The sequence below is a fragment of the Brevibacillus sp. SYP-B805 genome (assembly GCF_011059135.1).
GTDB lineage: Bacteria > Bacillota > Bacilli > Brevibacillales > Brevibacillaceae > Brevibacillus_F.
On the sequence record NZ_JAALGD010000008.1, the window covers coordinates 115,344 to 173,014 of the forward strand.

The window sequence follows — 57,671 nt, forward strand, 5'->3', positions numbered from 1 at the left end:
GGAACCACCTCCGATTGGTTATGCGGATCCATTTTTTGCGCCGCCAAGACACGCCCTGCCGATTGAATGGCTTTGACGATATTCACATAACCGGTGCATCGGCATACGTTGCCTGAAATACCCTTGCGCACTTCCTCCTCGGTCGGTAAAGGATTTCGTTCCAACAGTTCACATGCTGTCATGATCATTCCGGGCGTGCAGTACCCGCACTGGAGGGCATGCTCTTCCCAGAATGCTTTTTGCAGCGGATGCAGTTCACCGTCACGTTCCAGTCCTTCTACCGTCAGGATTTCTTGGCCGTTCGCCTGTACCGCCAGCACGGTACAGGATTTAACTGCCTTGCCGTTCAACAATACGGTGCAAGCTCCGCAAGTAGTCGTATCGCATCCGACATGCGCCCCCGTCAGTCTCAGGTGTTCCCTGAGATAGTAGACGAGCAGCGTGCGGGGCTCGACATCCGATTCATAAACACGTCCGTTTACTGTTACACGTATTTGCATAAAGGAATGCCCCCTCCCTGATTCATTTTTCTAACGAGTAAAATCCGTCAGGCGAAACTAGCGAAGCTCTTCCGCAATCTCCTCAAGCCCCCGCTTTACGAACACCCTGACCAGGTCCTTCTTGTACTCGGCACTGCCGCGAAGGTCCGTCGCCGGATTCGCCTCTTCCTGGGCCAGCAGCGACGCCTGATTGATCGTTTCCTGATCCAAAGGACGCCCAAGCAACCATTCTTCCGCCTTTTTGGCCCGAACTGGAACATCGCCGCATGCGGATAACCCAATACCGACGTCCAGGATGGTTCCGTCGTTCGCCTTGACCACATGCAGCGCCACACCAACAATGGCAAAATCCCCCGCTTTGCGTTCCAATTTCATGTAGCGTGCTGCAGCGCGGCCAATCGGAGAAGGAATCAATACCGCCGATGCAATCTCATCCACCTCAAGCGCTGTCGTGAAGGTATCGACAAAAAAGTCATCGATAAAAACCCGCCGCACTCCGGATGGGCCGATTATCTCCACATCCGCATGCAGGGCAATCATTGCCGCTCCCCAGTCAGAACCCGGATCAGCATGAACGAGAGAGCCGCAGATGGTACCCCGATTGCGAACAGGTACGTCCGCAATCCATTCCGCTGTTTTCGATAACAGCGGGTAGCGGTCCATCAAGTTTCGTTCATTTTCTAGATCCGCATGCCTGGTCAGCGCCCCGATTCGCAAATAACCGTTCTCTTCGCGCCAGCCGCGCAAATCGTCAACATGATTGATATCAATCAGTACTGACGGCATCGCAACGCGCAGCTTCATCATAGGAAGCAAACTTTGACCGCCCGCCAAAATCTTCGCATCGTACCCGTGTTTTTGCAGCAGGGCGATCGTTTCATCCACAGAAGTCGGTGAAAAATAATCGAATGCATTGGGAATCATAAAATTTTTATCCCTCCTTTATAAAATTTAATATTTTTGATTGTTCTGAACATAAACAATTATATCACATATTAAGAATGGTTAAAATATTGAAAATTAAAACATAGAATTTTATTATTATCACCATCGGGATTGTCTTTCGAGAGATTTTCCGACTGCTATTGAAAGAATTTGTCACATATTGTTTCCGGTTGGTCGGATGAGGGTTCCATACTCGGCTGTTGCCGAGACCTGAAAGATAAGTGAAGGAGGGAGCTCGCTTGTCGCGCTTGCAAGAGGCACGGGATGTCATGCACAAAATGAAACAAGCCTGGGAACGAAATCAAAAAACAACGATCTTGATGATTACGGAGGTGCGCGGGTCGGCTTACCGCCAGCCTGGCGCCAAAATGATGATGGCAGCGGATGGGCAGATGTTTGGCACATTGAGCGGCGGTTGCCTGGAGAGCGATTTGTTTGAATGGTCAAAAGAAGCCATTCGGCAATCCACGCCTCTTACCAAACAGTATGATCTGAGTGAAAATGAGTTATGGACGCTCGGCATCGGCTGTAAAGGATCCTTGGAAATCCTGATTGTTCCTGTCGATCAGGATGATCGCTTCTGGCAAACAGCCATGACCGTCATCCAGGAAGAGCGTCCCACTACGCTGATTCTGGAAATTCCGACAGGTGTTCGCGTCCTGCTTGATGAAAACGGGAATGGCTGGGGAGATCTGGCACAGCTCCCGAACGAGGTTCGACAGCAAGCATTGGATCGCACTTTCCAGCGAACGCGTGCAGAAGTTATGACCCATGGTAATCGCCGGTTTGTCATTGATACCATGCGCCCCAGTGAACGATTGATTATCGCGGGTGCCGGCCATGATGCAGTCCCCCTTGTTTCGGTCGCGGCGCAGGTGGGTTTTGGGGTCACCGTACTGGATCCTCGCAAAGACTTTAACAATCCTTTTCGCTTTCCGTCCGCATCCCATCTGGTCGTTGAACCCAGTGCAGCAGACCCTGCCGCTTTACGCGACAGCTGGTGGATCATCATGAATCACCAGCAGAGTCGGGATGAAGCTTCGTTAGCGCTCGCCTTAAAAAGCAGCCCGCGCTTCATTGGCGTGTTGGGCCCCCTGTCGCGCACCCAGGAAATGCTTGCAAACATCGGGGCGGATCTGTCGAGCGGTCCCCTGCACGCACCGATTGGCTTGGATTTAGGCGCCGAATCAATTGAGGAAGTCGCGATCAGCATCATATCTGAACTGATGATGGTCCGAAGCGGCAGCAGCGGCCTGCCCCTTCACGGCCGCACGAAAATCCATGGTTAGGATCGGTGCGGTTATCTTGGCGGCAGGAATGTCGCGTCGGATGGGAGCGCCCAAATTATTGCTGGATTTTCGCGGAAAACCATTGTTCCTACATGCCGTTGAATGTGCGATCCATGCACGATTGAGTCCCGTCCTCCTCGTAGGGGGAGAGCATCTACAGTTCCTTCAGGAGCATACAAAGGAACTGCCCGTGGAAATTGTCAGGAATCCAGACTACGCCGAGGGAATGGCGGCATCGTTAAGGAGGGGCATCGCAGCGATCGATGGCCGTGTCGACGCCGCATTGGTTTTTCTGGCCGACCAACCTTTTGTGCCGCCGGTGTTGATCGAGAAGCTGCTCCAGACGTATACGGAGTGCCGCTCGGCCGGCATTCGGATCGTGCGCCCCCAGTACGATGGCATACCCGGACATCCTGTTTTGTTTGATGCCGAGCTGTTTGCAGAATTTGCAGAGCTGCACGGGGATGAAGGAGGCCGCTCCATCATCAAGCGTCACGCCGAGAAAGTGAAACTGCTCCCCACCGCTCATCCCCTGTGGGGAGCAGACATCGACACGCCGGACGATCTGAAGAAATTCGAAAGATCTTTCCCTTGGCATTAAGTTGACCGCCGTAAAAAACACCGTTACCGAATCGTCGATAACGGTGTTTTCGTATACCTGGCTGCTTCCTTTTTATTCCTGCTGGAGCGTTTTTTGCGGGACCGCCTGCCCTTTCAGCAGCGGCAGAATCACAAGCACGCCGATGAAGAACAGTACGGTGGCCGCTTCGAACATCGCCACCAGCGAGAACATTGCCTTCAGCCACCCGGTGATGCTCATCATGATCACCATCGCGCCCATGAAGAGCGGGCTGAGGATTCCGTTGACACGGCCAACGAACGAAGCCTCGGCATTTTGCAAAATCAGCGTGTTGATCCCGATATGGATGCACGGCATGACCAGTCCGCAGATAAATTGGGCCGTCAGCGTCAGCCATAACTGCGTGGACAGCCCCATCACCAGAAAGCCACAGGCGCTGACGGTCATCCCGAATATGAGGAGCTTTTGCGGCGCGATCTTTTTCGCCAGCCCCATCATCACGCCGCCGCCCAGGATCATCGCGATGCCATTGGCTGCCATCAGCCACTGCAAATGCTCCTTCGGCAAGCCGAGCCGTTCCGTGATGAGGAAAACCACCAGCGGCTGCGTCAAGCCAATCGCCAACCCCGCTGCGGCAAAACAGCCGCCGAGCGAGGTCAAGGTACGGTTCCCCAACACATATTGAAAACCCGCCTTCATTTCCTGCCACAGCGTCGTTTTCTCCGCACGCTCCTCCAAGTCGCGGTCTGGCGGCAGCATCAGCAGCACGCCAGCGGACAGCAAGAAGGCTGCGCCCGTGATGGCGAGCGCGGCGCCGATGCCGTAATGCTGATAAACAAATGTCCCGACAATCGGCCCCAAGATCATAAACAGCGCAAATATCGTCTGGTACATGGACATCCCCATCTGGATCAGCTGTTCCGGTACGTGCAGTTTGAACAATTTCAAGCCGGACGGCTGCGAAAACTGCGACAATACGGAGGAAACAAGCGTCGCGAAAAAGATGGCTTTCCAACTGCCGAACACCATTGTAAGCAGCACGACAAACATGGAAAGCGAGCTGAGTACGTCACACCAGACCATCGTGCGCTTAGGCCGCCAACGATCGGCAAACGTGCCCCCGATAAAGGAGAACAAAAAGATCGGTGCAAATTCGGCCACGGATATGAGCGATACAGCAACCGGATCCCCGTTCGTCCGCTCCATCACGTAGAGCAGGATGGCGTAGTTGCGGACCCAGACGCCGATCTGCAGGAAAAACACCGACAGCAGAATGGTTCGTACCACCGCGTTGCGGAACAAGGCTGCCGCCGAGAAGTTGGCAGTCGATTGCACAGTCATAACATCCCTCTTTCTTTTTTTGAATCTGACCGGCTGACGATCCCAGCATCTATTGGGTTTTGGCGACCACTCCCTTCACCCGTGTACCGGCTCTGTGTTCACAGGCCCTCTCTCCACACTCCTGCAAAATCTGACCGGGCAGCCGTCACTTTTTTTGACGTTCCGAACCACACAAAAAGACGCCGGGCTTTTGCCGACGCCTTGTGAAACGCAAAAAGACGCCGGTTTCTTCCCGACGTCTGTCTTCATGCATGGATGGTGCCGATTAAACGGCTTGCTTTCCGCAACCCCTGATTCCATGGCGGCCGGGGAACGCGCACGAGAGCCATCCCGCATGCGAACGATCGGGAAATGTTTTCGCGATGTTTGTTTGTACGAATTCACTTACCATGATCGTTAAGCCTCCTTTCGCCATGTTCCCCTTCTCGCAGGGGCGCATACTGTTTTTGTCTAACATGCAAAGTATAGGATGGGTATTGGCTCTCTGTCAAGAAAAACTGCGCATGAAAAGATTAACAGCGGCGAATGCCCAGCTGCACATTCCCCGCTGCACGTACAAAATACCGGTCGCTTTTGCCCCCAGTTCATGCCGATCATTGTAAATCAGGCACTCGGCCCCCATCCCTCTCTCTTTTCCACGATTTCGATTGGCCGATTGGCAGTCTCCGTTGCAGTTAACCGCGCAGCGCCGCCAGATCCACCTTCGGCACAAGCCCTTCTTCCGCGGCGCGGCCGAGCAGCGCGCTTACCGCCGCATACCCTTCCTCGCCCAAATGGCGGGTAAACTCGTTTACATACAGGTCGATGTGCGCTTTGGCAACGGCGGGATCCATCTCCTGCGCGTGGCGCATCACATACGCCTGCGACGCCTCCGGATGCGCCCACGCATATTCCACCGACGCCCGTATCCAGCCGGCGATCGCCTGCCGGTCCAGCGAGCGGCGGGCAATGATGGCGCCGAGCGGAATCGGCAGATTGGTGTCGGCTTCCCACCAGCTGCCCAAATCGACCAGCAGGTTCAGGCCATATGCTGGATAGGTGAAGCGTGCCTCGTGGATAACCAGCCCGGCATCGATCTTGCCGTCGCGAACGGCCGGCATGATTTCATGAAACGGCATCACCACAATCTCGCCTACCCCTCCCGGCACGTGTCGGGCTGCCCACAGCCGGAAGAGCAGATAGGCGGTCGAACGTTCGCTGGGTACCGCTACACGGCGGCCTGCCAGCACCGCCGGGTCCTGGGTTCCACTCGGATTTTTCGTGAGCACCAGCGGCCCGCAGCCTCTTCCCAGCGCTCCCCCGCAGGGAAGCAGCGCATAGTCGTCCAGCACCCACGGCAGCGCCGCATACGAAATCTTCAGGACATCCGGGCCATTCGGACTTACTGCCAGATTGTTGGTGATGTCGATATCCGCATAGGTTACGTCAAGTTCCGGGGCGCCGGGCACCAGGCCGTGCACCCAGGCGTGGAAAACGAATGTGTCGTTAGGGCAGGGTGAGAAAGCGATTTTCATGCGAACACCTCCAGTAGTACTGTGCTTGTTGCTTCCAGCATCTGCAGCGCCTCTTTGATTCGCCATGAGGACCGGTCGCGCGGGCCGACAGCGTTGGAGATCGCGCGGATTTCCAGGATGGGTACTCCGGACAGGCGGGCAGCGGCTGCCACCCCGTAGCCCTCCATCGCTTCAGCGGTCGCCCCGGGCACGCGAGCGGCCAGTTCCTGGGCGGTTGCAGCGGTGCCGGTCACGGTGGATACACTGAGCACAGGACCCGTCGTCACTGGCAGTCCGGCTGCCTGCATGGCCGCCGTCACCCGGTTGACCAGGCTTGCGTCAACCGGGATGCGGGTGGAGCCGAAACCCAGCTCGTCCAGGCTGCAGAAGCCTTCCGGGGTCTGCGCGCCCAGGTCGGCGGCGATGATTTCATTCGCCACCACCAGGGAGCCCACCTCGGCTCTACCGGCAAAGCCTCCCGCGATTCCGGCGCACACCACCAGCCCATACCGGGCCGCTGCCAACGCCGCGGCCGTGCTGGCTGCTGCAGCTGCTGGCCCGACTCCGCCCACCAAGACGTCAAATCCGTCTGCACCGCGGAGCCCACGCAAGACGGCGTCCCTTTCCGCCGGAACCGAGGTCACCACGAGGACGCGCATTCCCGGCTGCTGCTGACAGGAAGCTGGTTCAGACGCGTCCGTTTTCACATGCGCATTCACGTTCCTGTTCTCCCTTTCTTTCCATGAAAAAGTTCGGCGAGAAGTCTCTCATCGTTTCAAACAATAACCTTCCTCCAAATTATCTTTCTCCCGGATTCTTGTAAAGAGGGGTTCTGCGTGCCAAGTGTACCGATCGTCAAAACGCGTCAAAGGTCCGTTCATGTCGCGGACCTTTTTGTCTTACTTCACATATTTTTTGATCAGGTTCATTTTCATGTCCCACGTTTTCTGGCTTAAGTGGACGGGATATACCTCCGGATTCAACAGACGAAGGTACTCCTTCCAAAACAAGGAAAGCTGCTGCTTGTGGTATTCCCTGATCTGATCCAGCTGCGGCAGCTGATACACCTGTTTCCCGTTGAGAAAGATCGTTTCCAGGAGGGGCACCGCTTCAAAATCGGTCACGACCTTGCGGATGTACGTGTGAACGGGATCAAACAGGACAAGATGATCCTGGTTCTGCACGTCCTCGTCATGCAGGGCAATATAATCCCCCTCCGCCTTTCCCGTCTGTTTGTTCATGATGCGGTAGACGCGCTTCACCCCGGGTGTTGTGATCTTCTCCGGATTGGCCGAGATTTTGATGGTGGGGACGTATGTGCCGTTTTCTTCGTAGGCTACCATCTTGTAGACGCCGCCCAGGGCGGGTTGATCCGCCGCCGTTATCAATCGGGTGCCGATGCCCCACGCATCGATTCTGGCCCCCTGCCCTTTCAAGTTGAAAATGATGGTTTCATCCAAATCGTTGGACGCCATGATTTTCACGTCGGGAAACCCCGCGTCATCCAGCATCTTGCGCCCTTGGATGGAGAGATAGGCCAAGTCTCCGCTGTCGATCCGGATTCCCAGGAGCTTTTTCCCCCGCTGCTTCAGCATCCTTGCCACCTTGATGGCGTTCGGAATCCCGCTTTTCAGCGTGTCATAGGTATCCACAAGAAGCGTGACTTGATCAGGCAGCGCTTCGGCAAAACGGATAAACGCCTCCTCTTCGCTGGGATGATCCTGTACCCATGCATGGGCATGCGTCCCCTTGGTCGGGATGCGAAACATCATGCCCGCCCGCAAATTGGAGGTTGCATCAAATCCGGCGAGGTAGGCTGCTCTTGCCCCCCAGATGGCGGCATCCGCTTCCTGCGCTCGCCTTGTCCCAAACTCAATCAGCGTATCATCCGGTGCGACCTGGCGAATGCGTGCCGCCTTGGTGGCGATCAACGTCTGATAGTTGATGAAGTTGAGGATGGCCGTCTCGATCAGAAGCGCCTCGAATGCTCTCGCTTCCACCTGAATCAGGGGTTCGTTCGGGAACACAAGCGTCCCTTCTTTGACGGCCCGGATAGTGCCGCTGAATCGAAAGTTCCGCAGCTCGTCCAGGAAGGCGGGATCGTACTTCTCTTCCTGTTCGGAGAGATAGGCAATATCTTCCTCGGTAAACTGCAGGTGATTGATGTAATGGATCAACCTTTCCAGCCCCGCGAAAACCGCAAATCCGTTGCCGAACGGAAGATTGCGAAAATAGGCTTCGTATACGTGTTTTCGGTTGTGCGTGCCAAACTTCCAATGGGCATACATCATGTTTACTTCATATTTGTCGGTATGCAGGGACAAATGACCATACTTCATCCAATTGCTCCTCTCCAGATGGCCCGCATTCGGGAATGGAGCCTTCTCCTCCGGTTCTAGCTGCTCACTTCCAACAATACTTTTCCCGTGCTCTGCCTGCTTTCCACCCATTCGTGGGCCTGCGCAGCCTGCTCCAGGGAAAAGCGCCTGCCGATTTTGATGGTTAACCGCTGCTCCGCCAAAAGCCCAAGTACGCGCTCGGCTGTTTCACGTAGCAGATGCGGCCGCTTTTTTCTGGTTGTTCCGAAACTGAAGCCGAGCACGGAACGGCAGCTCGCATGCAGATCGATGGTTTTAACATGCCCAACTTCGCCGCTCGAATTGCCGAAATGAACGAGCCGGCCGTACATGGCCAGGCAGTCCAGGCTTTTCTCCGTTACCCGCCCGGAAATCGAGTCCAAAATCACATTGGCCCCTTCGCCATTCGTCAATGCCTTTACCTTCTCCGCAAAGTCATCGTTCTCATAGCAGATGACATGATCCGCCCCCGCTTCCAACGCGATGGCGGCCTTCTTTTCACTTCCGACGGTTCCGATCACAAGACCGGCACCCAGTATTTTGGCCAGCTGAATCGCCGTCGTTCCGATTCCGCCCGCCGCCGCATGGATGAGAACCGTTTCGCCGGGTTCCAGCCTCGCGACATCCGCCAGAAGCTTGTAGGAGGTAAACGAGACGATGGGGCATGCCGCCGCTGTCTCAAAGTCGACGGCGTCCGGCAGCAAAAAGGTGAGGCTCTCGTCTGCCACCACATATTCAGCGTAAGAGCCGTTTTTCGGAAACGCGATCACCCGCTGTCCCACCTTGAATTGCCGAACCTCGGAACCTACCGCCTCAATGACCCCTGCGGCATCCAAACCGGGGATAAACGGAGGCTGCTTTCCGCCATGATAGTTGCCGTATCGCGCCTTGATATCGGCAAAGTTGACGCTGGTGGCGACAACGCGGATCAACACATCTTTATCGCCGATCGAAGGCATGTCCACGGTCGTATGTTTCAGTACGTCGGGACCGCCGAATTGCGTTACAAGGACTGCATGCATCTGGGTGACTCCTCTCTATCCCTCTGTTTTCCGAAACCTACCAGTACATTCTACACGCGGCGGAAAATCCCTCCCCCGTCGATTCCGTATATGCCGCGCCAACTCTCCCAACGCTCGGGAAAGCGGTTGCCAATAATGAACAAATGAGATAGAATAAACATGTTTAAAAGTTTAAACCTATGAGGTGAATATGACAAACAATCGAGCATGCAGCAACAAAGCGCTGATTCTGGAAACGTTGAAAAGGAGCACCCCTGTGTTCCAGGCTTTGGGCGATGTCAACCGTCAACAGATCATCGCGCTTCTCCTGGAACAGACCAGTCTGAACGTCAACCAGATCACGGAGAGAATGGCCATTTCAAGACCGGCCATTTCCCATCATCTGAAAATCCTGCGGCAGGCGGATCTCATCGAGTACAACCGCGTCGGCAAAGAAAAATACTATTCCTTAAGCAGCAATATCAGACAAGCCCTGCAGCCCATAAAAGAGCTTCTTCTCGCCGTCGAGGACGGCCCCTAAAATTTTTTACTGATCAAGTTTACAAGTTTAAACATAACGAATCGAAGGGATGAACAAGCATGAAAGCCATTGTCTTTGGCAGCACAGGATTTATCGGCAGCCATGTTGTGGAGCAGCTGCATCTCGCCGGACATCAGGTGACGACCGTCGTTCGGCAGACAAGCGACACATCGTTTCTCCAGCGGTTGGGCGTCAATGTCGTGCCGATCGACTTCTCACATCCCCAAGCAATCGGAAATGTGATCAACGGGCATGATGTCGTCTACAACTGTACGGCAAGCGCGACGCTGCAATCCCCCACCCCTCTGGAGGAAGAGGTGGAAATCAAGCTGACGCGGAAGCTCGTGGAAGCTGCCGCTTCTCAAGGGGCCGCCCGCTTTATACAGCTGAGCACCATCGTCATCTATGACTTCCGCAGCAACGACCCTCTTGACGAATCCTATCAATCGGAGCCGGAGTACCCCATCCAACAAGTAGGAATCGAAAGGGAACGGGTCGTCGAAGAAGCGGGCCGCCAAACCGGAATCACCACCATCATCTTGCGGCCTGCCAGCACGATCGGTGTCCGGGACAAAAAGTCGTTTTTTGCCCGTATGTTCACCGCCCATGCGCATGACCAATATCCGATGGTCGGCCAAGGCGCCGCCAAGGTATCGCTCGTGGATACACGCGACATCGGACGGGCGATGGTCTGGTTGGGAACGTACCGGAAGCCCGACCAAGACAATGGGGTTTATTTGCTCAAAGGCTTCGATACGACCTGGCATGATCTCAAGCAGGAGATCGACCGTGCGACCGGCAGAATCTCGAGGACGATCGATCTGGCGACGGACTTGTCGGAGGAAGAGATGCGCCGCCTGCAGGTAAACCCGTTTGCGCTAAAAACGTTGTCCGTGAACCGGCTCTGGAACGACCGGAAGATACGAACGCTCGGCTTCGAGACAAAATATACGCTGACGGAAGCGGTGGACGCGGCGGTCAACGACCTGCTGACGAGGAACCGCGCTTGATTTCCCGGCTGCTTATCTTACTTTTTCATTAATTTAATGCATTTTTTACATTAGTCATCTTGACAGGGTGGTGCTAGAATCAAAAATGGCGTATGCCTACTTGCCGTTTTTTCCTGCAAAGGTTGTGGTTATCCATGGCATTCTCGTGGAAACGAAATCTTTTCGTGCTTTGGACCGGCGTCTTTTTTTGCAGCACCGCCTACTCCATCTCCATACCGTTTTTGCCGATCTTTCTGCATACTTCGCTCGGGGTGAATGATCATCTGGAGGTGTGGGCCGGGATCTCGTTCGGCATCACCTTTCTGGTCAGCGCCCTGATTTCGCCATTTTGGGGCTCGCTCGCTGACAAGTACGGTCGCAAGCCCATGCTGATACGGTCCGGCTACAGCTTGGCCGTCTTGTATTTTTTGAACTACCTGGTGACGGATCCGTACCTCTTTGTCCTGCTCCGCATCCTGCAAGGGCTGCTGGCCGGTTTCGTCCCGGCTTCCATCGCGCTTGTCGCCACCAACACCCCGGAAAAACACGTCGGGTATGCCCTTGGGGTCATGTCGACCGCCGGGGCCACCGGGGGCATTGTCGGTCCGTTGATTGGGGGGTTGGTGAGTCACCTGTGGGGAAACAGGGAGGCGTTCCTATTTTCCTCCTGCGTCGTGCTGGTCGCCGCGCTGATCGCCACCTTTTTTGCCCGTGAGACCAACCAAAACCGGACAGGCAACCGGTCGAGCGTACGGGAAGACCTGCGCACCGCCGTGAGGAATCGCCCGCTGATGCGTGTCCTGGGTCTTACCATGCTGGTGACGATATCGGTCATGCTGATTGAGCCGCTCCTGACCGTTTATGTGCTTCAACTGGGCGCTTCCCGACAGGACGCGTCGCTAAGCTCTGGGATTATTTTTTCCGCTGTCGGGATCGCTACGGTTTTGGCGGCGCCGCGCTGGGGTTCTCTCGGCAGCAAAATGGGCTACACCAAGGTTCTGCTGATCGGGCTGCTGGGGGGAGGCATCGGCAATCTGCTGCAGTTCTTCTTTACCAATCTGTACGGGTTTGGGGTGCTTCGCTTCCTCTATGGCCTGTTTTTTGCGGCGGTTTACCCTTCCATCCATGCGATGATTGTCAAGGTGACCGACCCCGAATTCCGAGGAAGGGCGTTCAGCCTCAATCAGTCTGCCACCCAGCTTTCCACCATGATCGGCCCCGTGCTCGGCGGTATTCTCGGCAGCATCCTACCCATCCGGGTGGTGTTTCTCATCAACGGGATCGCGCTGCTGCTGGTGGCCGTTCTGATGAAATCCAAGATGAACACGGCTGTGGAGGAGAGCCGCCTTTCCACGGATGGGGCGGTATCCGCCAAATAATCGGGCGTACTGTCAAGGCTGCGCGCCTGCCGCTCCCTCCTGCATCGCCAGTGCCTCGTAGCGCACCCGCAGTTCCCGTTTCAGGATCTTCCCGCTCGGGTTCCGGGGCAGATTCTCCGCGATCACGACATATTTGGGGGCTTTGAACCCGGAGAGGCGTTCCTTGCAGAAAGCCAGAATCTCCCCGGCGCTCACATTCGCACCGGCCTTGGGCACCACTACGGCGGTAACCGCCTCGATCCAGTAGGGATGGGGGACGCCGATGACGGCAACCTCCGAAACGCCGGGGTGCTGGTAGATCGTCTCCTCCACTTCCCGGCTGGCAATATTTTCGCCTCCCGATTTGATCATGTCTTTCTTCCGGTCCACGACCGTGATGTATCCTTCCTCATCCATGATCCCCAAGTCTCCGCTGTGGAACCACCCGCCCTGAAATGCGGCCGCCGTTTTCTCTTCATCCTTGAAATATCCCAGCATGGCGTGGCTCGTCCTGTGCACGATTTCTCCTACTGTACCGCGGGGCACTTCCCTGCCGTCTTCGTCCACGATCCGGGTCTCCACGTTGAGCGACGGCTTCCCGGCGGACCCGGCTTTCCGCAGCTGATCCCTGGGTTTGAGCACAGTCGCCAGCGGCGCCACTTCCGTCTGCCCGTAGAAATTATAAAACTGCGCATGGGGCAGGCGTTGGTTCAATTCCTTCAGGATCTCCACCGGCATGATGGCCGCCCCGTAGTAGCACTTTTGCAGCGAAGAGAGGTCGCGGGCTGCGAACTCCGGAGACCGTAGCAGCGCGATCCAGACGGTCGGCGGACAAAACAGCTGCGTGGCCCGGTATTTTTCCACCGTCGCAAGCAGGAGGCCGGGAGCGGCCTGCTCCAGGATGATCCCGCTTCCTCCCAGATAGATATAGGGTCCGAGGAAGCAGTGAAGCTGTGCGCTGTGAAACAAGGGAAGCGCGTGAACCGCGATGTCGTCCTCCGTCATGCCCCCGTCGATGATGGTGCTGACATATTCGGCAATGACGTTTTTGTGGGTAAGCATAACGCCTTTGGGTTTGGATTCGGTCCCGCTCGTGTAGAGGATATGCACCACATCGTCATCGTCCAGGTGTACGTCGGGCTCAGCAGGCTCCGCGTCTTTGATCAGCTCCCTGAACGGCTGCCACTCCCCGATCGGTTCGGCAGGACGGGAAATGTTGGCGCACAAGCGCGGCGTGCAGCCGGCCAGCTTGATGGCCTGGTCGGCCGTTGTCAGAAATTCCGGAGAGACAAAGCAGGCGCTCACTTCCGCATGACCGAGAATAAAGGCCACATCGTCCGTGTTCAGCATGTAGTTGATCGGCACCATGATGATGCCCGCTTTGGCCAGGGCGAAGTTCAGAATGGCAAAATCCATGGAATTGCGGGACAGCACGGCCGCCCTCTCTCCTTTTTGCAGCCCCCTTGCCAAAATGGCGTTCGCCGCCTGGTTGACGATCCTGTCAAACGCCTCGTATGTAAACGCTTCCTCTTCGAAGCGCAGGGCGATCTTGTCCGGATAACGCGCCCTGCTCCGCTGCAGGATATCTCCGAGTGTGTTTCGCCTTGCACGCTGGATTTCGATCATATGCATGCCTCCAAGCCGTTTTTCTTTCATTATACACATCGTTTTCTATATAATCAGTATTTTCAGTAAAATAAGCGTTAAAAAAAGACCGACTCCCGAGAATCGGTCTTATCCTTCAGTATATCAGAAAGTTTAAACTCTTTAAAGCGATAAAGCGAAGTGAGAAAGGTTGGGGGCCCCCGCCGACACCAGCGTAGCTTAAGTCGGCGGGGTTTCTAAACTATTCCGACTCCTTGGAAAAAAACTCGTGGTACAAGGCGATTACCGCGCGATCCGCGTCAACCTCCTTGACTCCAAACATCATGCTGACTTCCGATGACCCCTGATTGATCATCTCCAGATTCACCTTTGCCTGCGCAAGGGCGGTCGTCGCCCGGGCCGAGGTGCCGACGGAACGCCTCATGCCTTCGCCCACGATCATCACAAGGGCCAGATCGTCTTCGATGACGATGTCCTCGGCATGCAGCTCCGTCCGTATGCGCTGGACAACCCGTTCCCGAATCTCCGGCGTGAAATCCTTCCGGCGCAGAATCACCGAGATGTTGTCAATTCCGGACGGGGTGTGCTCATACGACAATCCCTCGTCCTCCAGAATCTGCAGCAGCCGCCGCCCGAAGCCGATCTCCCTGTTCATCAAATATTTGCTCACATAGAGACTGCAGAAGCCTTTGTCGCTGGCGATGCCAGCCACCCGGTTCTCGTCCGCCTTCCGCTCCGAAACGATCATCGTTCCCGGCGCATCCGGATTGTTGGTGTTTTTGATGCAGACGGGAATGCCTGCGCGGTAAGCCGGGTACAAGGCTTCCTCGTGGAACACGGTAAATCCGGAATACGAGAGCTCCCTCATCTCGCGGTAGGTGATGACGCGGATCTCTTTCGGCTTCTCCACCAGGTTGGGGTTAACCACATACACGGAGTCCACATCGGTGAAATTTTCGTACAGATCCGCCTGTATGGCCGCTGCCAGGATGGAGCCCGTAATATCGGAGCCTCCCCGGGAGAACGTGACCAGCACCCCTTCCGTCGTATAGCCGAAGAACCCCGGAAAGACCACGATGCCTGTTCGGTCCTTCAGGGCCCGCAGCTTCTCATAGGCAATGGGGAGCACCTGCGCATTGCCCGCCTCATCCGTGACAAACAGTCCCGCCTCATACGGATTGACGTAATGGGCATCTTTTCCCAGGCTGCGCAGATAACGGGCCACCAGTTTGGCGCAGGTGTCCTCGCCTGCCGCTTTCACTGCATCGAGAAAGCGGGACGGGTCATCGCTGCTTCGGATCGACAAGGCTTCATGCAGTTCGGCCGTAATCTGTTCCGTGTCGTCGTGCGCAAGGCCGAGGCCTTCCGCAATGTCCTGAAAGCGCCGAAAAATCTCCTCCTTCACCTGATCGGCCCGGCCTCCCGCCAGTACGCTGTCCGCATACTGGATCAGCAGATCGGTCACCTTGATATCGTCCTTGTGCCGTTTTCCCGGCGCGGAGACGACGATCAGGCGCCTCTGATCGTCCGCCTGAATGATGGCTCCTACCTTTTTGATCTGCTCCGCGCTGGCCAACGACGTACCGCCGAACTTCGCTACTTTCATCTCCGACTCCTCCATCTGTTTCTCTATCTGTTCATGGTTCCGACGAACATGAATATAGGTTAAATGAGTTCTGTAAAAAAGACAAGTGTCTTTTTCACGTGGACATAACAGCACAAAAGAACAAGCCGATCAGTCAACCGATCGGCTTGTTCCCGTTAGTTACCGGCAGCGGCGAAGTTCTTTTCCTCGGCCTTTGTTTTTGCCGGTTTGGAGGTGTTTTTCTTCTGATTCTGTTCGAAGGCGATCAGGATGGCCTCCTGCCGCTTGACGCCATTTCTCTCCAGCTCTTCGATGGTGGTGATGATCCGCTTGTAATCTTTCGGAATCACCTTGACAAACTTCGCCACCGTTTGCTCCCAGTTCTGCAGCAGTCTCTTGGCGAGCGGGCTGTCCGTGTACGCCGCATGGTTTTCGATCAGGCGCTTGAGCATGTGAATTTCACGGGGCGCATCCAGGGCTTCCAGCAGGACCATTTCCTGATTGCACAAGGCGGCGAACTGTTCCCGATCCTCCGCCAGCACATAAGCGGTGCCGCCGGACATCCCGGCCGCGAAGTTTTTGCCGACCTTTCCGAGGATGACGACGCGTCCCCCCGTCATGTATTCGCAGCCGTGGTCGCCGACGCCTTCCACCACGGCGGTCACCCCGCTGTTGCGCACGCAGAAGCGTTCGCCGGCCACGCCGTTGATGTAGGCTTCCCCCGCCGTGGCGCCGTAAAAGGCGACGTTGCCGATAATGATGTTCTCTTCCGGAACAAAGGTGCTGCGCTGCGGTGGGCGAATCACCAGTTTCCCGCCGGACAGCCCTTTGCCGACATAGTCATTGGCATCCCCTTCGAGCCGCAGGGTGATTCCTCTCGGCACGAACGCCCCGAAGCTTTGTCCCGCCGATCCCTGGAACTGCAGCTGAATCGTATCTTCCGGCAGGCCATGCATGCCATATCTTCTGGAAACCTCGCTGCCGAGGATCGTTCCGACGACCCGATTGGTGTTTTGGATCGGCAGGGCCGCTTCCACCTGACGCTGGGCATCCAGCGCCGGTTTGCACAGCTTCAGCAGCATCCGGCGATCCAGGGTTTCCTCCAGCTTGTGATCCTGCGCCCGCTGATGGTATCTGCCCACGTCTTCCGGCACGTTGGGCTGATACAAGAGCGGCGACAGGTCAAGATGCTTCGCCTTCCAATGTTCCTTGGCCTTCTCGTTCATGGTGAGCAGCTGGCTCTGTCCGATCATTTCCTCAAAGGAGCGGAAGCCAAGCTCCGCCATGATTTCACGCACCTCGCGCGCCACGAAGCGCATGAAGTTGACGAGGTGCTCCGGATCTCCCTTGAACTTCTTGCGCAGATCCGGGTTTTGCGTCGCAACTCCCACCGGACAGGTATCCAGGTGACAGACGCGCGCCATCACGCAGCCGATGGAAACAAGCGGCGCCGTCGCGAAACCGAACTCTTCCGCGCCGAGCAGGGCGGCGATGACGACGTCCCGTCCTGTCAGCATCTTGCCGTCGGTTTCCAGCACGACGCGGTCGCGAAGCTGATTCAACAGGAGCGTCTGATGCGTTTCCGCCAATCCCAGCTCCCACGGCATGCCGGCGTGCTTGATGCTTGATTTGGGCGAAGCGCCCGTTCCGCCGTCGTGTCCGCTGATCACGATCACATCGGCCAGCCCTTTGGCGACACCCGCCGCGATGGTGCCGACACCGGCCTTGGACACCAGCTTCACGCTGATGCGGGCGCGCGGGTTGGCGTTTTTCAGGTCAAAGATCAGCTGGGCAAGATCCTCAATGGAGTAGATGTCATGGTGCGGCGGCGGCGAAATCAGCCCGACGCCCGGTGTGGAACCGCGCACTTCCGCGATCCACGGATACACCTTGTTCCCGGGAAGCTGGCCGCCCTCGCCCGGCTTCGCGCCCTGCGCCATCTTGATCTGGATTTCGGCCGCGTTCACCAGGTAGTGGCTGGATACCCCAAAGCGGCCGGAAGCGACCTGCTTGATCGCGCTGCGGCGGGAATCGCCGTTTTCATCCGTGATGTAGCGCTGCGGATCTTCTCCGCCCTCCCCGCTGTTGCTTTTGGCGCCCAGACGGTTCATGGCGATGGCGAGCGTCTCATGCGCCTCCTTGCTCAGCGAACCGAAAGACATCGCGCCGGTTTTGAAGCGGCGGACAATCGCATCCACCGATTCCACTTCCGCCAGCGGCACCGGCTTGCGGTCGGACTTGAAGGCGAGCAGGTGACGCAGGGAGACGAATTGCTGTTCATTCACCATCTGCGAGTACAGTTTGTACTGCTCGTAATCTCCTTCCCGGCATGCTTTCTGGAGCGCGTGGACCGTCTTCGGATTGAAGAGATGGTACTCGCCATCGCGGCGGAACTGGAAGTCGCTCCCGGGTTCCAATGCTTCCCCGCGGTGTTCCGGCGAAAACGCTTTGGCATGGCGCATCAGGGTCTCCCGGGCGATAATGTCCAGCTTGATGCCGCCCACCTGCGAAGAGGTGCGGGTGAAATAGCGGTCGATCACGGACGCATCGATGCCGATCGCCTCGAAGATTTGGGCGCCGCGATAGCTTTGAATCGTGGAGATCCCCATTTTGGACATCACTTTGACGACGCCTTCCACGGCGGTGCGCAGATAGATTGCCACGGCTTCCTCATGGGCAAGGTCTCCCAACTGGCCGGCTTGCACCAGCTCTTTCAAGGTCGCGATGGCCAGATACGGATTGACCGCATCCGCCCCGTAGCCGATCAGCATGGCAAACTGGTGTACGTCGCGGGGCTCACCCGATTCCACCAGCAAGCTCGCTTTCGTGCGCGTCCCGGCCCGTACCAGATGGTGATGCAGGCTGCTTACGGCGAGCAGGGCGGGAATGGCGGCCTGCTGTTCATTCACGCCGCGGTCGGACAGGATCAGCAGGGTATAGCCGTCCCGGATGGCCTGATCCGCTTTGGCAAACAGCTGGTCCAGCGCCTGTTCCAGCTCTTTTTCGCCGCCGTCAGCAGGAAAGAGCATCGGCAGCGTCAGCGCGCGGAACTCCCGGTATGGATTGTGGCGCAGCCGAGCCAGCTCTTCGTTAGAGAGGAGCGGCTGCTTCAGCCGGATTCTTCGGCAGTTGCCGGCGTCGGGTTCAAGCAGGTTGCCTTCCGCGCCAAGATAGGTCAGGGTCGAGGTGACACACGCCTCGCGGATGGCGTCGATCGGCGGATTGGTCACCTGGGCGAACGATTGCTTGAAATAGTTGTACAGAAGCTGCGGGCGATCGGACAAGACCGCCAGAGGCGTGTCAATCCCCATGGAACCGATCGGATCTTTCCGCTCCGTGACCATGGGCGCCAGCATTTTCTGAACCTCTTCCTGGGTGTAGCCAAACGCTTTCTGCAGGGCGACGAGCGCTTCCCCTTCCAGGTCGGCGGCCCCTTCCTGAGCCGGCAGCTGCTCGAGGGTGTGCAGGTTGTTCGCCACCCACGCGCGGTACGGTTGTTCGCCCGCGATGCGCTGCTTGATTTCCTGATCCGACACGATTCGTCCTTCCTCCAGGTCAACCAGCAGCATTTTGCCCGGGCTGAGACGTCCCTTCCGGATGATCTTCTCGGCCGGGATGTCCAGCACGCCCACCTCGGAAGAAAAGATGATGGTATCGTCGGAGGTCACGTAATAGCGTGCCGGCCGCAGCCCGTTGCGGTCGAGAATGGCCCCGATCTGTCTGCCGTCCGTGAACGTGATGGCCGTCGGACCGTCCCACGGCTCCATCAGACAGCTGTGATATTCGTAAAACGCTTTTTTGCCGTCATCGATCTGCTCGTCCTGATCCCACGGTTCCGGGATCATCATCATGGCGACATGCGGCAGCGAACGGCCGGCCAGGGTGAAAAATTCAATGCAGTTGTCCAGAATGGCCGAGTCGCTGCCCTGCATGTCGATGACCGGGAGCACTTTGGACAAGTCCTGGCCGAACGCCTGCGACTGGAACATTTTTTCGCGCGCCATCATCCAGTTGATATTGCCCTGCAGCGTGTTGATCTCGCCGTTGTGAATCAGGTAACGGTTTGGATGGGCCCGCTCCCACGTCGGGAACGTGTTGGTGCTGAAGCGGGAATGGACGATGGAGAATACCGACGCGTACGCAGGATCCTGCAGATCCAGGTAATAGGCGTCCAGCTGTCCGGGGGTCAGCAGCCCTTTGTAGACGATGGTGCGGGATGAGAACGAGGCCGCGTAAAACCCTGCAAGGCCGCGCAGCTCCATCTGTCTGCGGATCACGTACAGCTTGCGCTCGAAGGCCAGCGCATCGGACAGATCCTTGCTGGCACCGATAAATACCTGGCGAATATAAGGCTGGCTTGCCCGAGCCGTTTTGCCCAGCTTGGTCGGATCGGTCGGAACGGTTCGCCATCCGAGCAACGTCTGACCTTCCGCCGCGATAATCTGCGCCAGCTGCGCTTCATACTCTGTGCGCAGCGCTTCATCTACCGGAAGAAAAAGCATCCCCACGCCGTACTTCCCGGCCGCAGGCAGCTTGATGTTTGCTTCTTTGCATACCTTCTTGAAAAAGTCATGCGGGATTTGCGTCATGATTCCCGCGCCGTCCCCGGTTTCCGGATCGCTTCCCTGGCCGCCGCGATGCTCCAGCTGGCAAAGGATTTGCAATCCGTTTTTTACGATTTGATGGGTGGCTTTCCGCTTCAGATTGGCGATAAAGCCGATCCCGCACGCATCATGTTCATGAATGGGATCATAGAGTCCCTGTTTTGCCGGCAATCCCGTCTTTGTCATGGTATCCTCTCCTTCTCTACCTTCCTGTCCCGGGCTGCCGCGCCCTCTATTCCGAATTTTTCGTCTCTTTGTCCGGTTATAGAAAAACCGGGCTGCGGCAGGTGTCCCGACACCGATCTCTTGCTTTGTCGAATGGTTACTACTCATTTTAGATTTGTTAATTGATACAAACAATATATAATTAAGGTGAGATTAATCTCATATTGAGATGAATGCGAAGGGAGGGGGACAGCAGTGGAGCTGCGACAGCTGCAGTACTTCATTGAGGTGGCAAAACGGGAACATGTGACCGAAGCGGCGCACAACCTTCACGTCGCCCAATCGGCCGTCAGCCGGCAGATCGCCAATCTGGAGGCGGAACTGGGCATTCAGCTGTTTATCCGTGAAGGGCGCAATGTGAAACTGACTTCAGTGGGAAAAATCTTTCTGGAACATGCGGTGACGGCCCTGAACGAAATCGAGAAGGCCAAGCAGAAGATCGAGGAGTTCCTGGATCCGGAACGGGGCACCATCCGGGTCGGCTTCACCAGCAGTCTCGCCGCCAACCCTTTGCCCACGGTGATTTCCGCGTTTCGCGCCCGCTATCCCGATATCGGCTTTCAATTGAAGCAGGGGGCGTATAAACAGCTGATCGATTCCGTCATCCGGGGAGATATTGACCTGGCCTTTCTGGGCCCTGTGCCCACCCAGGAGAAAGATGTCCGCAGCCACATCTTTTTTGCGGAAAACATCATGGCCCTCCTGCCTGCCAGGCATCCGCTGGCCAAGCAGGAAACGCTGCGCCTGCGCGAGCTGCAGGACGATACCTTCGTGCTCTTTCCACCCGGTTTTCTGCTGCGGGAGATTGCGGTAAACGCCTGTGCGCAGGTCGGTTTCAAGCCGAAGGTTTCCTTTGAGGGGGAAGATATCGATGCCATCAAAGGGCTGGTTGCCGCCGGGTTGGGCGTTACCCTGCTGCCGGAAGTGACGCTGATCGACAACATGCCGAGAGAAACGGTCAGGCTCCCCATCAGCGAGCCCATTGTCACCCGGACGGTAGGAATCATCATTCCGAGCAACAGGGAACTGCCGCCGTCGGAAAAGCTCTTTTACGATTTTCTGAAAGAGTTTTTCTCCGTGCTGAACAAATTCAGCCAGTAGTTCACTGCGGACGGGGGCTATACCATCCGGGCGGGATCCAGCGCTTCCTGCACCGCAGGCGTCCACAGCCCCTCCTCCTGCAGCACCTGCCTTAATGACTTGTCCTCGGCATATGCTTTCTTCGCGATGGCGGCGGCACGGTCATATCCCAGGAAAGGATTGAGGGCCGTGACAAGGGAGAGGCTGGCCTCCAGCCACGCTGTGCACTGCCGCTCGTTGGCTTCGATGCCCATAATGCATTTGTCAACCAGGACTTGGATGGCATTGGACAAAATCGTGATGGAAAACAGCAGATTAAAGGCGATGAGCGGCATCATGACATTGATCTCCAGTTGGCTTCCCACCCCGGCCATCGTCACGGACATGTCGTTGCCGATCACCTGGGCGGCCACCATGTAGACCATCTCCAGGATCACGGGATTTACCTTGCCCGGCATGATGGAAGAGCCGGGCTGCACGGCGGGGAGCCGCAGTTCCGCGAGGCCGGTTCTGGGGCCGGAGCTCAGCAGGCGAAGATCGCTCGTGATCTTGATGAGATGCAGGGCCAGCTGTTTCAGCACGGCATGGACGTGAATCGCCGCGCTGGTATTCTGCATCGCGGCAAATCGGTTCGTCGCTTCCCGGAAGGGCATCCCGGTCCTTCTCGCGATTTCTCCGATGGCATAGGCGGCATACCGGGGATGGGCATTGATGCCTGTGCCTACGGCATTGCCGCCCAGCGCAATCTCATACAACCCCTCCTGCGCTTCCGCCAGCCTGGTCAACAGATGGGAGACGGTTTGGGCATAGCCTGAAAACTCCTGGCCCAGCCGGATGGGAACGGCATCCTGCAGATGGGTCCGCCCCGCCTTGATGACCGGCATCAATTCCTCCGCCTTCTGCCACAACGCCTGCTCCAGTTTCCTGAGGCTTGGCAGCAGGTGAACCTGCAGCATCTCCGCTGTTGAAATGTTGATCGCCGTCGGGATCGTATCGTTCGTCGATTGCGCCAGATTGACGTGGTCGTTGGGATGCACCAGCCTGCTCTCTCTCGTCCCTCCCAACAGTTCCGTGGCCCTGAGGGCGATCACCTCATTGGCATTCATATTTTGGGAGGTGCCGGCCCCGGCCTGAAACACATCGACCACGAAGTGCGCATCCCATTTTCCCTCGATCACTTCTTCCGCCGCCTGGATGATGGCCTGCGCAATCGTTTCTTCCAGCTGTCCGGTTCTCCGGTTGGCGGCAGCCGCGGAAGCCTTGATGATTCCTTGCGCCCGGATAAAGGCCCGGGGCAGCCTCAGTCCGCTGATGGGGAAGTTTTCCACAGCCCGCTGGGTTTGCGGGCCATAGAGAGCCTCTGCGGGAATGGTCACTTCCCCTAATGGATCTGACATGGTTCGGTATGCTGGCACCGTCATCGGTATCGACATCCCCCTGTTCACTTTGGTCAGCCATTAGGGTTGCCCGCAGGAGGAAAAATAAACCACGGCAGAAAAAAAGAAGCCAATCGTCCGGCCAATTGGCTTCTTTGCCTGCGGAAAGGGGCAGGATGATTTTGATTTCCGGCAGGAATTCTTGCCCAACTGGAAGAAAGTAAGAATGAACTACTTTTCTTTATTTATGCTGGTTGGCAGGAGTGAAAGGTATGAGTAAAGCGGCCGTCAGTCAAAAAGAGGTCATTTTCCGCATCAATCAGGAGGAATATGGGATTTCCGTCACAGAGGTGGTTTCCATTGAAAAAGCCCATGACATAACAACCGTTCCCAGACAAAATCCATTTTTGCTGGGTGTCATCCACCTTCGCGGCAGCGTCATCCCGGTTGTCGATCTGCACCATGCGCTGCAAGGAACCCCCGCTCGCATCACGGATTCCACACGCTACATCATCGTATCCGTAGGGGATGAAGTCGTCGGGTTCGTGGTGGATGCGGCTACGGATATTATCGATGTCCCCCAATCCATTATCCAGAAGCCTGCCGTGGTTCGATCCGACTTCATCTACGGCATCGCCAAGCTAGATCAGCGCATGATCGTGCTGCTTGACATTCCCCGCCTGATGAGCGGCATTATCGGCGATATTTCCGTATAACCCGTCTTCGATCAGAATAGACCCATGTTCCTCCCCTCTGAAGGAACATGGGCCTTTTTGCCTTATCCTTTGTTCCCTTCTTCCATCAACAGCGACAGCTCCGCCCAACGTTCAATCGCTTGATCCAATTCCTTTTTTACCTGCTGCTGTTCTTCATACAAAGTCCGGATGCGTTCATAGTCGCTCCCGGCCTGCGCGATCTGCTGCTGCAGTTCCGCATGACGCTCCTCCAGCGCGGCGATTCGGTCTTCGATCTGTTCCCATTCGCGCTGTTCATGATAGGAGAGCTTTTTGCGCCGCTCTTTTTTGGGCGGCTGTTTTTCCAGCTCATCCCGCTCCGGCCGGCTGCTTGCCGATAACTGCTTCTCCATGCGGCGCTGCTCCAGATAGTCGGAGTAACTGCCCTCGAATACCCGGATCGCCCCGCCTCCTTCAAACGCCAGCAGGCGATCCGCCACACGATCCAGGAAATAGCGATCATGGGAGACCGCAATCACCGCACCGGGAAACTGTTCCAGATAATCTTCCAGAATGCGCAGGGTTTGGGTATCCAGATCATTGGTCGGTTCATCCAGGAGAAGAACATTGGGCGCGCCCATCAACACGCGCAAGAGATAGAGGCGGCGTCGTTCACCGCCGGACAACCGGTGGATATACGTCCGCTGCATGTAACGATTAAACAAGAACCTCTCCAGCATCTGCTCGGCGGTGATGAGGTCTCCCTGGGCCGTCTTGACCACTTCCGCCGCTTCCTGGATGTAGTCGATCACGCGCTGGTTCATGTCCATCTCGGCATGATCCTGGGTATAATACCCGATGTTGACGGTTTCCCCCGTCTCAACGGTGCCTGCGTCCGGTTCAAGCCGCCGGGCGAACAGGTTGAGGAGCGTCGATTTCCCGCTCCCGTTCGGCCCGACGATGCCCAACCGTTCCCGGGGAACCACCAGATAGCTGAAGCGGTCAATCAATTTTTTGTCCCCCAGGCGTTTGGTCACCTCTTTCAGCTCCAGCACTTTCCTGCCGAGCCGGGTTGCGCCAAGGGCGATATCCAGTTTTTCAGCGGGGATGGCGATCTGTTGGCCGCGCAGCTCTTCCACCCGCTGGATCCGGGCTTTTTGTTTGGTCGTTCTGGCTTTCGCCCCGCGCCGCAGCCAGGCCAGTTCCCGCCGCAGCAGATTTTGCCGCTTTTGTTCATCGGCGAGAGCCTGCTCTTCGCGTTCCGCCTTCTTTTCCAGGTATGTTTCATAATTGCCGTCGTAGCTGTAGATTTTGCCGTGGTCCAATTCCAGAATGCGGTTGGTCACGCGGTTTAGAAAATAGCGGTCATGGGTTACCAGCAACAGCGCCTTGTTGTACTGCGACAAATAACTCTCCAGCCACTCGATGATGTCATGATCCAGATGGTTGGTCGGCTCATCCAGGATGAGCAGGTCGGCCTCCTGAATGAACGCTTTCGCGATAGCCACCCGCTTTTTTTGACCGCCGGAAAGCTCTTTGACGGGCTGGGCGTAGTTCGTGATGCCAAGGCGGTTCAAGATCGCCTTGGCGGCAGAAACCGCTTCCCAGGCGTTCCGTTCCTCGACCTTTTGCTGCATGGCAAGCAGTTTTTTCTGCTTCTCCGGATTCGCCGGATCAGCTTCCAGCTCATGCAGGGCCAGCTCATAGTTCCGCATGGCCTGCATCAGCGGGGAATCGCCGAAGTACACCTGTTCCAAGACCGTCAAGTCCTCTTGCAGTTCCGGGTGCTGGGGCAGGTATTCGATCCGGAATTGTTTGGCATGGATGATCTCTCCGGCTTCGACCGGCTCCAGCCCCGCGATCACCTTTAACAGGGTGGATTTTCCCGTACCGTTCACCCCGATCAGACCGATGCGCTGTTTGTCGGAGATGGTAAAGGAGATATGGTCAAACAGCACTTTTTCCCCGTATGTTTTGACAAGATTGACGACAGAAAGTACCGACATGCTTTCATCCCTTCTTCATGCCTCTTCACGCTATCCACCCTTTAGGATTAGGGATGAAGGTGAAAAAAGCAAGAGAAAAGAAGGAACGTGCCATCATGAATCATCACTACTTTTCATGTCAGAAAATCTGACATATAATCAATACAAAAGCACAGGTGGTGATCACATTGTCTTCCATCGTCATCCGAGACGCCGAGGAGTCGGATCTACCCAAGCTATTGGAAATCTACAACCATGTCGTCCGCACCTCTCCGGCGACCTTTGATCTGGAGGAGCAAACATTGGAGCAGCGGAAGCGCTGGTTTCAAAAATTCGACAAGACGCATCCCCTGATCGTCGCCGTGGAAAATGACGCCGTGATCGGCTATGCCTCCCTGAGCCGCTTTCGGGAAAAATCTGCCTACAATCAGACGGGAGAATCCTCCGTCTACATTCATCACGCTCATCAGGGCAAAGGCGTCGGCAGGCTGCTCATGGAGGCACTGCTGCATCGGGCCAAAGAACTTGGCTATCACGTGATCGTCGCGGGGATCACCGGGGGAAACGAGGCGAGCGTGAGGCTGCACGAACGCCTGGGCTTCACGTTTGTCGGCGTTTTTCGGGAGGTTGGCTACAAATTCGGTCAATACCAGGATGTTTCGTTCTATCAATACACAATCACCGAATAAAAAGAGGAAAAGGCCCGTTCAGCTCGGTTATGAGACTGACGGGCCATATGCTTCCTCAAGCCTCTCCGGCGTAAAGCTTCTGCCTGAGGGCCTGCAGTTCGGCGCTTTCCAGATATTCATCGTAGGTGATCTCTTTGTCGATCAACCCGTTCGGCGTGATCTCGATAATGCGGTTGGCGACGGTTTGAACGAACTGGTGGTCGTGCGAGGTGAACAGGACACAGGCTTGGGTGTCGATCAACCCATTGTTTAGCGACGTGATCGATTCCAGGTCCAGATGGTTGGTCGGTTCGTCCAGAATCAGGACATTGGCGCCGCTTAACATCATGCGGGCCAGCATGCAGCGCACCTTTTCGCCGCCGGACAAGACGCTTGCTTTCTTGAGCGCTTCATCCCCGGAGAACAGCATCCTGCCCAGAAAGCCGCGGATGAAAGTCTCGTCCTGTTCCTTGGAATATTGGCGCAGCCAGTCTACCAGGCTGAGTTCTACATGAAAGTAGGACGAGTTGTCTTTGGGGAAATAGGAACGGATGGTGGTGACCCCCCACTCGTACGTCCCGCTGTCCGGCTCCAATTCGCCGGCAATGATCTGGAAGAGGGTGGTCTTTGCCAGTTCGTTCGGTCCGACAAAGGCGATTTTGTCTCCCCCTTTTACCGTGAAGCTGACATTGTCCAGCACCTTCTCCCCGTCGATGGTTTTGGTCAAGCCCTCCACCGTCAGGACGTTTTTCCCCAGATCCCGTTCCGGCTTGAACTGTACAAACGGATACTTGCGGTTGGACGGTTTGATGTCGTCCAGCGTGATTTTTTCCAGCAATTTTTTCCGGCTGGTCGCCTGCCGCGACTTGGAGGCATTAGCGCTGAAGCGGGCGATGAAGCGCTCCAATTCCTTGATTTTTTCTTCCTTTTTCTTGTTCTGGTCTTTCATCATCTGCAGTGCCAGCTGGCTGGACTCATACCAGAAATCGTAGTTGCCCACATAGATTTGAATCTTGCCGTAATCGATGTCCGCGATGTGCGTGCAGACCTTGTTCAGGAAGTGGCGGTCATGGGAAACGACGATCACGGTATTTTCATAATCCATCAGGAAATTCTCCAGCCAGCGGATCGACTCGATATCCAGATGGTTGGTCGGTTCGTCCAGCAGCAGGATGTCTGGATTGCCGAACAAGGCTTGGGCCAGCAGGACACGCACCTTCTGATTGCCTTCCAGCTCCTTCATTTTCTTCTCGTGCAGATCGGTGGGGATGCCCAATCCGATCAGCAGGCTGGCGGCGTCCGGTTCTGCCTGCCACCCGTTCAGCTGTTCGAACTCGCTCTCCAGCTCGGATGCCCTGATGCCGTCCGCTTCCGAAAAATCGGGCTTCGCGTACAACGCGTTTTTCTCTTCCATGATCTCATAGAGGCGCTTGTGGCCCATGATGACGGTCTTCAGCACCTCATGCTCGTCAAATTCGAAGTGGTTCTGCTTTAATACAGCCAGACGGCAGCCGGGCGTGATATGCACATGGCCGCTCGTCGGCTCGATTTCACCCGACAAAATCTTGAGAAAAGTGGATTTTCCCGCTCCGTTGGCCCCGATCAGGCCGTAGCAGTTGCCCGGGGTAAATTTGATCGTGACATCTTCAAACAGCGCTCGTTTGCCATAGCGCAGGGAAACACCCGACGTGCTGATCATAATCGCTGATACCTGCCTTTATCCGATCTGATTTTCGCAGTAGAACACGAAACAGTATTATATCACATTGACCGACCGTTGTGGCCAAAAAGAAGGCCGATGCCCTTGAGAGGGACATCGGTCCTGGCGCTGCCCGATCGCGCTGGGGTTTCCTTCTCAACTGATGGTTCTGACAGGCAAGCCCACCTGTTCCGCCAATTCCGCCTTGGAAGTCAACAGGAGATCGGTATAGCTTGTAAAGAACGGTTTTAGGTTCTCCAGCCGCAAATCTTGAAAGCGCAGCAGGATGGTATTGGATTGGTGCAAATATACATGAAAATGGTCGCTTAAAAAAACCAAAAACTGATCCACATCAGTGCCGGCTTTTGTCAACCATTCGTCGTTGAATTCGATATAACCAATCAGATTCGGACACTGTTCGCGTATTCTTGCCATGCCTTTCAATACATATGCTTCGAATCCTTCCACGTCCAATTTAAAAAGCAGGCGTTCCTCTGCCAGCGATTGATCTGCAAACAGGGAATCGACCGTGATGCTCTTTACTTTCGTCACTTCAACCATCTTATGTTTCATCATGGGAACTGCCGAGGATGTTCCGGACCAGGCATGGTCGACGTAAAAGGTAATCTCTTCGCCCTCTTTTTCGCCTGCTAGCGCGTGGACCAGGGTGATTTGACTTTTGTTCGGGTGTTCTTCCAACGCTCTGCAGAGATAGGGAAACAGCAACTGATTGGCTTCGATCCCGATGATTTTGGCATCCGGATGATACACCGTGGAATAGATCACTTCCCCGTAATTCACCCCGACGTCAAGGATAATGGTCGGCTTCCATACCTCGACGATTTTTCTCCAGATGCTGGTCACTTTGTGATGCGTCACCCCATTCGACTTGATGACCCATTGGCCCCGCTTATCGGTTGGATTGACATACAAAACGTTGCTCGACCCCGCAATGGTTACTTTCTGCATGTGCTCCGGCGTGGCAGACAATTTGATCACTGCCTCCTTCTGATTCAATTTTTTGGAGGATCAAGACAGATTGGCTGTCTCTGTTTGCTCGATTCCCAATTTGGATTCCAGCAATTGTTTGTTATGCAGCACGTTATGATCTTCCGGCCGGTATTTTCTCGCTTCCTCGTTATGTTCGTAGGATTTTTGAAAATCACCCAGATGGTAATAGCAGACACAAAGCTGCAGGTGCGGATACCAGGTATAGTATGCCGGATAGCTGAAACTCCATTGATCGGGATCAGGTTTCCGCGTCAGGGCGAGCTCATACCAGAAAACCGCTTTTTTGTATTCCCGTTTGCGCTGGAAATGGTACCCGATGCGGCAGGCCGCTTCCGCTTTTGGCTCTCCGTACTCGAATGATTTGAACAAGGCCGTGAGTTCGTTGGCGAAGTCGCCCAAAAACCGATAGCAATCGGCCATATAGATGCAGGCGTAGATTTTGTCCTCTACCCAGCCTTCCTGCATGGCCAGATTGTTTTGGTAGCTTTCGATCGCCTGTTCGTACTTGCCGTTTTCACGCAATTCATTGCCATAATAGAAAAAGTCTCTTGGAGTGAACTTATCCCCTCTGGCGATCTTGTTGGCGTATATCCCCAGCGCTCTCCCGACGGAATGGCGAATTTTTTTATGGGTGACAGCGATATCCGCATTGATGATTTTTCCGCTCACGCTCAAATATTGATGGACATCTCCGTACCATCTGAAGTTTTTCTCCCGTTTCACCAAACGGTTTCGCCTGTAGCGCAGGGTCACATTCCCGAACTCGTCCGTCCCCGCGTTATAATACATCGAGACGGAGTCCACGGATGGATCAAGGGTTTTTTTTAACTGTTGCAGCTTGATCTGGTCTTCCTCCAGGAGCACATCGTCCGCATCCAGATAGAGAATGTATTCCTTTGTTGCATATTCAAATGACTTGTTCCTGGCTTCAGCAAAATTGCCGGTCCACGGGAAAAAGAAGACACGGTCCGTGTATTGTTTGGCGATTTCCACTGTGCGGTCTGTAGAGCCGGTATCCACGATATTGATCTCATCCACGAGATCTTTCACGGTGTCCAGGCAGCGTGCCAGCACTTCTTCCTCATTCTTCACGATCATGCAAAGGCTGATGGTAATCATCTCATCCTTCCTTTCTATTCATATGGAACAGCATGCGGTGTGCACTTGTTCAACACATTGCCACTCATACGTCTGTGATTTCCGCGTTGTTAGCGTATGCGTTGTCCCTTTCCATGGTGATCTCATGCGAGCATTTGGGGCGTCCGCCACTGCGGATCGATCAACGCCACCCATTCCCTTGCAAATAAAAAAACCTTGCATCATTTTGATGACACAAGGTTTCAGCTAATCAACGATACCCGATCCGCCCGCTTCTTCTCCGTACCCAAACATGTCGATTTGCTCCTGTTCTTTCCTGTTCACCTTTCTTTCCAACCGCTCGATCCGTTTCACGTACTGCTGCTGCTCGCGCTTCGAATGCCACCGCAGCACCCTGCCTTTTCTTTTCCACAGCTCGAATGCCTGCTGCGTATAGTACAGCGCCTTTTCATAATCTTTGCAATGATGCTCGCAAATTTTGGCGGCCTCCACATACACTTCTTCAGGGATATGGGAAAATTCCCGCATGTATGCTTCCCATAACTGCAGGGCCAGCAGCCAGTTCCCCTGCCGTTTGTACAAGCGGCACAAGGCGTTCATCGCCTCCGCCCTGCGTCTGTGTCCATGCGCGATCAGCCATTGGTAGCGCCGGCTCGCCTCTTCATCCGCCCCCAAGGCTTCATACCAGCGCGCAATTTCAAAAAGTTCGTCGCCGGAAGGGTCAGCGACCGGGTGGGATAGCACCAGATACGCCAGATGAATGTAGAGGGAAATGAGCGAAAGCACATCCATCTCATGATGTTCCATCACGCCGCGGATGATGTCGGGGTCTTTCGTCTGCAGATAGTCAAAATACAGGACGGGTGCCAGATGCCCGGGAACATCCCCGGTGCGCGAGACGCCCAGTTTCTCCCGCTCAATGATGGACAGGCGGCAGGAGGGAAGCTCATCCTTCCACAGCCGCCGCGCTGCGTGCAGCAGATCGTAATGCCCAAGGGTCGGAAGCTGCGGAACCTCATCGCGCAGCAGCGTGTGTCGGGTCTTGACCTGCGGCCAATCGAACGCTTTGCCGTTGAAGGTCACCAGATCGGTTGATGGCCGGATATCCGCCAGAAATGACTGATACAGGAGCACTTCCGCGTGCGGGGCAGGCAAAAAGTGCTGCCGGACCACCACGCAGTCTTCCTCAAAACGGCTGTATCCCAACAGAAAAATCGTGTTCCCCGCTCCGCCGTGAAGGCCTGTCGTCTCCGTATCGAAAAACAGCAGATGCTCCGCTTTCCTGCCCTTCGCCGACAGCGGATGGATCAATCCGCTATCATTCCAGGCATGGATGACGTCCAACAACTCCCGGAACGCGTATCTGCCGTGCCGAACGGTGATCGGATACCGCTGCTCCCGGATGATGACATACGCTTGATCCATCCAATGGGGTGTCGCGTGCATCGCCTGCCAACGCCCGAGATACGGGACATCCGTCTCTTGAGCGCTGGCGCGGACGCTCTCTTTGCCCATATGCCCCTTCATCCGCTGCAGCTTCGATTTAAGAGACATATGGCGTACCTCCCTGGGCTACACGCACCAGAGCCAGCGCCTTGCTTTTCTCCACGCCGCCCTCTTCGGCAGCCCCTACGCAGGACGGGCAGCCGGCATCACATGGACAGGAAGCGATCAGCTTCTCGGCCTCCAGCAGGATGGTTTCCATCTCCTTGTACACCTGTTCGCTCAACCCGACGCCGCCCGGATAACGGTCATAGAAGAAAATGGACGGCAGGCCGGAATGCAAGGCCTTGCGCTGCGGAACCACGTGCAAATCCTGTGGATCGCACATGACAAACAACGGGGCGACGTGCCGCAGGACATGGGCCAGGCCGACAAGCCCCCGCTCCGCTTCTTCGCGGCCGATCTCCCCGAAGACCGACTCGGAAAAGCTGATCCATGCCGCATGGGTATGCAGCTCTTCTTCCGGCAGGTGAATCGGTCCGGAGCCGATGTTTTCATGGGTTTCAAACTTGATTTTCTTGAAAATGGTCGCCATCGCATTGACAGCCACTTCGCCGAACCCGTATGTCGTCTGCCAATGTGTTCTCGACTCGTCTTCTTCCAGCACTTTCAATTGAACTGCCAGCTGGGCATCCGTATAGTAATCCACCTGCACCTCCCGCACGTACGCCTTTTTCTCCTCGTAATCCAGCTTCTCCACCTGGTACTGGGTTCCCTGATGCAGGTAGATCGCCTCTTCATGCAGCAGGGTAAGCGCGCTGAAGCGGTCCATTTCCCCGATCACTTTCTCCGCGCCCCGCACGGTGATGTCCACGATCACCACATTTTCCTGGGAGGCGGAGCGCAGGCTGATGTTGTGGGCCGGGAACGACTCGTTCATCCAGAACCATTTCCCCCGCGAATGATGGAGGATCTGTTCCTCTGTCAAAAATTCCAAAATCTCCGCGATCTCCGCCCGGCCGAAACGGTCACCTTCCGCAAAGGGCAGTTCATAGGCGGCACACTTGATGTGATCAACCAGAATGATCAGATTGTCCGGATTGATGCGGGCCGCTTCCGGACTGCGGTTCAGGAAGTATTCCGGATGCTGGATCACATACTGGTCAAGCGGCGTGGAGCTGCCCACCAGAATCACCACGGACTCTCCCTGCCGCCTTCCCGCCCGTCCGGCCTGCTGCCAGGTGCTCGCGACGGAACCGGGATAGCCGGTGATGATGCAGGCCTGCAGCTGGCCGATATCGACGCCCAGCTCGAGCGCATTCGTGCTGACAACCCCCAGGATGTCCCCCCGGCGCAGGCCCTGTTCGATCGCCCGCCGCTGGCTGGGCAGATAGCCGCCGCGGTAGCCCTGAATCGTCTTGGGCCCCAGCTTCCGTTTGACCAGCTCCTGCAGATAGGTCAGCAGGATCTCCACGCGGACACGGCTTCGGGCAAACAAGATGGTTTGGATGCCGTTGCCGAGGAATTGCTCCGACAGATCCCTGGCTTCCAGCGTCGCGCTGCGGCGGATGTTCAACTGCCGGTTGACGACGGGCGGATTGTAGAAGAGAAAATGTTTCACGCCGGATGGGGCGCCGTTGTTGTCAACCAGCGTCACGGGCTCTTCCGTCAATTGTTCGGCCAGCTCGCGCGGATTGGCGATGGTGGCAGAGGTACAGATAAACTGCGGCTTGCTTCCATAAAACGCGCAGATTCGTTTCAAGCGGCGGATCACATTGGCGACATGGCTGCCAAAAACGCCGCGGTAGGTATGTAACTCGTCGATGACGACATATTTCAAATGCTCGAAAAAGGAGACCCATTTCGTATGATGCGGCAGGATGCCGGAATGCAGCATATCCGGATTGGTGATGATGATGTTTCCGGCTTTCCGGATCATCTGGCGGATATTGGCCGGGGTATCGCCGTCATAGGTTTCCGACTTGATCGGCAGCCCCATCTCCGCCGCCCATTCGAGCAGCTCACTCTTCTGATCCTGCGCCAGCGCCTTGGTCGGAAACAGATACAGGGCGCGGGCCTGCGGGTCTTCCGTCAGCGCCTGGATGACCGGCAGATGGTAGCACATGCTTTTCCCCGATGCCGTCGGGGTAACGGCAACGATATGCTTCCCTTCTCTCACATGCCGGTAGGATGTCTCCTGGTGGATATAGAGGGACGTGATGCCTCGCTTCCGCAGCATCGCTTGAATGCGTTCGTCCAGATCTGGGGGAAACGGAACCGTCCGTGCTTCTCTGGCGGGAATCGTTTCCCAGTGAACGATATTGCGGCTGAAGCGCTCGTCATGGCGCAGTTGTTCCAGGATTTCAGATATGTCCCGTTTCCTGAACATGCAGATCACCTACTTCTCCCCCTATTGTACGAATGAACGTTCGCTCTGTAAATGCCAAAACAACAGAATGGCACTTTCCATCCGGCTGAATAGGCTGGGGATGAGAACGCCCGCGAAAGGACTGTGTGACCCATGCCGTTTCAATTCCCCGTTGGCATCCGTACGCGAGAGATCGCTCGAACCGGCGTAACCATCTACTATCCGCAAATCAGCGGCCCCAATCCTGCTGCGGAGCAGGCGATCAACCGGACCATCGTGAATCAGGTAAATGCCTTGATCAAAGAGCAGGGCAAATACCTGACCTCCGCAAACTTCCAGATGATCGGTCACTATGAGATCAAAACCAACGAGCGGGGCATCCTGAGCCTCATCCTGACCAATTACGCCATTTCCGTACCGAGCGCCCACGGGATGACCCTCGCCAAAGCCCTCACGTTTGACGTCAATACCGGCAGGCAGTATGCACTCAGCGAATTGTTCACGCCGGGTTCCGACTATGTGACCGTCCTCTCCGATCAGATCAGGCTTCAGATCAGGGAACGAGACATCCAAACCCTGCAGCCGTTTACCACCATTTCACCCAATCAGGATTACTATCTGGCCGACAAGGCGCTGGTCATCTTCTTCCAACTCTACGAAATCACCCCTTACTACTACGGTTTCCCGATGTTTCCCATCTCGGTTTACAGCGTGCAGTCGATTACGCCCGACCAAAGCCCGCTCAGTATCTTGTCCGCTGACATCGCCTGAGAAAACCCCGCCGACTTAAGCGAACGCCGGTGTCGGCGGGGGCCAGCCTTTCCATCTTTGCTTTATCGTTTTAAAAGACTTAAACATTCCGATATACCAAAAAAAAGCAGCCTGCTTCCCAGGAAGCAAGGCTGCTTTCTTTCAGCGGCTAATTTTAGGCAAGGATAAAGCGATCTTCCGCAAAAGCTTCCCCGCGCGCCTCTTCAAAGGCCCGCAGCAGATCCTGCGTCGTCATCTGCTGTTTCTTCTCCTGCGGAATATCCAGGATGATTCTGCCTTCATGCAGCATCAGCAGCCGGTTCCCCATGGTCAACGCCTGTTCCATGTTGTGCGTCACCATCAGGGTGGTCAGTTGGTGCTGCTCCACAATTTTGCGGGTCAGTTCGACGATCAGCTGTGCCCGCTTCGGATCAAGCGCCGCAGTGTGTTCATCCAGAAGCAGGATTTTCGGTCTGGTGAAGGTGGCCATCAGCAGGCTGAGCGCTTGCCGCTGCCCCCCCGAGAGAAACCCGACCTTCGTTTTCAGCCGGTCTTCCAAGCCCTGATCCAATAACCGCAGTTGTTCGCGGAAGATCTCCCGCTTCCGCCGGTTCACGCCCAGGGAAAACGTGCGGCGCTGACCGCGCGCGTAGGCGATCGCCAGGTTTTCCTCAATGGTCATGTGCGGCGCCGTCCCGGCAGTCGGGTCCTGGAACACGCGGCCGATCAGGGAGGCGCGCTGATGCTCACCCAGTTTCGTCACGTCTTTCCCGTCGATCACGACGCTTCCCTGATCGGGGATGATGCCGCCGGATATCACGTTCATCAGCGTGGATTTGCCGGCCCCGTTGCTGCCGATCACCGTCGCAAAATCGCCGGGAGCCAGATGCAGGTCGATCTGCTGCAGCGCCACCTTTTCATTTACCGTACCGGCGTTGAACACCTTGCGAACCTGGGAGATTTTAAGCATGGCGTTCTCCCCCTTTTGCGGCAGAATTGGTTTTCTTCCATACGCCTTTCAGCACATTGGGCAGCGTCAAGGCGATAATGACGATAACCGCGGTAATCAGCTTCATGTCGGACGGTTCCAGACCAGCCCGGAGCGCCAGCATGATGACCAGCCGGTAGACGACCGAACCGAGAATCACCGCGATGGTCGCCCGCAAAATCGTCGAGCTGCCGAACAAGACTTCGCCGACGATCACGGAAGCCAGCCCGATGACGATCATCCCGATCCCCATGCTGACATCGGCAAACCCCTGATACTGGGCCACCCAGGCGCCGGATGCGGCCACAAGGGCATTGGAGAGACCAAGGCCGATGATCGTCGTGGTGTCGGTGTTGGCGCCAAAGCTGCGAATCATGGTCGGATTGTCACCGGTTGCCCGCAGATCGAGACCGATGTCCGTATGCAGGAACCAGACAATCGCCGCCATGACAAGAAGCACGAGCGCCAGAAACACCAGCGCCACCCCGGAGAGAATCGTGATGCCGCCTATGGCCAGATCCGGCACATGCAGATCCTTGACAAGCGAGTACAGCGTATCTTCCCGCAAGAGCGGCAGGTTCGCCTGCCCCATGATGCGGAGGTTGATCGAGTACAGGGCAATCATCGTCAAGATTCCGGCCAGCAGGCCGTTGATCCGACCTTTGGTGCTGAGAATGCCGGTAAAGACGCCGGCGACCGCTCCCGCCAGCAGGGCAAGAAACGTCGCCAGCACCGGATTCGTCCCGTCAATGATCAGCTTGGCTGCCAGCGCGCCGCCGAGCGCAAAGCTGCCATCAACGGTCAAATCGGGAAAATTCAAGATGCGAAAGGTAAGATAAACGCCTAAAGCCATAATGGCGAACAGCAAACCCTGTTCGATGGCTCCGTTGAACGCAATGCCCATTTCATCCTCCTAGCTGCTCTTCTATTTGTCTACCACTTCATCTGCGCGATCGAGCAGTTGCTGCGGCACGGTAACCCCCATTTTTTCGGCTGCTTTTTTGTTGATGATCAGCTTCATGTTTGCCTGTTTTTCCACCGGCATGTCGGCGGGTTTGGCTTCCCCTTTCAGGATTTTGACCGCCATGTCAGCCGTCTGTTCTCCCAGCTTGCGGTAGTCGATCCCGTACGTGGCGATGGCGCCGCTCTTGACCGTGTTTTCTTCCCCGGCGATCACCGGAATCTTTTGGGCTTCGGCCACCGTCAGAATGGCGGCAAGCGAGGAAACCACCATATTGTCGGTCGGCACATAGATGGCATCCACTTTCCCCACCATCGATTCAGCGGCCTGCTTCACTTCCGTCGGGCTGGTAATGGCCGCTTCCTGAATCGTGTAACCCAGTTTGGCGGAGGCGTCTTGGGCCATCTTTACCTGCACTTTGGAGTTGACCTCACCGGAATTGTAAATGATGCCGACCGTTTTCGCATCCGGCTTCAGGTCTTTCAGCAGCGCCAGCTGATCCTCCACCGGGTTCATGTCGGTCGTCCCCGTCACATTGCCTTCCGGTTTATCCATGCTCTTGACGAGGCCCGCTTCCACCGGATCGGTAACGGCGGTAAAGAGAATTGGAATGTCGCGGCTTGTTTGGGCGGCCGCTTGTGCCGTCGGCGTGGCAATCGCCAGAATCAAGTCCACCTGATCGCCCTGAAACTTCTGGGCGATGGAGATGGCCGTATCCATGCTGCCCTGTGCCGATTGTTTATCATAAACCACTTGTTTGCCTTCTTCAAAGCCATTTTTCGCCATTTGCGCGATAAATCCGTCACGCGCCGCATCCAGCGCCGGATGCTCGACAATTTGCATAATCCCGATTTTTTTGGGCTTCTCTGCCGCAGGCGCTTGCGCGGAGCCTCCCGATGTAGTTGCTGGAGCACTTTGCTGCCCACACGCTGTGACGAATAAAAGCGGTAAAGCAAATAAAATAGCTGACCATCCAGCACGTTTTTTCATGACTTTTTCTCCCCTTGATTAAAAATTTTTTTCATCTTACCACGATTCCAAACTTTTTAAAAGATACTTGATGGGTAATCTTTTAAAGATGGAAATAAAGAAAGAAAGTGAGATTTCCCACTCTCTTTCCGGCAGAAACGTCTCGATTATTTGAAGATCTCCTTGGCACTTTGTTTCAGCTCGTCGCTGACGGATAAACCAAAGGCTGCGGCCGCCTTCTCGTTGATATACAGGTCTGTTTCCTTGGAGACCTCGACCGGATTATCCGCGATCTTCTGGCCGTCCAGGATGCGGGCCGCCATCTCTCCCGTCTGACGCCCCATCTTGTAATAATCGATGCCGTAGGTGGCAACCGCGCCCCGCTTCACGGTATCGATATCCGACGCGAATACCGGAATCTTGGCTTTCTCCGCTGCGCCTAGGACGCCTTCAAAGGCGGACACCACCGTATTGTCAATGGGGATGAAGATCGCTTCCGCCTTGCCCACCAAGGCTTCCGCACCGAGCTGCACTTCAGACAGGTTCGTAATGCCCGACTTCACCACTTCCACCCCCTGTGCGGCGGCAGCGGTCTCCATCTCCTTCACCTGCACCTCGGCATTCACTTCGGAAGTCGTATAGAGAACGCCCAGTTTTTTCAGATTGGGCAGGAACTTTTTGATCAGGGTCAGCTGCTGTTCCATCGACAGCTTGTCCGACGTGCCGGTAATGTTTTTGTCCGGTTTTTCCAGGGACGAGACAAGCTGGGCGGAGATGGGATCCGTTACGGTGCTGAAGACGACCGGGACATCGGCGATCGTTTTGGCGACTGCCTGGGCAGACGGTGTGGCAATGGCGATCACCATGTCATCTTTGTCGCCTGCAAATTTCTGGGCGATGGAGACCGTGTTGTTCATGTCTCCGTGCGCATTCTGATAATCAACCTGCAGATTTTTCCCCTCTTGATACCCTTTTTCGGCAAGGGCATCCAGGATGCCTTTGCGTACCGAATCCAAAGCCGGATGTTCCACAAACTGGGTCAATCCCAACTTCACGGTTTTGGCCTCCTGGCCGGGGGCTGCTGCCGGTGCCGACTGGCTGGGAGCATTGCCTCCACACCCTGCTAGCATGGCAAACACCGACAATGTGACGATCATACTGAGCGCTTTTCTCATCTCTACTTCCTCCTCTAATCTTTGGCTCTACTCAACTCTTCGCCATTATAACACAATTTTTTCGAACGGAATTTTTTTGAAATTGTCAAAAAAATCACACCCGTGCCACCAACATACGAGCGCCGCGCGCGAAACGGGAGCCTGCCGAAGCCATAGAGAAAAAACGCTCAGCCACGGTACTCCCCGCAGCTGAGCCCCAGGATGCGCTGTCACGCTTCCTGCAGCGGCTTCTCCCTTTTGCCCTCCGACGCCTGGGCAGCGAAGCCCGCCGCCTTTTCCCTTCCCATCATGGAAACGATCACCAGGATCAGGCAGGCGGGCAGAATTGCCCAGCGGAACGTTTGCGCGATGGAACCGGACAGCGCGTCGATGATCGGCCTGAGAATCGGTTCCGGAATGAGCGCACGGGTTTCCGGGGCGAGGATCGCGCGGGGATCCTGCAGGGATACGCCGCTTGGCAGACCTGCCGACCCCCCCAGGGCATCCGTCAACCGCTGCAGGAAATCGTTGCGCTGGAGGATGCCGAAGATGGTGATGCCCACCGTCATCCCCACCGCGCGCAGGAACGAGTTGGTGGATGATGCGGAACCGCGCTGCCCGTACTCAAAATGATGGATGGCGGCCATGTTCAGCACCGAGAACGAGGAACCGATGCCAAGCCCGCAGATGATCATGTAGAGGATCACGGTGAAGCGCCCGGTCTGGGGTGTCAGGGTGGCGAGCAGGCACAGGCTCAGGATGAAGACGAGGGTGGAGGCGACCATCACTTTGCGATAGCCGATCTTAACCGACAGGAAGCCGCCGATCTGGGCGGCTGCCGTCACCCCCAGCATCATGGGCAACAGGACCAGGCCGGAGTTGGTGGCCGTTCCTCCCATCACCCCCTGCATGAAAATCGGGATATAGACAGTGGCGATGATAAACGTTCCGCCGTACAGGAAGGCCGCCGCGCTGCTGGTGGCAAACAGGCGGTTGGCGAACATCCGGTAAGAGATGATCGGCTCCGCAGCCTTTCTTTCAATCAGGAGAAAGACCGCCAACATGACGGCAAAGACGGCAAAGAGACCAAGGATCACGGCGGAATCCCACGCATACTGCCTGCCGCCCAGCTCCAGGGCGAACATCAGGCTGACGACGGCGATCACAAGGGTAAATGCCCCCCACCAATCGATTTTCTGTTGGGAATGTTCATGGGATTCGTGATAGAAATACGCGACGAACACCAGGGCCAGAATGCCCAGCGGCAGGTTGATGTAAAAGTTCCAGCGCCAATCGAGCGTATCGGTGATGTAGGCTCCGAGCAGCGGCCCGATCACGCTGGACAACCCGAACACAGCGCCGAACATCCCCGACATCTTGCCCCGCTGTTCCGGAGAATATATGTCAAACACGATGGCAAAAGCGATCGGCATCAAGGCCCCGCCGCCGATGCCCTGGATGGCCCGGAAAAGGCTGAGCTGGACGATGTTTTGGGCCATCCCGCACAAGACGGAGCCGATCAGAAAGAGCAGCAGACCGAAGACGAAGAAGCGCTTGCGCCCGTACATATCGGACAGCTTCCCGAAAATCGGCATGCCCGCCATCTCCGTCACCAGATAGGCCGAGGTGACCCAGACGAATTTGTCCAGGCCGCCCAATTCCGCAACAATCGTGCCCATCGCCGTCGAGACGATGGTATTGTCGATGGCGGCGATAAAAATGCCGAGCAAGAGACCCGCGACGACGAAACCGATGCGTTGGCGATTCTCCATCTAACCTGCCCCCCTCTATTCCCCGTTCATTTTTCTGCTTTCCTTCACCACGGAGCGTTTGGATTGTGTATACTCTGTTTGATACTCCACGAGATCAATTTCACAGCCTGCCCCGATGATTACCCGCTTTCCGCGAACCACCTTGGCCCTGGTATTTTCCAAAAAGACATCGTCTCCTTCAATCGACTCTGCCTGGAGATGCGGTAGGACGGACGTGAAGATTCGATGCAGGAAGTGGATGGCGGGACGTTTGACTTTGATCTGTCCGCCGCCGATCTCCTTTGCTTCGCTGGCACCGTGGAGCCGGATATGCATGATCCCGGCATTCAGCAGCCCGCCGATGTGAAATGCCCCGCTAGAATAAAAACGCTCGGCAGCGCAATCCCCGTGTGTGGCGAGATACCCTTTCACCCGGATCTCTTCTCCGGAAAGGTTTCCCCGGACGTCGAGAGCACCGAGAATCCGGCTCATTTGACAAGAGGCATGTTCCCGCACTTCCATTTGTCCCTGAATCCTTATTTGGTTTGCCTTCAGGCTGCCCGCTACCGTGGTAACCCCGATGATCCGGGCGTTGTGTGCGTTCAGACCGCCCTCGACCGCAAGCGTTCCCAAACAGCCCAGGTTGTTACATTCCAGATCCCCTTTCACGAAACCATCCCCCAGCACTTTGACGCTGTGATAGATTCCTCCGGAGATGTGGAGATTTCCTTGAATGGTCAGATTCTGCTTCAACTTCAGCTCCGCATGCAACGCAACCCGCTCCTTTCCGGCTTCTCATCATCTCATCGCAACAGTGTTTCGTTCCATAGCGTGAAGAATCGCTTGTGCGCGATCACTTCTTCCGAATTAGCATAATAATGATGCATGCATATCATTCCTCGCAGGATTTAATGTAACATAACATTGTTACGTTGTAAAGGGAGAAGATTGGCATCCTTGGCCCCTCCTCGCCGTTCCCGCGCAGACCTTGTTGCTCAGTTGCGGATCGAACAAAAAACCCCACCGCATGCTGCGGTGAGGTTGACATTTGCTCGTATTTTCATGGCAGGATGACAATATTGCTGATAACAGGCCGTTCTTTCCCGTCGGATGGCTTGTTCAGGATTCTTCCTTTGTAGTAAAAGGCGCTCGATCCGCCTCCATCCAGATTGTAGGCATCGACGACATGAAATTCCTGCAGTTTGCGCTGGGCTTCTTCCAGCGTTACCCCATTGCTCCATCCTTTCCTGCGGCCATCGATGACGATAAGCAGCAGGTCGCCGTTGTCGAAGTGGCCGATCAGGGTGCGCGGCTGTCTGGCGTTGGCCCAGTCTTTCGGAATCGGCATGCGTTTGCCATTCTGCAGCAGCGTCGGCAGGAAGCTTGCCCCCTGCAGGATTCCCATGCGGGCAATCTGCTCCCTGGAGGTGATTTTCCCGCCTACCAGCCGGCCGTTTTTGTTAAACCCGACGAAGCTGATCCGGGGGTCGGAGGAATAAGTGCGAATCTTGCCGTCAACCACGGTAATCCCGATCGGCGAGAGCATGCCGTTGGCGCTTTTCATAAACCCGCCCGCATTGATGGCGAGCACGGCTCCGGTCCGCTTCCCGGCATGGCTGGTGGTCTCGCCTTTGCTCCTGATGGTGTCGTTGGCCAGAACCATTTTCAAGGCGCTCGGATCTTTCAGGCGCACTTTTGCCATATAGCCGCGGTATCCCGCTTCCTCCAGCGAATATACCTTCACGGTCGAATGAGGGCCGAACGTCTGGCCTACCGGATCGCCCAACATGTTGCTCAGGATCGTATCCAGCACGTCCGCCGACAGTTTCGTCTGGGACTTGCTTGCCGACAGGAGTTGGTTGATTTTCTGATGCTGCTCTTCGTACTCTTTCTTCTCTTTGTTCACATGGCTCTGGATTTCCTGGATCGCATCGTCCGCGTCTCGCAGCATCTCTTTGGTTTCATCCAGCTTTTGCTGCAGGGCCTCCGCCTTCTCCGCAGTGGATGCGACCGGCACCATCAAGGCTTGCGCAGGCAGCTTGTCCGCCGGAGCTGCTTGCGCAAAGGCAACGAGAAAACCAAGCGCAGGCGCCAGCAGGAATGCAAAAAAACGATTCACCTTACCAAGCACGCGCCGCATCCTCCAGCTTTTTCAAGGATGCCTTCAATTCCACCAGCTGCTTGTTCAGCTGATCGATCCGATCCTGCAAAGCCTGCTTGGTTTTGTTGGTGCCGCCGATGGATTCGCCGGTCAACTGCAGTTCTTCCTTGACGGCGGACAGGCCCTCCCGCACCCCATTCATCTCATCATGCAGCGTGGCGAGCTGTGCTTCCAGCTCCTTGATCTGCTGTGCATTGGAGGCTTGTACCTCTGCCAGGCGCTGCTCCATCTGCTGCTGCTGTTTTTCGAGCGTGTGGTTGGTGTATACGTATCCGCCGTAAACAAGTCCTCCCCACAAAATCACCACAAGAAAGACGGACAATGGGCTGGTTTTTCCGTCCGTTCGGGCAGGTGCTGCAGAGTGCAGCAGTCCGGAAAAAAAGCCGCTTCTTTTCCGTTTGCGCTGCTCTTTTTCCATTCCCCGAACCCCGAGTGAGGCCGATTGTGACGATGAAGCAGCATACAAATCCTTGCTCATCGCTTGTCCTCCTTTCATGCGACAATTATCGAGGCTTTATTATACCATAAAACAATCTTCGCGGCTCTCTTTCTTTCCATGGCGCGAAAAAAAGAGCATCCGCCGATGCTCATAAAACGAAGGCCATGTAAGGTTGTTGTTAGCCGGTGAACGCGTCTACTTCCTTGCGGGTGGGGAGGGAGCTCTGCGCGCCAAAGCGGGTTACCGTCAGCGCCGCCACCCGTGAAGCGAAATCGATCGCTTCTTTCCAGGACGCCCCTTCCGCGATGCGGGTGGCCAGCCCGGCATTGAACGAATCCCCTGCCGCCGTCGTATCAACCGCCTTTACCGCATACGCCGGCTGTTCCCCGCGTTGGCCGTCAATTTCGTAATAGACCCCCTTCTCACCTCGTGTAACCAGCAGGTTGCCCTTGCCCAACCGTTCCTTCAATGCTGCGACAAGCGTCATCATGTCGCCGTACGCGGTGGCTTTCCCGGTGGTGAGGACAGCCAGTTCCGTCTCGTTGGGGGTCAACAGGTCCGTTTTCGCCAGGAGGGTGTCCGGCAATGGCTGTGCGGGCGCAGGGTTGAGGATAATCATCGTGCCGCTGCGCTCGGCGATTTCCACCGCTTTTGCCACGGTTGCCAGCGGGATCTCAAGCTGTACCAGCATCACGTCGGCTTCGGCGATGGCCTGTTCCGCCTCCTCAATATCGTCCGGACGGAGGGCATGATTGGCCCCGGGTACGACCACGATGGTATTTTCACCCGCCTGGCTGACCTGGATCATCGCAACGCCGGTCGCCTGTCCGGGCACCACCTTCACATGGGTGATCTCCACCCCTTCCTGCTGCAGCTGATCCCGCATGCGCCTGCCGAACATATCGTCCCCCACCGCGCCCACCATCGCCACCCTGGCTCCCAGACGGGCAGCCGCGACTGCCTGATTGGCGCCCTTGCCGCCGGGAATCGTTTGGAATTGCTCCCCGAGAATCGTTTCACCGGCTACAGGGAGCTGGCTGGCGGTGACGACGAGATCCATGTTGATGCTGCCGACGACCGCGATCTTTGCTTGTTTGCTCACATCTCTCACTCTCCCTGTTTTTTCAAAATCGGATAGATGATCAGCAGCGTCAACAGCGCACCGCCGCTGATCGACAAAAAGGGAATCAATCCCGGCAACAGCAGCAGGACCACGAGGAAACTCCCCAGCACAACGAGCAGAAACAAGGTGCGCAGCGGATGCGTGATCCCGAGCAGGAGTGCTGTCCGCAGCGTCCCAAAGGGCGTTAGTTCAAAGTGAACCATGGCGGGAAAGAGATACAGGCCGGTGATGACGATCAGGTAGGCAGGCAGGAGACAGACAAGTGCCGTCCACGAAAAGACCTGCACCATCGCCTGATACAGCAGCGCGATGATAGTTCCGGCGCATAGGAGAGCGAAACCGCCAAGCGTGCTCGCGGCAACATTTTCCCGCAAAAATCCCCAAAACGGCCGCATCACCGGACCGGGATCCTTTCTGCGCAGCCACTGCCGAATGACCGCAAAGACAGCTGCGGTGGCCGCAAACGCCGTGACGATCGGGAGTGAGGCGGCGATCCACAGCAGGTTAAGCAGGATCAGCCGGTACGCCCACTCCGCCGCAGTAATGAGCCATTCCACGATGTTTTTCGTCACCAGTGTCACCCTTTTCTCACGTTCATGTCAGGGGAAGCTTCCGTTGAATGACGCAGTCCAGCGCCATCGTTCCCCGGCCTTCCAGTAAGACGGCCAGCGGATTGATCTCGACGCTTTCGATCCTGTCGCGTTCCCGATACACCCATTGGGAGAAGGTGGAGATCGTCTCGATCAGGCTGTCCACATCCCGCTTCGGCATATTGCGGAATCCCTGCAAATACGGGAGCAGCCCGGGGATTTCCTCCAGCATGCGCAGGGCTTCCCGCTTGCTGAGGGGAGCGATTCTCCAGGTAACCAGCTTGAAAAGCTCCGTATAGATTCCCCCCAAGCCGACCATGACCACCGGCCCGAACTGCGGATCATTCGTGCTCCCCAGGATCAATTCGATCTTATCCTTCACCATGGCTTCCAGCAGAATGCCTTCCACTTCCTCCTGCTGGGCGTGTGCTTGAAAGAATTGTATCACCTCTTCGGGCTGGGATACCCCAAGCAGCACACCGCCGTGGTCGCTTTTGTGCGTGATCGTTGAGGAGACGATTTTCGCAACAAAAGGTGCTTGGGCAAAATCGATCTGCTTCACCTTTTCCCTGATCGCTTCCTCCCGGGAGAAATACCAGCGATCGGGCGTCGCGATGCCCCATGCCCCCAGCAGGCGCTTCCCTTCGTGTTCATTCAGCGTGACGGCAGCCGCTGCATCCAACGGAATGCCGCTCGGAGGCTCTTCTGCCAGGTGCGGCGTTATTTCCTCGCTGCCCTGTCGCGTTCGCTGCCGAAATTGCTGCAGATGAGACAAGGTTGCCGCCAATTTGTCCGGCAGGAAAAACAGCGGGATGCCGTGGTTTCTGACCTCCTGAAGCAGCGGGTCCTCCTGGCTGGATGTCCACAGCAGATAGACCGGCTTGGCGGTCATTTTGTCAATCTGATGGAGGCGGTTGATGAGCGGAGATTTGCCGTGTGTGGCAAACACGTAGGCGTCCGCCTCCTCCTGCTCATCCAGCACGCGGACAATGTCCAGCAGCTGCTCGGTTTGCATCGTTCCGGACAGATCAAGCGGGTTGCGCACCGAGGCGAGCCCTTGCGCCACCTGCCCGATGGTGTCCGTGGTCCGTCGCGCCAATGGCGGCACCTGCAAGCCGTGCATGCCCAGCTTGTCGCCGACGAAGCCGCCGATCCCTCCGGAATGGGACAGCACGACAATCTTGTCCCCCATGAGCGGCTTCCCGTATTGGCAGCACATGGCAAGCTGGATGCATTCATCGTAATCTTTGGCGAGAAGCACGCCTTTCTGCCGGCAAAGGGCTGCGAATACTTCCTGGTTCCCGGTCATGGAAGCGGTATGGCTGGCCGCCGCCATCCGTCCGATTTCGGATTCCCCGATTTTCAGGGCGATGAGCGGCTTGCCCAGTCGCAGCGCCTTGTCCGCCAGGCGGATAAACGCCTGTCCGTCCTTGATTCCTTCAATAAACAGACAGAGCGCTTTGATGTCAGGGTCGTCCAGCATGTAATCGGCGACATCCGTCATGCGCAGCGCGGCTTCATTGCCGGTGGTGACGATATAGCGATACCCCAATCCATGGTCCTTGGAGCGGTTCAACAGCGGCCCGAACGCCGTCGCGCCGCTGTGCGAGATCAGGCCGACCGACCCGGTGGGAAGCGGCCCGTCCCCCAGCGATGAGGCGGAGTTGGCCCACATGCGGATGGCGCTGTTGGCGACGCCCAGGCAGTTCGGCCCGCATACGGGTATCCCGGTGCGTTCTGACCATGCCTTGACCATGTGTTCCCGGAGGATGCCTTCCTCTGTTCCCTGTTCACGAAAGCCCGCGCTGATGATCAAGACAGCACCGACCCGCTTTTCTTCACATTCGCGCAAAATCGCTTCCACAAGCTCCGCCTTGACGATGACTACCGCCAGATCAATCTCGTCGGGAACGTCCAGGAGCGTGGAGTACGCTTTCCGGCCAAAAATGGCGTCCCGCTTGGGATTGATGGGGTACAGCGAGCCGGCGTATCCATGCGTGATCAGATTGTTCATCATTCTGCCGCCGTAATTCATCTGTTCGCTTGCGCCCACCACGGCGATCGAGCGGGGACGCAGCAGTTTATCCAATGGGGCCCGGTCTGCCATCAGTTACACCCCTTCTTTCGTTCGATGATCTCATGTCTGCGCAGAAGGTGAACCGCGCGCTGATAGACGGGCGGATCGATCATTTTTCCGTCCAGCGAGCAGGAGGCTCTGCCGTTTCGGACGGCTGTTTCATACGCTTCCACCACGCGGCGGGCGTAGGCCACGTCCGCATCGCCGGGGCTGAACACCTGATTCAGGATCGCCACCTGGTCCGGGTGGATGCAGGAGGCCCCCATGAAACCCAGACGCCTGCTCTTCTCCGCCAGCTCCCTGTAGCGCTCCAGGTCGCGAAACCCGGCGATGGAGGAGACGAATCCGAGCGGCATCACTTCGTAGAGACGGGCGGTGTAGATCAGCCTGGAATAGTAGTAGTACATCTCCTGTCCGGATTCGGAGGGCTCGATCCCCAGATCCAGCGTAAAATCTTCATTTCCCAGGGTGACCGTACTGATGCGCCCGCTTGCGCCAAGCAATGCTTCCAGCGCGTGCAGCCCTTTTACGCTTTCGATCAAAAGGGAGAGTTGGATGCGGCCGCTCTGGATGCCTCGCTTTTCTTCCCATTCCCCCAGCTTGTCGTCGATTGCTTTCACCACCGCCGGATCTTCGCATTTGGGGAGCGTGATGCTGTCCAGGCGGGGCCATACGACGCTCTCCAGATCCAACAGCCACGCGTCCCGTTCGGCGTTGATCCGGACGTTCACTTCCGTTTCGCCGGGGATCTCCGTGTGCAGGGTCTCCTTTACCATTTCCCTGGCGAGCCCTTTCTGCTCGCAGGGAACCCCGTCCTCCAGATCCAGCTGCACGGCGTCTGCCCCCCGCTGGAAGGCTTTCGACACGTATTTTTCCACGTGTCCCGGCACAATCAGGGTGGAGCGGCGCACTTTTTCCACGCGATTGGTCAGATACTTCCTGGTCGGGTTCAAGCTAGGTACTCCTCCTTATGATAAGCTGCGGTGTCACGAGTACTTGTTTGGGCGGGAGCGGATGGGCATCCTGCAGGTCCGGGATGATTTTCTGCGCGGCCAGCTCGCCGATTTTTCGCTTCGGCACCTGGATGGTGGTTAATTTCGGCGAGCACATGCTGGCCATGCGGATATCGTCGTACCCGACAATCGCGATATCCTCCGGGACCCGGTATCCCATTTCCTGCAGGCGCAGCATCAGATTGATGGCGGTAAAATCGGTCGACACAAAAATGGCCGTGATGCCGTGTTCGCTGATCCACTGTTTCAGCGCCTCGTCGCTGGCAAAGCGCTCCGAGCTGACTTCCCATTCGCGTCTCGCTTCCAGCCCGGCTTTCCGCATCGCCGCACGGTATCCCTCCCGCTTGTTGATGGAATCGTTCGCTTTTTCCACGATCCGGTTGGTATAGAAGGCGATGCGCGTGTGCCCTCTCTCGATCAGATGCCGGGTTGCCAGTTCCCCGCCCAGCGCGTCTTCGCACAACACCCGTTCATAGTCGCCTTGCTGCGGATAGCGGGTAAAGAACACAAACGGAATCTTTTCCTGCTGCAGCTCCTGAAAAAACGGGGTATCCTGCCATGAAGAAGGGGCGGGCTGAATGATCAAGCCCGCTACATTTAGCTGCAGAAACTCCCTGATCAAGCTTTCTTCCAGATCCCCCTGGTTGTGGGTGAGTCCGACAAGCACCTTGTAGCCAAGACGCTTCGCATATTCCTCAATGCCCAAAAAAACGTCATGGCTGAAATCGTCATGGAAGGAAGGCACGATCATGCCGATGAGCTTGAGCCGCTGGGTGACCAATCCCTGGGCGATCACATTGGGCCGGTAGCCTAGCTCTTCGGCGATTTTTTTCACTTTTTTGCGCGTCTCTTCCCCGACGCGCCCCGAATCGTTGATCACCATCGAAACCGTAGCCGGCGTCACACCAGCCAGCTTGGCGATTTCCTTGATGGTGGGTCGCTTGTGTCCATTCGTTTTTTCCTTATCCATGGCCTACTCCAATCTAGCAATGCGTCTTTCAAAACGGCTCCGATCCTGCTGCCAGATTCTCTGCTGGGTGTGATACGCGCGTTGGGCGATCTGTTCATAGGAGCGTTGGTTTACTTCATCCAGCTGGCGGCGAAGCTCGACCGGGAGCGATTCCACGCCGTTCAGCGCGCCGGCGATCGCGCCTCCCATGCTGGCGATCGAGTCCGCATCCCGGCCGTAATGGACCCCGCCGTAGATGGTTTCCATCGTCTCTCCCCTGGCGATCACCAGCATCGCCAGCGCAATCGGCAATTCTTCAATCGAGTGCATGCGGCTTGGCAGATTGGCATTTCCCTTGCCCGGTTTCTTTCTGTCCGCGTAATCCTTCACCGTATCATACGGTTCCATGGCGGTACGCAGCCCGTCGATGGCATCCTCCCACCGGCTGTAACGGGAAGCCGCCTCCAACACCGCTTCCAGCGCCAGCTTCGTGCCGTCCTTGGCGAACAGGCGGGCCACGTCGATGACGCTGTCGACCGTCGCATCATTGGACAGCGCTTCGGCGATCACGGCCGCCATCACGCCGGCCGCTTCCCTGCCGTAGCTGGTCTGATGGGCGCCGGCGATGTCGATCGCTTCCCGGTATGCCTGTTCGGGATCCCCCGCGTTCATGATCCCGACCGGACTCATGTACATCGCCGCCCCGCAGTTCACCATGTTGCCCTGTCCGGCCTCGCGCGGGTATACATTGGCCAGGCGGTGGCGCAGGAAGAGATATTGCTCCGGATAAAAGAGGCGGCTGATGATCGGCGCCTCCTGCCGCAATTCTGGAATAAACACCTTCTTGTCCGCGATTTCTTCCACCAGATGATTGGCGATGTCATAGGCATCCAGGTGGCGTTCCAGCGTCTCATAGACGCGCAGCAGGCTTTCGACCATCAGGGTGTCATCGGAAATATGACCGTTGCCCTTTTGCAGCGGGCGCATGTTGCCTGGCTCCTTCCACGCATCCGTGGCAGGCTCGACGAACGATTTGACCGTTCCGAACCGTTCCCTGATTTTCGCGGGGGTTAATCCTTCCGTCGGAGAACCCATGGCATCCCCGATCGCTCCCCCATAGATGCAGCCGGCGATTTTGGCATACAGCGATGCGCTCATGCTCGACACTCCCTTCTCTCCAGGATTTGTATCGCATGCTCCGTGGTGCGCCGTGCCAGGGACGACAGGGTGACACGCCGATCCGACACGATCAGGGTGCTGATGGTATCCTGCAAGGGAGCAGTCCATTTGGGCGGCAGCTGCGCAGCGCCGTTCCTCACCCCGAGAACGGAGCCGACCGACGCGCCGTTGCAGTCCGTATCCCAACCAGCCATCACCGCGATCGTAATCCCTTTTTCAAAGTCCCCGCCGCTGTACAGGAGCGACATGGCTACTACGGCGGCATTGTTCAGCGTATGGACCGTATGGTAGGTTCCGTACTGTTCGTGAATCCGCTGCAAGCAATCCCGCCAGTCGGGATACCGGTGGTACCAGTCGATCACCTGGCGAATGGCAGCAGCAAAGCGGGAGTCTTTTGGCACAAATGCCAGCCCGTGCCGGATGATTGCTTCCACATCCTCGCAGACGAACGCGCTGGCGATCATGGCGGCTATCCACAGGGCGCCGTAGACGCCGTTGCCGGTATGGGAAAGGGTGGCGTCACGATACGCCATCGTGACCGCACCCAGCGGATTTCCCGGGTTGACCCAGCCCCACAGATCGGCCCGGATTTGCGCGCCGATCCACTCCCGATAGGGGTTGCGGTAGGTTGCCGACTCAGGCGGCAGCACGCCGTTGATCAGATTCTTGTAGGTGACTCGTTCCGCCGTATACACCAGCTTGTACGGCATGTGGCGCAGCCATTCCTGGCCGATGTCCGCCGTCGTGAACCCCTCGCCGCACCTGTCCAATACCTGCAGGTTCAGGATGGCGTAATCCATATCGTCATCGCGCGGAGCGCCGTTTACTTCCCCCTTGATCGCCCCGTGGTATTCATCCTTGAACCTGTATCCTTCCGGCATCGGGTTGAGTCCGGGGATGTAATCGTTCAGCGGATACGCCCTCGCCAGCTGCAGGTAGGAGATCACGCGGTCATGCGGCCACAATTCGACCGGTTTGCCCAGCGTGCACCCGGCGGCGCGCCCCAGCCATCCCCCGTAAATCCGCTCATACAAGTGATCTTTTTCCAGCGCTGCCTGCCGAATTCCTTCTGTTTGCTGCAGGTCGGCAACAGCCAGGATGGCATCCAGGGCAGCAGGGTGTCTCCGGGCTTCCTCCTCATTGGTCAAGGAAAGGAGTCTGTCGTAGAGAGGCAGGAGCGTTTGATCGTCCTCTTCCTCATACTGCAGCTCCTGGTCGCGAATCGCATAGAACACTTCGCGAATGCTGCAACCTTTCCGTTTCAGCCAGGCGTGAAACTCCTGCCGGATGGCGGAGATGTCGCAGCCTTCTTCCTGTTTCTGCTGGAGTTCGTAATCGATCAGTACGGGCAATAATGTATACAACGTCTCCTTCTCCTCTCCTTACAGCCTCTGTTCGAGGTGAATCTTTGCCACCAATTCCTCCGCCACGCTCTTGATATCTGTCCCTGCCAGCGGCACGATGCATTTCCCGCGCACCGGGTTAATCCGCGAGATCCAGCTTTCCGGTATGCCCGCGATCCCTTGATACGCGCCCGTGATGGCGCCGGCAATGGCCGCGATGGTATCGGCATCCCGCCCGCAATTCACCGCGCACACGACGGAGTCCCGGTAATTCCCCTTGCCCGCGACGATGGCGCCATAAGCCAATGCGACGGCTTCCGGTCCGACATCCACCCAGTAATACTGATGGACGCTGATCTCATCATGCAGCCGCCGGGCAGCCTCCTGCAGCGATGTGCATGCGTCCGCGAGCAGAATCGCCCGCTCGATCAGCCGGTAAGTCCAGGAGTCGTGCGGAATATACCGAAGGCCCGCCTGCACCACCTCGTCCCAGCTGCTGGAGACCGCCGCGACGGCGACGCTGGCGGCCACCGCCTGGGCAGCAAAGAGGCCGTCTCCGGCATGGCTGATCATGCCGTCGATCAGCGCCAATCCGGCCGCCTTCGCCGGATCGCCCGCGCAGAAGATGCCGACCGGCGCAATCCGCATGGCGGTGCCATCGCTCCACATCTCCGGATTGTTTCGGCCGGTAAGCGGCGTCGACAAGCCCATTTTCAGGTTGCGGATCGCCGCCGCTTCGCTAAAGCCGCCCCCGAAAAACTGCCGGGTGTCGATCAGTTTTCGCCACTCGCGCTCCACATCTTCCGGGGTGATCTTCTCCCCGTATTGAATCAGATTGCGCGCCGTCAGGATGGCAAATTCGGTATCATCCGTGCCCACCGGGGCATCGGTGAGAAAATCGTCGACCCAGCCGTGGGTCTCACTGATCTGCCCGGCGCTCCAGCCTTCCACCGGCGCGCCGAGGGCGTCGCCGATGGCCAGGCCGAGCAGGCAGCCATATGCCTTGTCAAACAGCGTATCAGTCATGCCGGATTCCCTCCCTGCGCAGCAAGCTTTCCACCACGTCCTGGACATGCAGGCCGTTTGTCAGCGGCACACAGATGCCCTGCGTTCCGTTGATATAATCGTCGTAGGAGGAGGGGATTTGCCGCTTCCCCTGGTGCGCGCCGCACAAGGCTCCCACGAAGGCGGGGACGGAGTCGCTCAGCCGGGCGAAGGCATAGGAGAGCGGGATGGCCGCCTCCAGCCTGCCGTTTGTCAGATAGAAGAGGCTGTAAGCAAGCGCCACCGTTTCCGCCGCGATGTTCCCGTAATTGTAAATCCTGCTGCAAATTTCCACATCCAATTCCGGAATGGCCGCGAAAGGATTGTCGTACTTGCGGGCGATCTGCATGGCCTTGGTGGACATGGTGTGCACCCAGGTCGCAGCAGGCAGCTGCCCGATCCCGGCCGCAATCATCTCCTCCACGCTCTTGCCCTGCAAGCCGGCCGCAATCGAAGCGGCAAACGCGTATCCGGCATACAAACCTTCCCCGGCATGCGTGATGCTGCCGTCCCACTCCAGCAGCGTTCGGCGCAAATCCGCGTCATCGAAAGTGCGGATGGCGATGGCAATCGAGCGGGCCACAAAGCCGTCATCATAGGTGTGCGGGTGATCGTTGCCCGATTGCGGCGGTTGGAGACCTTTCCGCAGGTTCAGGATGGCGGAGCGTTCGGAGACGGATGACCGGATCTCGCTTTCTTTCTCCACGATATGTTCCCGCCAGTAGCCCGTAATCGCGTCCGCCGAGTACCGGCCGTCCAGATCGATCAGCATTTTGGCGGTAAACAAGGCAAATTCGCTGACATACGTGGGGGTCGGCTTCAACACTTCGCTTTGATGCCAGACGAAAGGCAGAACCGGCTTGATATTCCGATATTCCCCGCCGTGCGCCTCGATCTTGGTCATTACCCGATCGATCCACGGCAGCGTCAAGTATCTTCCCCGCATCATCGAAGGATAGCTCAAGGCATCGGCGATCATCATTCCTTGAAAACAACCCAGTGCCTTATCCAATACCTGCATGTGCCGTCACCCCTTAATACCCAGATTGGCGATGCCGCCGACCAGATGCTTCTGCGCGAAGTAATAGATCACGAGCAGCGGGAAAAGAACGACCGTGGAGGCCGCCATCAGATAGTTCCACTCGGCCTGGAAGGATGACACGAAGTTGGAAAGCCCGATGGCCAGCGTATATTTGTCCGGATCGCTCAAATAGATCAGCGGCCCCATGAAATCGTTGTACACTTCGGTAAACGTGAATACGAAGATGATCGTCAAAGCGGGTTTGAGCAGCGGGACCAGGATTTGAAAGAGTATCCGGAACGCCCCTGCGCCGTCAATCTTGGCCGCTTCGTCCAGATCAAACGGAATGCTTTGAAAATACTGCCGCATCAAAAAGATGTAGAACGGATTCCCGAAATAGGCAGGTACGGTGAGCGGCAGAAACGTGTCCACCCAGCCCAGCTTCGAAAACAGGATAAACGTCGGGATCATCGTCACCTGCTCCGGGATCAGCTGTGTTGCCAGCATGATCATAAACAGCACTTCCCTGCCCCGAAAGCGGAAGCGGGCAAAACCGTAGGCGACCAGCGTGCAGGACAGGAATTGTCCCAATATCACGAAAAACTCGATGGTGAAGGTATTGAGCGCATACCGGTCAAACGGTACCACCGTGAGGGCTTCCACATAGTTGGACCAGACGAAATGGTCGGGAATCCACTGCGGCGGGAACTGAAAGGTAGACGCCCGATCCTTGAGCGACGTCGAGACCATCCAGAAAAACGGGATCAGGCAGATGATCGACAGCGCGCTCAGCACGAGATAGAGAAACAGGTTCATCAGCGACAACTTTCTGCCGCCTGTTCGCCTGGCGGGTTGGCGGACCATCGCCGCCATGTCACGCACGGGTGTCCCCATGCTGATCACTTCCTTTCTTGCCCACATCCGCTTCGTAGTACACCCATTTGGATTGGGTGCGGTAGACGACAATCGCCAGGATCAGCGAGATGCCTCCGCCGATCCACGCCATGGCCGAAGCATACCCCATGTCCAGCGAGACGAATGCTTTCTGGTAGAGATACAGCATGTAGAAGAGGCCGGCATTGTCGGGTCCTCCCCCGCCGTCGTTGATCATGTAGGCCGTGGTGAAGATCTTGAAGGAGTCGATGATCCCCATCAGCAGCAGGAAGAACAGCGTCGGGGTCAGCAACGGCAGCGTAATTTTCCAGAAGATCTGCCAGCGATTGGCACCATCCATGCGCGCCGCCTCATACAGGTGCTGCGGAATGTTTTGCAGCCCGCCGAGGAACAGCACGGCATTGCCACCCACTTTCCACAGGCTGATCAGCACATAGGTGGGAAGGATCCACTTCGGATCTTCCAGCCATTTGGGCCCTTCGATGCCAAACCAGGACAGGAAATAATTGAGCAGCCCGTAATGGGCGTTGAAAATCCAGATCCACAGCATGGCAACGGCAACTCCGGTAATGACGGAAGGGATGTAGAAAATGGTGCGGAACAGATGGATAAACCGGATGTTCGCGTTCAACAGCAGCGCCAGGATCAATCCGCCCGCAAGCGTGAGCGGGATGGAAAAGAGCGAATACAGCAGCGTTACCTTGAGCGACTGAAAGAACAGCTTGTCGGTAAACAGATTGAAGTAATTCTTCAGCCCCACCCATTTCGGCGGGTTATAGATGTCCCAATCGGTAAAACTGATCAGGAAAGTGGCAACCAACGGAAATAGCGTAAAAATCAAAAGGCCCAATATCCAAGGGGAGATGAACAGATATCCTAATCGTTCTTCGTTTCTGGCTAACGGGCTCATACGCTGTCTGGACATTTCCTCACCCCTTCTGCTGGAAAACCGCTCCCCTGTCACCCGCTTAAGGGGCGACAGGGGGTCCAACCTTATTGTTTCTCCTTATCGATGATAGCCTGCGCCTCTTCGGCAGCCTGCTTGAGCGACACGGCCGGATCGACCGGATTGCCGTCCAGCGGCTTGATCGAATCGGTGAACGCTTTCTTGTAACTGGTGTTGATCGCCAGCTTGTACATGTTGGAGCGGAGCCGCACCGAGATTTTCGTCTTCTTGTTTCCTTCCGCGTAGAACACGCCCAATTTCTCATCCTTGTCCCAGCCGTTTTCGCTCCAGACTTCCTTGATCGCCGGAATCCAGGTTTTCTCGGCCGCGACGATCGACGCCGCCTTTTTGCCGGTGAGGAACTTCAGCCACGCCCACGCCTCGTTCTTGTGCGCAGATTTCGCGTTCATATGGAAGTTGACCGTGTCAACCCAGCCGTACGATTCGCCGGAGGCCGTTTCTTTCGGGAAGCTGACGACGCCCCATTTGAACGGCACGTCATTCAGCGAGCTGTATCCCCAGAGTTCCAGGCGGGACATGGCGACCGTGCCGGACGCAAATCCCGGGTTATCCTTGCCCTTGGGCAGCGTGTCCATCACATCGTCCGGGATGTTGCTGCCATCCGCCATGACATCTTGGAAAAATTTGAACGCTTTCTGCATCGGTTCGCCGTCCAGATACCCTTTGGCCGTATAGCCATCCTCGCTGATCATATCCCCGCCCATGTTCCAGATCAGCGGCGAGCCGGGCAGGGTTTTGTCATTGATCAGATCGGTTCCGTACACCTTGTCTTCCTTGTGCGTCAGCTTTTTGGCCGTCTCGCGGAAATCGTCCAGCGTCCAGCCGTCCTTCGGATAGGCGACGCCGTATTTGTCGAAAAGGTCTTTGTTGTACACAAGCGCGATCATGGAGATGTCGCGCGGCAGGCCGTACCGTTTCCCATCCGTTCCTTTGCCGCGCAGATCCGCAATCGGCTGGAAGTATTGATTCACATCGACGTTGTCCGCTTTGATGTACTCATCCAGCGGCTCCATGTAGCCGCGTTTGTATTCGTCGATGGAGTACCAGCCGACCCAGACATCCGGCCCGCGATCGCCGGCAAACGCGGCATTCAGCTTTTCAAAATAGGCGTCTTGGGGCACGTTGACGATTTTGACGTCAATGTCGGGATAGATCGCCTCAAATTCTTTCTCCAGCTTTTTATAGGTAGGCTGCCATGTGGCGAGGTCCGGTTCCCAAAAGACAACCTCCGCCTTGCCTACCGGCAGCTTCGTCCGTTCCGGGTCAGCCTGCGCGCCGCCGCTGGAAGCCGCGGGAGAATTCTCCTTCGAAGGATTCGGCTGGGAAGCGGACGAACAGCCTGCCACCAGGGACGCCGCAAGGGCACCCGCCAAAAACACCTTGCTTGCTCTTTTCATTGTCTCCATCCTTTCGCAATCGACTTTTGCCGCTTAAACGTTTAATCTTACACCATGTTGTTTAAACGTTTAAGCAACCTCCTGCCAATTACAATATCCGATCTTGAAATCGCTGTCAACAAATTGTGCGAAAAGAAAAATGTTTCTGTAGGATCGTCCTGGGCATGATCGTTTCAGCAAATAAAAAAACCAGCCGTCCAGCTGGTTCGTTTTCGGTATGGTGCGGTCAAGAGGACTTGAACCTCCACGGTGTTGCCACCACTAGAACCTGAATCTAGCGCGTCTGCCAATTCCGCCATGACCGCGTTGTTATTTGACCTGTCCCCGCTTTCCGGCGGCGACATAGTCAAATATATCAGAGCTTTTATCAAAAATCAAGAGGAAGTTTAAAAATTTTTTCTGCCTGTTCCCTTCGTCTACAACGCCTCGATCAGATCGCCGGCGATCAGCGAGAACATGCCTTTTCTTCCGGCAGCCGCGCGATCCCCCGCCGCTCCGTGAAGCCAGACGCCCAGGCATGCGGCGGCTTTGGCCTCGTACCCCTGGGCTAACAGCGAACCGATGATGCCCGCCAGGACGTCTCCCGATCCGCCGGTTGCCATTCCCGGGTTGCCCGTTGGATTGACATACGCGTCGCCATCGGGTGACGCGATGACCGTTGCGGCTCCTTTTAGCACCAGCAGCACGCGGTGCTTTTGGGCAAAGTGACGCGCCACCTCGATCCGATTGCGCTGGATTTCGGCCGTTGACACCCCGCACAGTCGGGCCATCTCTCCCGGATGCGGCGTCAGCACGACGGGGGCGGTGCGCTGTGGCCAGGCGGCAAAATCGGCTGCATCCGCCAGCATGTTGAGCGCATCGGCATCCAGCAGAAGGGGGGTATCGGTCTGCTCCCAGAGGGTGCGCAGCCAGGCCGTATCCCCGGGAAAACGTCCAAGCCCCGGCCCGATGACGGCTGCCTGCCTCTGCCGGATGGCCGCCAGCAGGCGCTCCACCGCCTGTGGATAGGTCCACCCCTCCTGGATGCCAAGCAGCATCGCTTCCGGCACATGGCCGATCAGCGATGGCATCAGCGTCGCGGGCGCC

At 56.6% G+C, this 57,671-nt stretch carries 47 protein-coding genes and 1 tRNA gene (2 of these 48 cut by a window edge); 9 read left to right on the forward strand and 39 right to left on the reverse strand.

The genetic code is table 11. The features are described from left to right. Window positions 1-500 carry the 5' portion of a (2Fe-2S)-binding protein gene (locus G3578_RS11695; protein ID WP_165212830.1) on the reverse strand. 13 nt of this gene lie to the left of the window's left edge, so the window shows 500 of its 513 coding nt (coding positions 1-500); its start codon is at window positions 498-500; its stop codon lies beyond the left edge, outside the window. Between the two features lie 57 nt (window positions 501-557). Next, window positions 558-1,424, reverse strand: coding sequence for an FAD binding domain-containing protein (locus G3578_RS11700; protein WP_165212832.1), 867 nt, complete (start codon window positions 1,422-1,424; stop codon window positions 558-560). A 260-nt stretch (window positions 1,425-1,684) separates the two neighbouring features. Between G3578_RS11700 and G3578_RS11705 the strand changes: the two genes are divergently transcribed. Continuing rightward, complete coding sequence (locus G3578_RS11705; protein WP_165212834.1) at window positions 1,685-2,734, forward strand: XdhC family protein; 1,050 nt, start codon at window positions 1,685-1,687, stop codon at window positions 2,732-2,734. Further along, complete coding sequence (locus G3578_RS11710; RefSeq protein WP_277603140.1) at window positions 2,727-3,335, forward strand: nucleotidyltransferase family protein; 609 nt, start codon at window positions 2,727-2,729, stop codon at window positions 3,333-3,335. Before G3578_RS11705 ends, G3578_RS11710 begins: the two co-directional genes overlap by 8 nt. Window positions 3,336-3,407: 72 nt before the next feature. Here the strand turns inward: G3578_RS11710 and G3578_RS11715 are convergent, their stop codons facing one another. The 5 genes from G3578_RS11715 to G3578_RS11735 all read right to left on the reverse strand — a co-directional run bounded on the left by G3578_RS11715 (window position 3,408) and on the right by G3578_RS11735 (window position 9,527). Further along, window positions 3,408-4,655, reverse strand: a complete 1,248-nt coding sequence (locus G3578_RS11715; protein WP_165212838.1) for an MFS transporter — start codon at window positions 4,653-4,655, stop codon at window positions 3,408-3,410. Between the two features lie 674 nt (window positions 4,656-5,329). Next, window positions 5,330-6,169, reverse strand: a complete 840-nt coding sequence (locus tag G3578_RS11720; RefSeq protein ID WP_165212840.1) for a 1,4-dihydroxy-6-naphtoate synthase — start codon at window positions 6,167-6,169, stop codon at window positions 5,330-5,332. After that, on the reverse strand, window positions 6,166-6,807 hold the full coding sequence (locus G3578_RS11725) for a futalosine hydrolase (RefSeq protein ID WP_165212974.1): 642 nt from the start codon (window positions 6,805-6,807) through the stop codon (window positions 6,166-6,168). Before G3578_RS11725 ends, G3578_RS11720 begins: the two co-directional genes overlap by 4 nt. Before the next feature lie 240 nt (window positions 6,808-7,047). After that, window positions 7,048-8,487 (reverse strand): nicotinate phosphoribosyltransferase, encoded by a 1,440-nt coding sequence (locus G3578_RS11730; protein WP_165212842.1) that lies wholly within the window; start codon window positions 8,485-8,487, stop codon window positions 7,048-7,050. 56 nt (window positions 8,488-8,543) lie between these two features. Then, entirely contained in the window at window positions 8,544-9,527 is a 984-nt protein-coding gene (locus G3578_RS11735; protein ID WP_165212844.1) for a quinone oxidoreductase family protein, read from the reverse strand. Window positions 9,528-9,717: 190 nt separating this feature from the next. On the opposite strand from G3578_RS11735, the gene G3578_RS11740 reads away from it, so the two are divergent. The 3 genes from G3578_RS11740 to G3578_RS11750 all read left to right on the forward strand — a co-directional run bounded on the left by G3578_RS11740 (window position 9,718) and on the right by G3578_RS11750 (window position 12,415). Then, window positions 9,718-10,047, forward strand: a complete 330-nt coding sequence (locus tag G3578_RS11740) for an ArsR/SmtB family transcription factor (RefSeq protein ID WP_165212846.1) — start codon at window positions 9,718-9,720, stop codon at window positions 10,045-10,047. A 59-nt stretch (window positions 10,048-10,106) separates the two neighbouring features. Next, entirely contained in the window at window positions 10,107-11,057 is a 951-nt protein-coding gene (locus G3578_RS11745) for an NAD-dependent epimerase/dehydratase family protein (protein ID WP_165212848.1), read from the forward strand. A 134-nt stretch (window positions 11,058-11,191) separates the two neighbouring features. Continuing rightward, complete coding sequence (locus G3578_RS11750) at window positions 11,192-12,415, forward strand: MFS transporter (protein ID WP_165212850.1); 1,224 nt, start codon at window positions 11,192-11,194, stop codon at window positions 12,413-12,415. 12 nt (window positions 12,416-12,427) lie between these two features. Here the strand turns inward: G3578_RS11750 and G3578_RS11755 are convergent, their stop codons facing one another. From G3578_RS11755 to gltB, 3 genes are all read right to left on the reverse strand, one after another. Next, the gene (locus G3578_RS11755) at window positions 12,428-14,020 is read right to left on the reverse strand and encodes an acyl-CoA synthetase (protein WP_165212852.1); all 1,593 of its coding nucleotides are present in this window, start codon (window positions 14,018-14,020) and stop codon (window positions 12,428-12,430) included. A gap of 220 nt (window positions 14,021-14,240) precedes the next feature. Then, a complete protein-coding gene (locus tag G3578_RS11760; RefSeq protein ID WP_165212854.1) occupies window positions 14,241-15,605 on the reverse strand; it encodes an aspartate kinase in 1,365 nt (454 codons plus the stop codon). Between the two features lie 155 nt (window positions 15,606-15,760). After that, window positions 15,761-20,374, reverse strand: coding sequence for a glutamate synthase large subunit (gltB, locus tag G3578_RS11765; protein WP_165212856.1), 4,614 nt, complete (start codon window positions 20,372-20,374; stop codon window positions 15,761-15,763). Window positions 20,375-20,608: 234 nt separating this feature from the next. Here gltB and gltC point away from each other — a divergent pair, with 234 nt between their 5' ends. Further along, the gene (gene gltC, locus G3578_RS11770) at window positions 20,609-21,514 is read left to right on the forward strand and encodes a glutamate biosynthesis transcriptional regulator GltC (protein WP_165212858.1); all 906 of its coding nucleotides are present in this window, start codon (window positions 20,609-20,611) and stop codon (window positions 21,512-21,514) included. Between the two features lie 17 nt (window positions 21,515-21,531). Here the strand turns inward: gltC and G3578_RS11775 are convergent, their stop codons facing one another. Further along, window positions 21,532-22,914: a class II fumarate hydratase gene (locus G3578_RS11775; RefSeq protein ID WP_165212860.1), complete on the reverse strand. Its 1,383-nt coding sequence runs from the start codon at window positions 22,912-22,914 to the stop codon at window positions 21,532-21,534. Between the two features lie 227 nt (window positions 22,915-23,141). Between G3578_RS11775 and G3578_RS11780 the strand changes: the two genes are divergently transcribed. After that, window positions 23,142-23,585: a chemotaxis protein CheW gene (locus G3578_RS11780; RefSeq protein WP_165212862.1), complete on the forward strand. Its 444-nt coding sequence runs from the start codon at window positions 23,142-23,144 to the stop codon at window positions 23,583-23,585. A gap of 62 nt (window positions 23,586-23,647) precedes the next feature. On the opposite strand, the gene G3578_RS11785 is transcribed toward G3578_RS11780, so the two are convergent. Beyond that, window positions 23,648-25,549, reverse strand: coding sequence for an ABC-F family ATP-binding cassette domain-containing protein (locus G3578_RS11785; RefSeq protein ID WP_165212864.1), 1,902 nt, complete (start codon window positions 25,547-25,549; stop codon window positions 23,648-23,650). A gap of 167 nt (window positions 25,550-25,716) precedes the next feature. Here G3578_RS11785 and G3578_RS11790 point away from each other — a divergent pair, with 167 nt between their 5' ends. After that, window positions 25,717-26,217, forward strand: a complete 501-nt coding sequence (locus G3578_RS11790; RefSeq protein ID WP_206529645.1) for a GNAT family N-acetyltransferase — start codon at window positions 25,717-25,719, stop codon at window positions 26,215-26,217. Between the two features lie 55 nt (window positions 26,218-26,272). Here the strand turns inward: G3578_RS11790 and G3578_RS11795 are convergent, their stop codons facing one another. The 5 genes from G3578_RS11795 to G3578_RS11815 form a co-directional block, all read right to left on the reverse strand. Next, the gene (locus G3578_RS11795) at window positions 26,273-27,895 is read right to left on the reverse strand and encodes an ABC-F family ATP-binding cassette domain-containing protein (protein WP_165212866.1); all 1,623 of its coding nucleotides are present in this window, start codon (window positions 27,893-27,895) and stop codon (window positions 26,273-26,275) included. A gap of 156 nt (window positions 27,896-28,051) precedes the next feature. Further along, window positions 28,052-28,894, reverse strand: coding sequence for an FkbM family methyltransferase (locus G3578_RS11800; protein ID WP_165212868.1), 843 nt, complete (start codon window positions 28,892-28,894; stop codon window positions 28,052-28,054). Between the two features lie 30 nt (window positions 28,895-28,924). Continuing rightward, window positions 28,925-30,025, reverse strand: a complete 1,101-nt coding sequence (locus tag G3578_RS11805; protein ID WP_165212870.1) for a glycosyltransferase — start codon at window positions 30,023-30,025, stop codon at window positions 28,925-28,927. A gap of 225 nt (window positions 30,026-30,250) precedes the next feature. Beyond that, window positions 30,251-31,558 (reverse strand): ribonuclease H-like domain-containing protein, encoded by a 1,308-nt coding sequence (locus tag G3578_RS11810; protein ID WP_165212872.1) that lies wholly within the window; start codon window positions 31,556-31,558, stop codon window positions 30,251-30,253. Then, on the reverse strand, window positions 31,548-33,836 hold the full coding sequence (locus G3578_RS11815; RefSeq protein WP_165212978.1) for a DEAD/DEAH box helicase: 2,289 nt from the start codon (window positions 33,834-33,836) through the stop codon (window positions 31,548-31,550). The genes G3578_RS11810 and G3578_RS11815 overlap by 11 nt, the downstream gene beginning before the upstream one ends. Window positions 33,837-33,968: 132 nt before the next feature. Between G3578_RS11815 and G3578_RS11820 the strand changes: the two genes are divergently transcribed. Beyond that, the gene (locus tag G3578_RS11820) at window positions 33,969-34,586 is read left to right on the forward strand and encodes a DUF3298 and DUF4163 domain-containing protein (RefSeq protein WP_165212873.1); all 618 of its coding nucleotides are present in this window, start codon (window positions 33,969-33,971) and stop codon (window positions 34,584-34,586) included. Between the two features lie 154 nt (window positions 34,587-34,740). On the opposite strand, the gene G3578_RS11825 is transcribed toward G3578_RS11820, so the two are convergent. The 22 genes from G3578_RS11825 to G3578_RS11930 form a co-directional block, all read right to left on the reverse strand. Then, window positions 34,741-35,535: an ABC transporter ATP-binding protein gene (locus tag G3578_RS11825; RefSeq protein ID WP_165212874.1), complete on the reverse strand. Its 795-nt coding sequence runs from the start codon at window positions 35,533-35,535 to the stop codon at window positions 34,741-34,743. Beyond that, window positions 35,528-36,457: an ABC transporter permease gene (locus G3578_RS11830; protein ID WP_165212875.1), complete on the reverse strand. Its 930-nt coding sequence runs from the start codon at window positions 36,455-36,457 to the stop codon at window positions 35,528-35,530. Before G3578_RS11830 ends, G3578_RS11825 begins: the two co-directional genes overlap by 8 nt. 21 nt (window positions 36,458-36,478) lie before the next feature. Beyond that, entirely contained in the window at window positions 36,479-37,504 is a 1,026-nt protein-coding gene (locus G3578_RS11835) for an ABC transporter substrate-binding protein (protein WP_165212876.1), read from the reverse strand. A gap of 146 nt (window positions 37,505-37,650) precedes the next feature. Further along, window positions 37,651-38,658: an ABC transporter substrate-binding protein gene (locus G3578_RS11840; RefSeq protein ID WP_165212877.1), complete on the reverse strand. Its 1,008-nt coding sequence runs from the start codon at window positions 38,656-38,658 to the stop codon at window positions 37,651-37,653. A 209-nt stretch (window positions 38,659-38,867) separates the two neighbouring features. Then, window positions 38,868-40,409, reverse strand: coding sequence for an MDR family MFS transporter (locus G3578_RS11845; protein ID WP_165212878.1), 1,542 nt, complete (start codon window positions 40,407-40,409; stop codon window positions 38,868-38,870). A 15-nt stretch (window positions 40,410-40,424) separates the two neighbouring features. Beyond that, window positions 40,425-41,159, reverse strand: coding sequence for a cell shape determination protein CcmA (locus tag G3578_RS11850; RefSeq protein WP_165212879.1), 735 nt, complete (start codon window positions 41,157-41,159; stop codon window positions 40,425-40,427). A gap of 289 nt (window positions 41,160-41,448) precedes the next feature. Further along, window positions 41,449-42,519 (reverse strand): phosphodiester glycosidase family protein, encoded by a 1,071-nt coding sequence (locus G3578_RS11855; RefSeq protein ID WP_165212880.1) that lies wholly within the window; start codon window positions 42,517-42,519, stop codon window positions 41,449-41,451. Continuing rightward, window positions 42,509-43,027: a coiled-coil domain-containing protein gene (locus tag G3578_RS11860; protein WP_165212882.1), complete on the reverse strand. Its 519-nt coding sequence runs from the start codon at window positions 43,025-43,027 to the stop codon at window positions 42,509-42,511. The genes G3578_RS11855 and G3578_RS11860 overlap by 11 nt, the downstream gene beginning before the upstream one ends. Before the next feature lie 139 nt (window positions 43,028-43,166). After that, window positions 43,167-44,090 (reverse strand): ribokinase, encoded by a 924-nt coding sequence (rbsK, locus tag G3578_RS11865; RefSeq protein ID WP_165212884.1) that lies wholly within the window; start codon window positions 44,088-44,090, stop codon window positions 43,167-43,169. A gap of 5 nt (window positions 44,091-44,095) precedes the next feature. Further along, window positions 44,096-44,683 carry a DUF624 domain-containing protein gene (locus tag G3578_RS11870; protein ID WP_165212886.1) on the reverse strand — a complete coding sequence of 196 codons (588 nt, stop codon included), beginning with the start codon at window positions 44,681-44,683 and terminating at the stop codon, window positions 44,096-44,098. Window positions 44,684-44,705: 22 nt separating this feature from the next. Next, the gene (locus G3578_RS11875) at window positions 44,706-46,808 is read right to left on the reverse strand and encodes an acetate--CoA ligase family protein (protein ID WP_165212888.1); all 2,103 of its coding nucleotides are present in this window, start codon (window positions 46,806-46,808) and stop codon (window positions 44,706-44,708) included. Continuing rightward, on the reverse strand, window positions 46,808-47,731 hold the full coding sequence (locus tag G3578_RS11880) for an HpcH/HpaI aldolase/citrate lyase family protein (protein WP_165212890.1): 924 nt from the start codon (window positions 47,729-47,731) through the stop codon (window positions 46,808-46,810). The genes G3578_RS11875 and G3578_RS11880 overlap by 1 nt, the downstream gene beginning before the upstream one ends. 1 nt (window position 47,732) lies before the next feature. Next, a complete protein-coding gene (locus G3578_RS11885) occupies window positions 47,733-48,761 on the reverse strand; it encodes a LacI family DNA-binding transcriptional regulator (RefSeq protein WP_165212892.1) in 1,029 nt (342 codons plus the stop codon). 3 nt (window positions 48,762-48,764) lie between these two features. Then, on the reverse strand, window positions 48,765-49,898 hold the full coding sequence (locus tag G3578_RS11890) for an ADP-ribosylglycohydrolase family protein (protein WP_165212894.1): 1,134 nt from the start codon (window positions 49,896-49,898) through the stop codon (window positions 48,765-48,767). Continuing rightward, a complete protein-coding gene (locus G3578_RS11895) occupies window positions 49,895-51,283 on the reverse strand; it encodes an ADP-ribosylglycohydrolase family protein (protein WP_165212896.1) in 1,389 nt (462 codons plus the stop codon). The genes G3578_RS11890 and G3578_RS11895 overlap by 4 nt, the downstream gene beginning before the upstream one ends. 18 nt (window positions 51,284-51,301) lie before the next feature. Further along, a complete protein-coding gene (locus tag G3578_RS11900; RefSeq protein ID WP_165212898.1) occupies window positions 51,302-52,288 on the reverse strand; it encodes an ADP-ribosylglycohydrolase family protein in 987 nt (328 codons plus the stop codon). Next, window positions 52,281-53,327, reverse strand: a complete 1,047-nt coding sequence (locus tag G3578_RS11905; protein WP_165212900.1) for an ADP-ribosylglycohydrolase family protein — start codon at window positions 53,325-53,327, stop codon at window positions 52,281-52,283. Before G3578_RS11905 ends, G3578_RS11900 begins: the two co-directional genes overlap by 8 nt. A 6-nt stretch (window positions 53,328-53,333) precedes the next feature. Continuing rightward, window positions 53,334-54,221 carry a carbohydrate ABC transporter permease gene (locus G3578_RS11910; protein WP_165212902.1) on the reverse strand — a complete coding sequence of 296 codons (888 nt, stop codon included), beginning with the start codon at window positions 54,219-54,221 and terminating at the stop codon, window positions 53,334-53,336. Next, window positions 54,202-55,146 (reverse strand): carbohydrate ABC transporter permease, encoded by a 945-nt coding sequence (locus tag G3578_RS11915; protein WP_165212904.1) that lies wholly within the window; start codon window positions 55,144-55,146, stop codon window positions 54,202-54,204. The genes G3578_RS11910 and G3578_RS11915 overlap by 20 nt, the downstream gene beginning before the upstream one ends. Window positions 55,147-55,214: 68 nt before the next feature. Next, complete coding sequence (locus G3578_RS11920) at window positions 55,215-56,585, reverse strand: ABC transporter substrate-binding protein (RefSeq protein ID WP_165212906.1); 1,371 nt, start codon at window positions 56,583-56,585, stop codon at window positions 55,215-55,217. Between the two features lie 218 nt (window positions 56,586-56,803). After that, window positions 56,804-56,890 (reverse strand) — tRNA-Leu (locus G3578_RS11925). 111 nt (window positions 56,891-57,001) lie between these two features. Continuing rightward, window positions 57,002-57,671: the final stretch of an NAD(P)H-hydrate dehydratase gene (locus G3578_RS11930; protein ID WP_165212908.1), read on the reverse strand. The gene runs 869 nt beyond the window's last position; 670 of the gene's 1,539 nt are visible here — the last part of the coding sequence; its start codon lies beyond the right edge, outside the window — the gene reads right to left on this strand; the stop codon is at window positions 57,002-57,004.

What these genes read in the sequence shown, in the direction of transcription:
- G3578_RS11710 (WP_277603140.1), top strand. Translation starts at nt 2,727, where the DNA reads ATGGTTAGGATCGGTGCGGTTATCTTGGCGGCAGGAATGTCGCGTCGG.
- G3578_RS11725 (WP_165212974.1), bottom strand. Translation starts at nt 6,807, where the DNA reads ATGCGCGTCCTCGTGGTGACCTCGGTTCCGGCGGAAAGGGACGCCGTC.
- G3578_RS11785 (WP_165212864.1), bottom strand. Translation starts at nt 25,549, where the DNA reads ATGTCGGTACTTTCTGTCGTCAATCTTGTCAAAACATACGGGGAAAAA.
- G3578_RS11700 (WP_165212832.1), bottom strand. Translation starts at nt 1,424, where the DNA reads ATGATTCCCAATGCATTCGATTATTTTTCACCGACTTCTGTGGATGAA.
- G3578_RS11805 (WP_165212870.1), bottom strand. Translation starts at nt 30,025, where the DNA reads ATGATTACCATCAGCCTTTGCATGATCGTGAAGAATGAGGAAGAAGTG.
- G3578_RS11750 (WP_165212850.1), top strand. Translation starts at nt 11,192, where the DNA reads ATGGCATTCTCGTGGAAACGAAATCTTTTCGTGCTTTGGACCGGCGTC.
- G3578_RS11840 (WP_165212877.1), bottom strand. Translation starts at nt 38,658, where the DNA reads ATGAGAAAAGCGCTCAGTATGATCGTCACATTGTCGGTGTTTGCCATG.
- G3578_RS11780 (WP_165212862.1), top strand. Translation starts at nt 23,142, where the DNA reads ATGAGTAAAGCGGCCGTCAGTCAAAAAGAGGTCATTTTCCGCATCAAT.
- G3578_RS11835 (WP_165212876.1), bottom strand. Translation starts at nt 37,504, where the DNA reads ATGAAAAAACGTGCTGGATGGTCAGCTATTTTATTTGCTTTACCGCTT.
- G3578_RS11920 (WP_165212906.1), bottom strand. Translation starts at nt 56,585, where the DNA reads ATGAAAAGAGCAAGCAAGGTGTTTTTGGCGGGTGCCCTTGCGGCGTCC.
- G3578_RS11815 (WP_165212978.1), bottom strand. Translation starts at nt 33,836, where the DNA reads ATGTTCAGGAAACGGGACATATCTGAAATCCTGGAACAACTGCGCCAT.
- G3578_RS11760 (WP_165212854.1), bottom strand. Translation starts at nt 15,605, where the DNA reads ATGAAAGTAGCGAAGTTCGGCGGTACGTCGTTGGCCAGCGCGGAGCAG.
- G3578_RS11755 (WP_165212852.1), bottom strand. Translation starts at nt 14,020, where the DNA reads ATGATCGAAATCCAGCGTGCAAGGCGAAACACACTCGGAGATATCCTG.
- G3578_RS11820 (WP_165212873.1), top strand. Translation starts at nt 33,969, where the DNA reads ATGCCGTTTCAATTCCCCGTTGGCATCCGTACGCGAGAGATCGCTCGA.
- G3578_RS11825 (WP_165212874.1), bottom strand. Translation starts at nt 35,535, where the DNA reads ATGCTTAAAATCTCCCAGGTTCGCAAGGTGTTCAACGCCGGTACGGTA.
- G3578_RS11715 (WP_165212838.1), bottom strand. Translation starts at nt 4,655, where the DNA reads ATGACTGTGCAATCGACTGCCAACTTCTCGGCGGCAGCCTTGTTCCGC.
- G3578_RS11915 (WP_165212904.1), bottom strand. Translation starts at nt 55,146, where the DNA reads ATGTCCAGACAGCGTATGAGCCCGTTAGCCAGAAACGAAGAACGATTA.
- G3578_RS11910 (WP_165212902.1), bottom strand. Translation starts at nt 54,221, where the DNA reads ATGGGGACACCCGTGCGTGACATGGCGGCGATGGTCCGCCAACCCGCC.
- G3578_RS11885 (WP_165212892.1), bottom strand. Translation starts at nt 48,761, where the DNA reads ATGGATAAGGAAAAAACGAATGGACACAAGCGACCCACCATCAAGGAA.
- G3578_RS11740 (WP_165212846.1), top strand. Translation starts at nt 9,718, where the DNA reads ATGACAAACAATCGAGCATGCAGCAACAAAGCGCTGATTCTGGAAACG.
- gltB (WP_165212856.1), bottom strand. Translation starts at nt 20,374, where the DNA reads ATGACAAAGACGGGATTGCCGGCAAAACAGGGACTCTATGATCCCATT.
- G3578_RS11795 (WP_165212866.1), bottom strand. Translation starts at nt 27,895, where the DNA reads ATGATCAGCACGTCGGGTGTTTCCCTGCGCTATGGCAAACGAGCGCTG.
- G3578_RS11860 (WP_165212882.1), bottom strand. Translation starts at nt 43,027, where the DNA reads ATGAGCAAGGATTTGTATGCTGCTTCATCGTCACAATCGGCCTCACTC.
- G3578_RS11745 (WP_165212848.1), top strand. Translation starts at nt 10,107, where the DNA reads ATGAAAGCCATTGTCTTTGGCAGCACAGGATTTATCGGCAGCCATGTT.
- G3578_RS11890 (WP_165212894.1), bottom strand. Translation starts at nt 49,898, where the DNA reads ATGAGCGCATCGCTGTATGCCAAAATCGCCGGCTGCATCTATGGGGGA.
- G3578_RS11875 (WP_165212888.1), bottom strand. Translation starts at nt 46,808, where the DNA reads ATGGCAGACCGGGCCCCATTGGATAAACTGCTGCGTCCCCGCTCGATC.
- G3578_RS11735 (WP_165212844.1), bottom strand. Translation starts at nt 9,527, where the DNA reads ATGCATGCAGTCCTTGTAACGCAATTCGGCGGTCCCGACGTACTGAAA.
- G3578_RS11845 (WP_165212878.1), bottom strand. Translation starts at nt 40,409, where the DNA reads ATGGAGAATCGCCAACGCATCGGTTTCGTCGTCGCGGGTCTCTTGCTC.
- G3578_RS11720 (WP_165212840.1), bottom strand. Translation starts at nt 6,169, where the DNA reads ATGAAAATCGCTTTCTCACCCTGCCCTAACGACACATTCGTTTTCCAC.
- G3578_RS11775 (WP_165212860.1), bottom strand. Translation starts at nt 22,914, where the DNA reads ATGACGGTGCCAGCATACCGAACCATGTCAGATCCATTAGGGGAAGTG.
- G3578_RS11905 (WP_165212900.1), bottom strand. Translation starts at nt 53,327, where the DNA reads ATGCAGGTATTGGATAAGGCACTGGGTTGTTTTCAAGGAATGATGATC.
- G3578_RS11730 (WP_165212842.1), bottom strand. Translation starts at nt 8,487, where the DNA reads ATGAAGTATGGTCATTTGTCCCTGCATACCGACAAATATGAAGTAAAC.
- G3578_RS11810 (WP_165212872.1), bottom strand. Translation starts at nt 31,558, where the DNA reads ATGTCTCTTAAATCGAAGCTGCAGCGGATGAAGGGGCATATGGGCAAA.
- G3578_RS11830 (WP_165212875.1), bottom strand. Translation starts at nt 36,457, where the DNA reads ATGGGCATTGCGTTCAACGGAGCCATCGAACAGGGTTTGCTGTTCGCC.
- G3578_RS11900 (WP_165212898.1), bottom strand. Translation starts at nt 52,288, where the DNA reads ATGACTGATACGCTGTTTGACAAGGCATATGGCTGCCTGCTCGGCCTG.